Origin of the sequence: Bradyrhizobium sp. 22 (genome assembly GCF_000482425.1) — a bacterium.
In the GTDB taxonomy this organism is placed as follows: domain Bacteria; phylum Pseudomonadota; class Alphaproteobacteria; order Rhizobiales; family Xanthobacteraceae; genus Bradyrhizobium; species Bradyrhizobium japonicum_B.
Map to the genome: position 1 here is coordinate 1,971,307 of NZ_KI519399.1, position 56,438 is coordinate 2,027,744.

The 56,438-nt window shown below is 65.7% G+C and carries 54 protein-coding genes (2 of these 54 only partly in view); 25 read left to right on the top strand and 29 right to left on the bottom strand.

The genetic code is table 11. The annotated features are described in order from the left end of the window. A protein-coding gene (locus K410_RS0110650; protein ID WP_028134829.1) for a helix-turn-helix domain-containing protein crosses the window boundary here: on the bottom strand, positions 1–946 show its 5' portion. Its footprint begins 500 nt before the window's first position; 946 of the gene's 1,446 nt are visible here — the first part of the coding sequence; its start codon is at positions 944–946; its stop codon lies beyond the left edge, outside the window. Between the two features lie 229 nt (positions 947–1,175). Here K410_RS0110650 and K410_RS0110655 point away from each other — a divergent pair, with 229 nt between their 5' ends. The 3 genes from K410_RS0110655 to K410_RS0110665 all read left to right on the top strand — a co-directional run bounded on the left by K410_RS0110655 (position 1,176) and on the right by K410_RS0110665 (position 3,789). Beyond that, complete coding sequence (locus tag K410_RS0110655) at positions 1,176–2,810, top strand: isocitrate lyase (RefSeq protein WP_028134830.1); 1,635 nt, start codon at positions 1,176–1,178, stop codon at positions 2,808–2,810. A gap of 30 nt (positions 2,811–2,840) precedes the next feature. Then, complete coding sequence (locus K410_RS0110660) at positions 2,841–3,050, top strand: DUF4170 domain-containing protein (protein ID WP_028134831.1); 210 nt, start codon at positions 2,841–2,843, stop codon at positions 3,048–3,050. A gap of 184 nt (positions 3,051–3,234) precedes the next feature. Further along, positions 3,235–3,789 (top strand): hypothetical protein, encoded by a 555-nt coding sequence (locus K410_RS0110665; protein ID WP_028134832.1) that lies wholly within the window; start codon positions 3,235–3,237, stop codon positions 3,787–3,789. Between the two features lie 120 nt (positions 3,790–3,909). Here the strand turns inward: K410_RS0110665 and K410_RS0110670 are convergent, their stop codons facing one another. Next, positions 3,910–4,791, bottom strand: a complete 882-nt coding sequence (locus tag K410_RS0110670) for a metallophosphoesterase family protein (protein WP_028134833.1) — start codon at positions 4,789–4,791, stop codon at positions 3,910–3,912. Positions 4,792–4,898: 107 nt separating this feature from the next. Here K410_RS0110670 and K410_RS0110675 point away from each other — a divergent pair, with 107 nt between their 5' ends. Then, positions 4,899–5,390 carry an NUDIX domain-containing protein gene (locus tag K410_RS0110675; protein WP_028134834.1) on the top strand — a complete coding sequence of 164 codons (492 nt, stop codon included), beginning with the start codon at positions 4,899–4,901 and terminating at the stop codon, positions 5,388–5,390. A gap of 150 nt (positions 5,391–5,540) precedes the next feature. Beyond that, a complete protein-coding gene (locus K410_RS0110680) occupies positions 5,541–6,056 on the top strand; it encodes a GNAT family N-acetyltransferase (RefSeq protein WP_028134835.1) in 516 nt (171 codons plus the stop codon). Between the two features lie 145 nt (positions 6,057–6,201). Here the strand turns inward: K410_RS0110680 and K410_RS38415 are convergent, their stop codons facing one another. The 7 genes from K410_RS38415 to K410_RS0110710 form a co-directional block, all read right to left on the bottom strand. Further along, positions 6,202–6,447, bottom strand: coding sequence for a DUF3551 domain-containing protein (locus tag K410_RS38415; RefSeq protein ID WP_080672150.1), 246 nt, complete (start codon positions 6,445–6,447; stop codon positions 6,202–6,204). 381 nt (positions 6,448–6,828) lie between these two features. Further along, on the bottom strand, positions 6,829–9,207 hold the full coding sequence (locus K410_RS0110685) for a TonB-dependent receptor (protein ID WP_028134836.1): 2,379 nt from the start codon (positions 9,205–9,207) through the stop codon (positions 6,829–6,831). Positions 9,208–9,354: 147 nt separating this feature from the next. Beyond that, on the bottom strand, positions 9,355–9,759 hold the full coding sequence (locus K410_RS0110690) for a DUF2946 domain-containing protein (RefSeq protein WP_028134837.1): 405 nt from the start codon (positions 9,757–9,759) through the stop codon (positions 9,355–9,357). Between the two features lie 153 nt (positions 9,760–9,912). Next, the gene (locus tag K410_RS0110695; protein WP_028134838.1) at positions 9,913–11,976 is read right to left on the bottom strand and encodes a membrane protein; all 2,064 of its coding nucleotides are present in this window, start codon (positions 11,974–11,976) and stop codon (positions 9,913–9,915) included. Positions 11,977–12,103: 127 nt separating this feature from the next. Further along, positions 12,104–14,908: a DUF4159 domain-containing protein gene (locus K410_RS0110700; protein ID WP_028134839.1), complete on the bottom strand. Its 2,805-nt coding sequence runs from the start codon at positions 14,906–14,908 to the stop codon at positions 12,104–12,106. Beyond that, the gene (locus K410_RS0110705) at positions 14,905–15,849 is read right to left on the bottom strand and encodes a DUF58 domain-containing protein (RefSeq protein WP_028134840.1); all 945 of its coding nucleotides are present in this window, start codon (positions 15,847–15,849) and stop codon (positions 14,905–14,907) included. The genes K410_RS0110700 and K410_RS0110705 overlap by 4 nt, the downstream gene beginning before the upstream one ends. Then, a complete protein-coding gene (locus tag K410_RS0110710) occupies positions 15,849–16,847 on the bottom strand; it encodes an AAA family ATPase (protein WP_028134841.1) in 999 nt (332 codons plus the stop codon). The genes K410_RS0110705 and K410_RS0110710 overlap by 1 nt, the downstream gene beginning before the upstream one ends. A gap of 257 nt (positions 16,848–17,104) precedes the next feature. Between K410_RS0110710 and K410_RS0110715 the strand changes: the two genes are divergently transcribed. From K410_RS0110715 to K410_RS0110735, 5 genes are read left to right on the top strand one after another with little or no spacing between them, the layout of a single operon-like run. After that, entirely contained in the window at positions 17,105–17,716 is a 612-nt protein-coding gene (locus K410_RS0110715) for a DUF1285 domain-containing protein (RefSeq protein WP_028134842.1), read from the top strand. After that, entirely contained in the window at positions 17,713–18,384 is a 672-nt protein-coding gene (locus K410_RS0110720; RefSeq protein WP_028134843.1) for a CoA pyrophosphatase, read from the top strand. Before K410_RS0110715 ends, K410_RS0110720 begins: the two co-directional genes overlap by 4 nt. Next, positions 18,381–18,644 carry a DUF6111 family protein gene (locus tag K410_RS0110725; RefSeq protein ID WP_028134844.1) on the top strand — a complete coding sequence of 88 codons (264 nt, stop codon included), beginning with the start codon at positions 18,381–18,383 and terminating at the stop codon, positions 18,642–18,644. The genes K410_RS0110720 and K410_RS0110725 overlap by 4 nt, the downstream gene beginning before the upstream one ends. A 10-nt stretch (positions 18,645–18,654) precedes the next feature. Continuing rightward, positions 18,655–19,923: a CCA tRNA nucleotidyltransferase gene (locus tag K410_RS0110730; RefSeq protein WP_028134845.1), complete on the top strand. Its 1,269-nt coding sequence runs from the start codon at positions 18,655–18,657 to the stop codon at positions 19,921–19,923. Next, positions 19,920–20,690: a sulfite exporter TauE/SafE family protein gene (locus K410_RS0110735; protein WP_028134846.1), complete on the top strand. Its 771-nt coding sequence runs from the start codon at positions 19,920–19,922 to the stop codon at positions 20,688–20,690. Before K410_RS0110730 ends, K410_RS0110735 begins: the two co-directional genes overlap by 4 nt. A 162-nt stretch (positions 20,691–20,852) precedes the next feature. On the opposite strand, the gene K410_RS0110740 is transcribed toward K410_RS0110735, so the two are convergent. Next, positions 20,853–21,956, bottom strand: a complete 1,104-nt coding sequence (locus K410_RS0110740) for an acyltransferase family protein (protein WP_028134847.1) — start codon at positions 21,954–21,956, stop codon at positions 20,853–20,855. Positions 21,957–22,656: 700 nt separating this feature from the next. On the opposite strand from K410_RS0110740, the gene K410_RS0110745 reads away from it, so the two are divergent. Further along, the gene (locus K410_RS0110745) at positions 22,657–23,145 is read left to right on the top strand and encodes a hypothetical protein (protein ID WP_028134848.1); all 489 of its coding nucleotides are present in this window, start codon (positions 22,657–22,659) and stop codon (positions 23,143–23,145) included. 127 nt (positions 23,146–23,272) lie between these two features. On the opposite strand, the gene K410_RS0110750 is transcribed toward K410_RS0110745, so the two are convergent. The 5 genes from K410_RS0110750 to K410_RS0110770 form a co-directional block, all read right to left on the bottom strand. Then, positions 23,273–23,476, bottom strand: coding sequence for a DUF2158 domain-containing protein (locus K410_RS0110750; RefSeq protein WP_028134849.1), 204 nt, complete (start codon positions 23,474–23,476; stop codon positions 23,273–23,275). 290 nt (positions 23,477–23,766) lie between these two features. Then, positions 23,767–24,513 (bottom strand): HAD family hydrolase, encoded by a 747-nt coding sequence (locus K410_RS0110755; protein WP_028134850.1) that lies wholly within the window; start codon positions 24,511–24,513, stop codon positions 23,767–23,769. Further along, positions 24,504–25,391, bottom strand: a complete 888-nt coding sequence (hemF, locus tag K410_RS0110760) for an oxygen-dependent coproporphyrinogen oxidase (RefSeq protein WP_028134851.1) — start codon at positions 25,389–25,391, stop codon at positions 24,504–24,506. Before hemF ends, K410_RS0110755 begins: the two co-directional genes overlap by 10 nt. Positions 25,392–25,410: 19 nt before the next feature. Then, a complete protein-coding gene (gene queE / locus K410_RS0110765) occupies positions 25,411–26,043 on the bottom strand; it encodes a 7-carboxy-7-deazaguanine synthase (protein ID WP_028134852.1) in 633 nt (210 codons plus the stop codon). An 18-nt stretch (positions 26,044–26,061) separates the two neighbouring features. Then, complete coding sequence (locus K410_RS0110770; protein WP_028134853.1) at positions 26,062–26,520, bottom strand: tRNA (cytidine(34)-2'-O)-methyltransferase; 459 nt, start codon at positions 26,518–26,520, stop codon at positions 26,062–26,064. A 278-nt stretch (positions 26,521–26,798) separates the two neighbouring features. Between K410_RS0110770 and petA the strand changes: the two genes are divergently transcribed. The 6 genes from petA (at position 26,799) to K410_RS0110800 (ending at position 33,976) form a co-directional block, all read left to right on the top strand. Then, positions 26,799–27,329, top strand: coding sequence for a ubiquinol-cytochrome c reductase iron-sulfur subunit (gene petA / locus K410_RS0110775; RefSeq protein WP_028134854.1), 531 nt, complete (start codon positions 26,799–26,801; stop codon positions 27,327–27,329). A 62-nt stretch (positions 27,330–27,391) separates the two neighbouring features. After that, complete coding sequence (gene fbcH, locus K410_RS0110780; RefSeq protein ID WP_028134855.1) at positions 27,392–29,464, top strand: cytochrome b/c1; 2,073 nt, start codon at positions 27,392–27,394, stop codon at positions 29,462–29,464. 267 nt (positions 29,465–29,731) lie between these two features. Continuing rightward, positions 29,732–30,406: a dienelactone hydrolase family protein gene (locus tag K410_RS0110785; RefSeq protein ID WP_028134856.1), complete on the top strand. Its 675-nt coding sequence runs from the start codon at positions 29,732–29,734 to the stop codon at positions 30,404–30,406. Between the two features lie 5 nt (positions 30,407–30,411). Then, positions 30,412–31,029, top strand: a complete 618-nt coding sequence (locus tag K410_RS0110790) for a hypothetical protein (protein ID WP_080672151.1) — start codon at positions 30,412–30,414, stop codon at positions 31,027–31,029. Between the two features lie 232 nt (positions 31,030–31,261). After that, complete coding sequence (locus K410_RS0110795; protein ID WP_028134858.1) at positions 31,262–33,427, top strand: anthranilate synthase component I; 2,166 nt, start codon at positions 31,262–31,264, stop codon at positions 33,425–33,427. A 9-nt stretch (positions 33,428–33,436) separates the two neighbouring features. Continuing rightward, complete coding sequence (locus tag K410_RS0110800; RefSeq protein WP_018323310.1) at positions 33,437–33,976, top strand: adenine phosphoribosyltransferase; 540 nt, start codon at positions 33,437–33,439, stop codon at positions 33,974–33,976. A 13-nt stretch (positions 33,977–33,989) separates the two neighbouring features. Here K410_RS0110800 and K410_RS0110805 read toward each other — a convergent pair whose 3' ends face one another. The 11 genes from K410_RS0110805 to K410_RS0110855 form a co-directional block, all read right to left on the bottom strand. Beyond that, the gene (locus K410_RS0110805) at positions 33,990–34,322 is read right to left on the bottom strand and encodes a GIY-YIG nuclease family protein (RefSeq protein ID WP_028134859.1); all 333 of its coding nucleotides are present in this window, start codon (positions 34,320–34,322) and stop codon (positions 33,990–33,992) included. Positions 34,323–34,403: 81 nt separating this feature from the next. Further along, on the bottom strand, positions 34,404–35,072 hold the full coding sequence (locus K410_RS0110810; protein WP_028134860.1) for a hypothetical protein: 669 nt from the start codon (positions 35,070–35,072) through the stop codon (positions 34,404–34,406). Between the two features lie 60 nt (positions 35,073–35,132). Continuing rightward, a complete protein-coding gene (locus K410_RS0110815; protein WP_028134861.1) occupies positions 35,133–35,885 on the bottom strand; it encodes a P-loop NTPase family protein in 753 nt (250 codons plus the stop codon). Positions 35,886–36,102: 217 nt separating this feature from the next. After that, entirely contained in the window at positions 36,103–37,311 is a 1,209-nt protein-coding gene (locus tag K410_RS0110820; protein WP_028134862.1) for a M48 family metallopeptidase, read from the bottom strand. A 132-nt stretch (positions 37,312–37,443) separates the two neighbouring features. Next, complete coding sequence (locus K410_RS0110825) at positions 37,444–38,004, bottom strand: LemA family protein (RefSeq protein WP_028134863.1); 561 nt, start codon at positions 38,002–38,004, stop codon at positions 37,444–37,446. 140 nt (positions 38,005–38,144) lie between these two features. Beyond that, positions 38,145–39,122, bottom strand: coding sequence for a small ribosomal subunit Rsm22 family protein (locus tag K410_RS0110830; RefSeq protein WP_028134864.1), 978 nt, complete (start codon positions 39,120–39,122; stop codon positions 38,145–38,147). 112 nt (positions 39,123–39,234) lie between these two features. Continuing rightward, positions 39,235–42,699 carry a chromosome segregation protein SMC gene (smc, locus tag K410_RS0110835; protein WP_028134865.1) on the bottom strand — a complete coding sequence of 1,155 codons (3,465 nt, stop codon included), beginning with the start codon at positions 42,697–42,699 and terminating at the stop codon, positions 39,235–39,237. Positions 42,700–42,916: 217 nt separating this feature from the next. Then, on the bottom strand, positions 42,917–43,573 hold the full coding sequence (locus tag K410_RS0110840) for a DsbA family protein (RefSeq protein ID WP_028134866.1): 657 nt from the start codon (positions 43,571–43,573) through the stop codon (positions 42,917–42,919). Positions 43,574–43,707: 134 nt separating this feature from the next. Next, positions 43,708–44,199 (bottom strand): DUF721 domain-containing protein, encoded by a 492-nt coding sequence (locus tag K410_RS0110845; protein WP_028134867.1) that lies wholly within the window; start codon positions 44,197–44,199, stop codon positions 43,708–43,710. Between the two features lie 9 nt (positions 44,200–44,208). After that, positions 44,209–44,532: a HigA family addiction module antitoxin gene (locus K410_RS0110850; protein WP_028134868.1), complete on the bottom strand. Its 324-nt coding sequence runs from the start codon at positions 44,530–44,532 to the stop codon at positions 44,209–44,211. Beyond that, complete coding sequence (locus tag K410_RS0110855; RefSeq protein WP_028134869.1) at positions 44,504–44,788, bottom strand: type II toxin-antitoxin system RelE/ParE family toxin; 285 nt, start codon at positions 44,786–44,788, stop codon at positions 44,504–44,506. Before K410_RS0110855 ends, K410_RS0110850 begins: the two co-directional genes overlap by 29 nt. 83 nt (positions 44,789–44,871) lie before the next feature. Here K410_RS0110855 and mutY point away from each other — a divergent pair, with 83 nt between their 5' ends. Both mutY and K410_RS0110865 read left to right on the top strand, forming a co-directional pair. Next, positions 44,872–45,987, top strand: a complete 1,116-nt coding sequence (gene mutY, locus K410_RS0110860) for an A/G-specific adenine glycosylase (RefSeq protein WP_028134870.1) — start codon at positions 44,872–44,874, stop codon at positions 45,985–45,987. A gap of 50 nt (positions 45,988–46,037) precedes the next feature. After that, on the top strand, positions 46,038–46,457 hold the full coding sequence (locus K410_RS0110865; protein ID WP_028134871.1) for a PaaI family thioesterase: 420 nt from the start codon (positions 46,038–46,040) through the stop codon (positions 46,455–46,457). Positions 46,458–46,680: 223 nt separating this feature from the next. Here K410_RS0110865 and K410_RS0110870 read toward each other — a convergent pair whose 3' ends face one another. Beyond that, on the bottom strand, positions 46,681–47,958 hold the full coding sequence (locus K410_RS0110870; RefSeq protein WP_028134872.1) for a flavin-dependent oxidoreductase: 1,278 nt from the start codon (positions 47,956–47,958) through the stop codon (positions 46,681–46,683). Between the two features lie 127 nt (positions 47,959–48,085). Between K410_RS0110870 and K410_RS0110875 the strand changes: the two genes are divergently transcribed. Continuing rightward, entirely contained in the window at positions 48,086–48,706 is a 621-nt protein-coding gene (locus tag K410_RS0110875; RefSeq protein WP_028134873.1) for a glutathione S-transferase family protein, read from the top strand. A 118-nt stretch (positions 48,707–48,824) separates the two neighbouring features. On the opposite strand, the gene K410_RS0110880 is transcribed toward K410_RS0110875, so the two are convergent. After that, positions 48,825–49,739 (bottom strand): LysR family transcriptional regulator, encoded by a 915-nt coding sequence (locus tag K410_RS0110880; protein ID WP_028134874.1) that lies wholly within the window; start codon positions 49,737–49,739, stop codon positions 48,825–48,827. A gap of 91 nt (positions 49,740–49,830) precedes the next feature. Here K410_RS0110880 and K410_RS0110885 point away from each other — a divergent pair, with 91 nt between their 5' ends. The 5 genes from K410_RS0110885 to K410_RS0110905 all read left to right on the top strand — a co-directional run bounded on the left by K410_RS0110885 (position 49,831) and on the right by K410_RS0110905 (position 56,023). Then, a complete protein-coding gene (locus K410_RS0110885) occupies positions 49,831–50,274 on the top strand; it encodes a nuclear transport factor 2 family protein (RefSeq protein ID WP_028134875.1) in 444 nt (147 codons plus the stop codon). 5 nt (positions 50,275–50,279) lie between these two features. Then, complete coding sequence (locus tag K410_RS38420; RefSeq protein ID WP_245269360.1) at positions 50,280–50,495, top strand: YjiS-like domain-containing protein; 216 nt, start codon at positions 50,280–50,282, stop codon at positions 50,493–50,495. A 137-nt stretch (positions 50,496–50,632) separates the two neighbouring features. Then, positions 50,633–51,214: a biliverdin-producing heme oxygenase gene (locus K410_RS0110895; RefSeq protein ID WP_028134876.1), complete on the top strand. Its 582-nt coding sequence runs from the start codon at positions 50,633–50,635 to the stop codon at positions 51,212–51,214. After that, complete coding sequence (locus tag K410_RS0110900; RefSeq protein WP_028134877.1) at positions 51,211–53,757, top strand: HWE histidine kinase domain-containing protein; 2,547 nt, start codon at positions 51,211–51,213, stop codon at positions 53,755–53,757. Before K410_RS0110895 ends, K410_RS0110900 begins: the two co-directional genes overlap by 4 nt. A 256-nt stretch (positions 53,758–54,013) precedes the next feature. Further along, on the top strand, positions 54,014–56,023 hold the full coding sequence (locus K410_RS0110905) for a HAMP domain-containing methyl-accepting chemotaxis protein (protein ID WP_028134878.1): 2,010 nt from the start codon (positions 54,014–54,016) through the stop codon (positions 56,021–56,023). A gap of 55 nt (positions 56,024–56,078) precedes the next feature. Here K410_RS0110905 and K410_RS0110910 read toward each other — a convergent pair whose 3' ends face one another. Beyond that, positions 56,079–56,438, bottom strand: the 3' portion of a protein-coding gene (locus K410_RS0110910; protein ID WP_028134879.1) for a glutathione S-transferase family protein. The gene runs 327 nt beyond the window's last position; only the last 360 of its 687 coding nucleotides appear in the window; the start codon falls outside the window, past its right edge — the gene reads right to left on this strand; the stop codon is at positions 56,079–56,081.

A 56,438-nucleotide genomic window follows, 5' to 3' on the forward strand; every position in this document is an offset into this window, starting at 1 on the left:
GGCGATGGCAAACCTGCTCGAAGCCGGAATTGAAGCGCTGCGCCAGCACGTGGATGTCGTAGTTGAGCGCTTCGGCCGCGGCGAGAAAAGCCGGGTAGGGCATCATCACCGCCGCTGCGAAGTAATTGCCGAGCGTGATGCGGAACAGCCGGCGCGGCGCGTCGTCGAGCGGTCCGGCACGGCCGATGATGCTCTCCAGAGCTTGCGTGCATTCGCCGAGGCCCAGCTGGAAGGCGAGCTGGAAGGCGCGGCCCGGCGGGTCGACCAGCTCCGAGATCAGCAATTGACGGCGGTGGCGATCGAAACGCCGGAGCGTCTCGCGCATCACGTCGACGGGCATGATGCGGGTCTGGATCGAATGCTTTTCCCGCAGCCGCGCGGCCAGCGCCGCGTAGAGCCCTTCGGCCGGGACGTTCAGCTCGTCGCGGAGAGTCTCCGCGGCCTGCTCCAGCTCCGGAAAATAGTTGCGATTGGCCTCGATCAGCTCGCGCACGCGCTCGACCGGATTGGCCTCATAGCGCGTGCCGACGTCGCGGTCGGCCATCTGGGCCGCGGCCAGCGTCTCGCCCTGGCGCGCCTCGGTATAGGCCGCATAGAGCCGCTGCAGCGCATGGGTGACGCCGGGGCAGAGCTCGGCGAGATCGCGCAACTCCTGCTTGGGCACGTCGATCTGGCGGAACAGGGGATCGGAGAAGATCTCGTTGAGTTCGGCGAAGAAGCGGTCCTCGTCGGCGGTGGCGAGATCGCGCAGATCGAGGTCATAGGTCTCGGCCAGCCGCAGCAGGATCTGCGCCGTCACCGGGCGCTGGTTGCGCTCGATCAGGTTGACATAGCTCGGCGAGATTCCGAGCCCCTCGGCGATTTGGGTCTGCGACAGCCCCAATTGCTGCCGGATCCTCCGGAAACGCGGGCCGACGAACAGTTTCTTGCCGGACTCGGCGGCCATGTCCTGCGATCTCCATCTGCATCAGGGCAGTCTTACTGACCTAATATTTACAAACTTTACAAAATAACATCTATTACATGTTCTGATGTTACATGACATCACCAATAAAAAACAAGCCACCTGTACGAAGTTTCCGTTTTCGCGTTTAGCTCCTGACACGCATCTCGCAATGCAGTGTCAAGAATGTCGATGGCTCGCCATCGCCATCGTCAGCGAAAGGAACAGGCACATGAACTACCAGCCGCGCGGCATCAGCTCCCTCCAGGGCCCGTCCTCGTATCAGGACGAGGTCAAGGCAGCCCAGGCGCTCCTCGAGACCCAGCCGACCTGGAACGGCGTGTCGGCCGAGGCCGTCGCCCGCATGCGCCTGCAGAACCGCTTCAAGACCGGCCTCGACGTCGCCCGCTACACCGCGGCGCTGATGCGCGCCGACATGGCGGCCTATGACAAGGACCCGACCAAGTACACCCAGTCGCTGGGCTGCTGGCACGGCTTCATCGCCCAGCAGAAGCTGATCTCGGTCAAGAAGCATTTCGGCGGCAAGACCGATCGCACCTATCTGTACCTCTCCGGCTGGATGATCGCGGCGCTGCGCTCCGAGTTCGGCCCGCTGCCCGACCAGTCGATGCACGAGAAGACCTCGGTGCCGGCGCTGATCGAGGAGCTCTACACCTTCCTGCGTCAGGCGGACTCCCGCGAGCTCAACGACATCTTCCGTCTGCTCGACAAGGCGCGCAAGGAAGGCGACAAGACCCGCGAGAAGGAGCTGATCGAGAAGATCGACAACTTCCAGACCCACGTCGTGCCCGTCATCGCCGACATCGATGCCGGCTTCGGCAACGCGGAAGCGACCTATCTGCTCGCCAAGAAGATGATCGAGGCGGGCGCCTGCGCCCTGCAGATCGAGAACCAGGTCTCGGACGAGAAGCAGTGCGGCCACCAGGACGGCAAGGTCACCGTGCCGCACGAGGTCTTCCTCGCGAAGATCCGCGCCTGCCGCCATGCCTTCCTCGAGCTCGGCGTCGAAGACGGCATCATCGTGACCCGCACCGACTCGCTCGGCGCCGGCCTGACGCAGCAGATCGCCGTCAGCCACAAGCCCGGTGACATCGGCGACCAGTACAACAGCTTCCTCGATTGCGAGGAAATCACCGCGGAGAACGCTCGCAACGGCGACGTCATCATCAACCGCAACGGCAAGATGATGCGTCCGAAGCGGCTGCCCTCGAACCTCTACCAGTTCCGCCCCGGCACCGGCGCGGACCGCTGCGTGCTCGACTGCATCACCTCGCTGCAGAACGGCGCCGACCTGCTCTGGATCGAGACCGAGAAGCCGCATATCGAGCAGATCGCCAGCATGGTCGACCGCATCCGCAAGGTCGTGCCGAACGCCAAGCTCGCCTACAACAACTCGCCGTCCTTCAACTGGACCCTCAACTTCCGCTGGCAGGTCTATGATGCCTGGAAGGACGCCGGCAAGGACGTCAGCAAGTACAACCGTGCCGAGCTGATGAAGGCGGAGTACGACGAGACGCCGCTGGCGCAGGAAGCCGACGAGCGCATCCGTACCTTCCAGGCGGATTCGGCCAAGCGCGCCGGCATCTTCCACCACCTGATCACGTTGCCGACCTATCACACGGCGGCGCTCTCCACCGACAATCTCGCTCGCGAATATTTCGGCGAGCAGGGCATGCTGGGCTACGTCAAGAACGTCCAGCGCGCCGAGATCCGTCAGGGCATCGCCTGCGTGAAGCACCAGAACATGGCCGGCTCCGACATCGGCGACGACCACAAGGAGTACTTCGCGGGTGAAGCCGCCCTGAAGGCGGGCGGTGCCCACAACACGATGAACCAGTTCGGCTAACCCATCACGCCATTCGACAGGAGACTGACAATGACCAAAGGCAGCAATTTCTGGGTGATCGGCGGCGAGTTCGGCTCGATGAACTTCCACAAGCTCGTGGAAGGCTCCGCCCAGGTCAAGGGTCCGTTCAAGACCCGCAAGGAAGCTGAGGACTGCTGGAAGGAAGTCTCGGAAGAGAGCCGCCACAAGGCCGGCGTCCGCTTCTCGATCGTGGAAGAGCCCTCGCGGGTCTCGGCCTGATCGCCCTCACTTAAGAAGACGTCCAAGGACGGACGGTCCCATCCAGGCCCTGCCTGGGTGGGATCGTCTGTTTTTGGCACAGGTCAATCGGCTGTGGGCGCCGTAAGTAGCTGGAATTGTAGGCCTTTGCGGAGGGTTTGGTTGCTGATAGGTTAATGGCGGAAAGTCGAGGACGAGGCCGACAATGTCAGAGCCCGAGACCAGCGGGACCCATCCCGGCCAGCCGCGTCCGGTGCGGCTGCGCGATGCGCTGCTGCGCGCGCGGATCGAGGCCGCCGACCGGACCGGCGTCGTCGTCGATCTCAGGGACGCCGAAGTGGCGCGGCTCGAGATCCTCAATGATGCGCTCGATCCCCTGTTCGCGCAGGTGCCTGATCAGGTCGACCTGTTCGACCGCGGCGTCAGCCAGGGCGATACGCCGAGGCTCTGGATCGACGTCGTCGCCCACATCGTGATGGGGCGCGACAAGCGGATGTACCGCTTCGTCCAGGACACCCGTTTCGGCCGCATCGTGCTCGCCGAATCGCACGACACCGCGGCAATCGTCGAGGCCGTCACCGACTATGTCGCGCGCCGCATGGTCGAGCGCGAGCGGGCCATGGTCGTTCCTCCCGAGCCGCAGGCACCGGTCGTCGCGCCACCGCGCCGCTCGCGCTTCTGGCCGTTCGTGTTCGGCTTCGTGCTAGGCGCGGCCGCGCTGTTCGGCGTCGCGGTTCTGGCGGCCTTGCGGAGCTGGTGAGGTATCCTCCGCCGTCATTCCGGGGCGCGCGAAGCGCGAGCCCGGAATCTCGAGATTCTCAGGTGCGCAAGGGCGCACCGGAGTTCGGCTCCCAGAGCCGCCCCGGAATGACGGCCAAGTCTAAATCAACCTCACATGCTTGATCTGCCCGACCTGAAATCCCGCCCCCAGGCTCCGCACCGTCTGCTCGCAGCGCCAGCCGGCATTGTCCTTCTCGATACGGAGCAGATTGTACGCCGCCGCCGGATAGCGTCCGTGCGCAAGCGCGGAGGCCGAGGGCACGCCGAGCGCGGGAATGTCGCCGTTGGGACCCTCGACCCACACGGTCGAATGAACGTGGTCGTGCCCGTGCAGGATCAGCTCGACGCCGTGGCGCTTGAGCAGCTCGAGCAGCGCGGGCGCGTCGGTCATACGCTTCTGACGGGCGTCGGATTTCAGGGGATGATGCACCAGCAGCACGCGGAAGACGTCCTCGGTCGCGAGCCGTTCCAGGACCGTTTCGAGCGCGGCGAGCTGATCGCGTCCAAGCGTGCCCGTTGCCATCAGCGGCAGCGTCGGCACCGCCGTCGACAGGCTGATCAGCGCGAGCGGCCCGCGCCGGCGCACCGAAGGAAAACCGATACGGCCGTCGTCGCCCGTAAGATAGGGTGCGAAGGTCTCGCCGAAGCGGTGCGAGGTGGCTCGGACATAGGCGTCGTGATTGCCGGGAATCGTCGTGACGCGGTCGGGCGGGCCGACATCGTCGAGCCAGGCGCGGGCCGGCGCGAACTCGGCTTCCAGCGCGAGATTGACGAGGTCGCCCGTCACCGCGATGTGGTCGGGAGCCTGCGCCTTCATGTCCGCGACCAGCGCGTCGAGCACCTCGCGGCGCTGGTACTTGTGGCGGTTGCGGGTCCAGTTGACGTAGCCGAAGGCGCGCTTGCCCGCGAGCTCGATCAGCCGCGGTTTCGGCAGCGGCGGAAGATGCGGATCGGACAGATGGGCGAGCGTGAAGGGAGCCAGCCTGTTGGGAGTCATGGGGCGCGATTGCCTCGCTATTGCTCCGCTGTAATGGCAAGCTCGCAAGCAACGCGCAAGCACGGCCTGAGCCGCGGCGTCGAGGAAGCCTGATGGGAGAACGTCTGAACCGAGCCCGACGCAGAGCCGAGCCGCTGCTGCGGCGATTCTTCCATGCCTATTTTCTCCTGGTGCGCGGCATGACGCTCGGCGTCCGCGCCGTGGTGCTGGATGCCGACAACCGGGTCTTCCTGGTCAGGCACAGCTATGTCAGCGGCTGGTACCTGCCCGGCGGCGGCGTCGATTTCGGCGAGACCATGGATGAGGCGATGCGGCGCGAGCTCAAGGAGGAGGGCGACATCGATCTCACCGGCGAGGCGATCCTGCATGGCATCTTCCTCAACAGCCACGTCTCGCGCCGCGACCACGTCGCCGTCTACGTGGTCAGGCAGTTCAGCCAGCACCGGCTGCCCGCACCCAACCGCGAGATCGTCGAATGCGGGTTCTTCGCGATCGATGCGCTGCCCGAGGGGACCACGTCCGGCACGCGGCTGCGGATCGCGGAAGTGCTCGACGGCCGGCCCCTGATTGCGACCTGGCGGTGAGGGCGGGCCGTGTCTGCGCATGAGGATCGTCATTCGACACGAGCAGGCTGAGGTCTCGGAACACCCGTCGGATCGACGTCCAAAAATGGACCCGAGCGGCTGCGCGGCCCAATGGACCGCGCCGCGTTCCAATGCTATCCCGCGATTGCCATGACCGACCTTTCACTCACCGTCCTCCCCGAGGCCGCCGGCGACGCCCAGTCGATCGAGCGGCTGCATGAACGCACCTTCGGTCCAGGCCGTTTCGTGCTCAGCGCCTATCGGATTCGCGAGCACGTCGACCATCTGCTCGAATTGTCCTTCACCGCCCGCATCGGCACGCTGCTGGTCGGCTCGGTCCGGCAGTTGCCGATCCTGATCGGCGAGACGCCGGCCCTGCTGCTCGGGCCGCTCACCGTCGAGCCGCCGTTCCGCGGCCACGGGGTCGGCCGCCTGCTGATGGAGCGTGCGCTGAAGGACGCGAAGGCGAAAGGCCACCGTCTCGTGCTGCTGGTCGGCGACGAGCCCTACTACAGTCGTGTCGGCTTCAAGCCGGTGCCGAAGGGCCGCGTCACCATGCCGGGCCCGGTCGATGCCGCCCGTATCCTGGTGTTCGAGCTCGTCGACGGCGCCTTCGAGGGCGTGTCGGGGACGGTGGGCCCCGACTGGAGCAAGGCGCGGGCCTAGGATTGGGCTGCCGCAGGGCTCGGCCGGCGCGGATGACCCAAAGCGCGCTCCATCGAGTGTCCAAAAAGCAGCTCGCGGTCTGGCAGCGGAAAAGCAGTACTTTCTTCCAGCGTCGAGAAGAGAACGCCCGTCCGCACATTGTCTCTCAATGGCGGGGAGCTTTCTTCGGCGGCGGCGGCTGCAATGCGCGCTGCTGGAACAGAACGTACCGGTTCACATCGCAGTATGTGTTCCACCGGCCGGATGCCGAAGCCAGACACTGCTCTCTCGTTCGGTAAAGACACTCGCCGGAGGGGCCCAGCTCTCCACCATAGACGCACCAAGGATAATCGTAAGCATGTGCGGTGGTGATGGGCGCCATGAGGATCAGCATGAGAAGGATCGTGCGCATCGTGCCTCCATTCAAGAGCAGGGTGCCAGCAGTGAGCTGGCACCGAAGCGATATGTGAATGTTGAGCTACATCAAATCTTCCCAGATACATATTGCTTCTGCTGCCTATGGTTCTGCAAGCCGTACCTGCCGAACGTCTTGCTGTACCGTCCGAACGGACAAAGAGGCCGCCGAGTCCGGCCTGGCCGCGCGAGGCCGCGGCGCCTTGATCGCCCGGTTTCTACCTCGATGCGTGCGGGGCGCTCGATGCCGGCTCGGCGGCGTAGGCGCGATAGGCTCGCAGCGCTCCATCCGGGCTACGCCGCCGTCAATTGGAGGAGCAGCGCCCACGTCTCATACGGCATGTATGTCGGGGCCCGCAGGCCCCGACCGACGTCAAGCCTAGAACTTGAAGTTCGCGAACGCCCGCACGCCGATGCCGGGTAACAGCACCTGATCCTTGTTGAAGGAGACGGCATTGCGGATGTTCTCGTTCAGCAGGTTGTTGCCGATGAGCCCGACATGCATCTCGCGCGCGCCGAACCAGCTTTGATCGAGCTTCGTCTTGTAGCTGACCTCGGCCCTCAGCAGGTTGTAGCCAGGCGTCGGGGTCTCCGCGATCGGTGCGATGTCGTTCTGCGCGAACGCGTGCAGCAGGTTGATCCGTGCAAACCAGTCGGCGTCGCGATAGTACACACCACCGCCCAGCCGCTGGGGCGGAATGCGTGGCACGTTAGTGCCGTCGTCGAACGTCGCGCGCACGATGTCGTATTGACCTTCGATGCCCCAGATCCCGTTCCAGACCGGCATCACGTCGTACTGGAACTGGAATTCGCCGCCCCGGAATGTCGCGTCGCGCTGCGAATAGACCGCCTGATTCAGTTCGAGGCCCGCGCCGAGCTGGCAAACGCCGTCCTCACATGTGTTGCCGGTCAGGCGCCGGTAGATAAATCCGTTGAACTTGGTGTAGTAGCCGGTGATTTCGAAGCGAAGCGGTCCTACCGCCCGCCGCAATCCCGCCTCGACCGACTTGGCGGTCTCGATGCCGAGATTGGGATTGCCTATGTCGAACGTGGTGGTGGCGTCGTGGCCGCCGCGCGAAAACAATTCCGCCGGTTTCGGCGCACGCTCGACATATTGGCCGGTGATGCTCGCGACCAGATCCCACGGAAGGTTGTGGATCAGGCCGACGCTCCCGCTCACGGGCGTGAAGTTGCGATTGACCGCCGTTGCGGGGCCGATCGCGGCCGGATCGACGGCGAGGTCGAACACATCGGGGACAAAGGCTGGCGCCGTGCCGCTCAGCCTTGCGCTCTCGACGCGTCCGGCGATCTGAGCCTTGGTCGCTTCGTTGAACTTGAACTCGTTGAAGATGTACCCGGCGACCTTCGTGTTCTTGTTCGGATCGAACAGACCGTTGATCGGACTGCCTGGATCGTCCGGACTCGGCGCGGTCAGCTTCTGGTGCGACGCCTGAACGCCCACGGCGGTGGTCAGCGCAGCAAAGCGAACGTCGAACGGCGCAAGCTGCACCTCGACGCGGCCTTCCTGTTCCTTGCTGGTGAAGGTCTGTCTCACGCCGAGGGAGGTGAGATCGGCAGAGTCGGCGAGTCCGACCTCATCGTGTTTATAGTCGGTGGCCCCAGCCCAGAACCGGATCGCATCGATGGCCGCAGCGTCCGGCCGATATTCGCCTTTTGTCGTGAACTTGGTTTGTCGTCCGTCGATCCGTGTCAGGAACTCGCTGCCCTCGATACCGGGAATGTGGTAGAGCGCGTTGTGCTGCGTGATCGCCGCGCCAACGTATCCGCCATCGAAGATGTAGGAGCCGCCGACAGATCCGCCGTAGGCCTGCGATGCCGAGTTCGGCTGGCGACCGTTGAACGGCAGCGTCGGGTCGGTCAAGAACGGGTAGCTCGGGACGCTGTAGTCGCCGGCCTTGCGGCCAAAGGCATCGGCGTGCATGGCAAAGTTACCGCCGCCGGCGTCGAGCAGCACGGCACCTTCGGCCCCGCGATCGACAGACGTCACGGCCGTCCGTGTTTCCGCGGTGATGCAGCCCGGCGATCCCACGTTTGCCAGCGGCGCCTTGGTCGGGAGTCCGTAAGTTGCAAAGGGCGCTGCGCAGGATGGCAAGGCATCCGGAATTCGATTGTTGGTTGCGCTGACCACGCCGCCGATCGCGGTGGAGCCGTAGCGCAGCGTCGCCGGTCCGCGGATGACCTCGACCTGGTTGGCTGCCAGCGGATCAACCGGCACGAAGTGATCCTCGCCGAGATCGGACGCGCCGTTGCTGCCGGTGCCGTTCTCGACGATGCCGACACGGTTGGTGTCGAGCCCGCGAATGATGGGGCGGCTGGATGCGCCGGGAGCGTATTCAGAGCCGGTGATGCCGGGCTTGGAGAACAGGAGATCGCCGAGCGTGCCGCCGCCGTTGCGCCGGATCTCCTCGTTCGGCACCACGGTGACAGTCGCGAACTGATCGGTCACAACAGGCAGCACGCCCTGCTGAGGCGCGGCAGGCACCGGGGCTGCCGGGGTTGCTTCCGCCGCTTGCTCGCGGCTGCGCACCCGCGCGGTCCGTGTACCGCGGCCTGGGTTGCGCGACGGCACCACCGCCCTGCGCACGATCGGGCTTGGCGCCGTCACGGTGACGGCGGGAATCTCGGTCGACGATTGGTTTTGCGCAGGCGTTTGGGCGAAAGCGGGCGTGGCGGCAGCGCCGAGCAGGAGCAGGCTTGCTCCGCCAAGTCGTTGCACGCGTCGCGATTTGAATGACATTGTCCTGATTCCAGTCAGGCGCCGTCCGGATGATGGTCTGCTGATCGGAGGCGGCCTGCCGTCGCGGTGCGACGGAATTCGACTTCAACTCTTCCCGGCCGAGCGCCTGAAAGCGCGATGGCGGGCGTGATCAAGTGGTGTCGGGAGTCAGGACGCGGGAGGGGCGCGCGGCTGGAACGCCGTGCCGGCCGATCTCAGATGGAGGAATTCGGCATCGGTGGTGCGATAGAGCAGGTCGATCGCCTGCGGCAGCTGCAACAGTGGCGGCGTCGCGAACAGGATCGTGCCCGCCATCGCGACGACGGCGCAGATCGCACAATTGTCCTCGCCCTGATGGTCGCGATCGGGGCTTGACGGCGATTGCTTGTGAACCGCCGCGCGGTCGCCCGCAGCTTGATCCTTGCTGCCATCGACTTGGTGGAGTGTGGCCTGGGCAAGAGTAGCGGCTTGAGCGAACCAATGGCTGTGGCCGAACGTCAGCGCGAACTGCACCAGCATCGCGAACAACGCGAGCCGGGCGCCGTGCCTGATATTCGACCGGAACCACTTCATCGGAAAACGCCACCCCCACATCGCGAGGCGCCCAGTCCCTGGGGCGTCACGATGTTATAATGTAACATCGCTCCAATCGTCAGCTGATGTCAACGGCACTCGACCCGCGCAGCGCGGGTCGCAGGCCGATGTGGCGTTCGAGCAACGGAGCGTTCAGCGCCCCTCGCGGACCCAGGTCGCTGCAAACGCGCCGAGCAGCAGCAACAGGCCGATCAGACCGGCAAAGATCGGCAGCACGCCGACGCCCTTGACGACGCTGGCATCGCGCATCCGCACTCCCATCCAGCCGTCGCCGGCAAAGACGCTGGCCGAACGCACCGGGAGGACGCGCGGCAGCTCGATGCTGGCGCCATTCGCGACGCGCACGGCGTTGCCGCCGGTCGCCTGCGTCAGCGGCTTCAGGGTCTCGACCGTGGAGGTGACCTCCGAAAACTCCTTCGGATTGGTCGGTCCGACATTGATGAGCGCCTTCAGTGTGCCGTCGGTGGCCTGCCACAGCCCGAGCTCGCTCGCCGGCAGGCTGGCACGCCATTCGCCGGGCTCCCCTGGGCTCAGCGTCAAATCCTGCGAGGCGCCGGACGGCGAGGTCACGCTCACCGGCTGGACGCTGTCCGCCATGGTCTGGCGCACCACGACCAGATTCTTGCCCTGCACCTGGAGGCGCAGCGCCTCCTCGTCGAGGTCCGGCTGCTTCATCAGCCAGTGCGACATCCGCCGGAGCAGATCGAGGTGCGGGCCGCCGCCCTCATAGCCGCGCGCCCACAGCCAGATGTGGTCGGACAGCAGCAGCGCGACACGGCCCTCGCCGAAGCGCGACAGGAACAACAGCGGCTTGCCGTCGACACCCGTCATCACCGGTGGGTTGACGGAATTGCGGGTATCAACAGTGCGGAAGAACCGGCTCCAGCGCGGCGGCTCGGAGGCGGAGCCTTCGAGGCCGCGCGTGACGGGGTGGCGTTTGCCGAGGTCGGACAGATGCGCATAGAACGGCTTCTCCGTCACCCCGACCGGTTCGGCCGGCAGCACCGTATCCAGCGGCGTGCGCCAGATGCTGGTGGTGGAGGCGTAGTCGGGGCCGGCCGAGACCAGCACCGCGCCGCCCGAGCGGACATAGCGCGCGATGTTGTCGAAATAGGCGATCGGCAGCACGCCCTGACGGGCGTAGCGGTCGAAGATGATCAACTGGAATTCGTTGATCTTCTGCTGGAACAGTTCGCGGGTCGGAAACGCGATCAGCGACAATTCGTTGATCGGCGTGCCGTCCTGCTTCTCCGGCGGCCGCAGGATGGTGAAGTGCACGAGATCGACGCTGGCGTCGGACTTCAAGAGGTTGCGCCAGGTGCGCTCGCCGGAATGCGGCTCGCCCGAGACCAGCAGCACGCGCAGCTTGTCCCGCACGCCGTCGATGGCGACGACGGCGCGGTTGTTCACCGGCGTCAGCTCGCGCTCGAGCGGGGAGGCCTCGATCTCGACGATGTTCGGTCCGGCATGCTTGATGTCGACGTCGACGCTCGCGGCCTGGCCGCTCGAGAGCGTGCGCTCGTTGATGACCTCGCCGTCCCTGCGGATCGTGACCTTGGCGCGCTCGCCGGACACGCCCTGATCGTCGAGGCGGTAGCTGATGGACTGGCTCTGTCCGACGATGCCGAAGCGCGGCGCGGCGGTGATCGCGATGCGGCGGTCGCGCTCGTCCTTCTGGCCGGTGATCAGCGCATGCACCGGCGCCTGGAAGCCGAGCGCGGCGGCGTTCGCCGGAATGTCGTGGACGCGGCCGTCGGTGATCAGGAACGCGCCGGCGACGCGGTCGACCGGCACGTCCGACAAGGTCGAGGCGAGGGCGCCGAACAGCTTGGTGCCGTCGGTCTCGCCGTCGGCCTGTCCGGCATCGACGACGCGCACCTCCAGCCCCTTGATCTTCTTCAGGCTGTCGACCAGCGCTTCCTGCGCAGCTGCGGCCTCGCGATTGCGGTTGCCGAAATTCTGGCTCGGGCTCTTGTCGACGACGATCGCGGCGACCGAGGTGAGGGGCTCGCGTTCCTCGCGGGTGAAGGAGGGGTTGGCGAGCGCGAGCAGGAACAGCGCCAACGCGGCCACGCGCACGGCAGCGCCGCGCGCGCGAGCAATCAGCAGCACCAGCGCGACGACGACGATCGCGGCGAGCGCGAGCCAGAGCACGATGGCGGGGACGAGCGGCGTGAATGCGATGCCGTAATTCATTAAACCACCCTATCAACGTCATTCCGGGGCGATGCGAAGCATCGAACCCGGAATCTCGAGATTCCGGGTCTGGTCCTTCGGACCATCCCGGAATGACGGAGTGTGTGGATCAAGCGCGTTACCCGCATCATTGCCCCAACCGTTCGATCAGGGCCGGTGCGTGCACCTGGTCGGCCTTGTAATTGCCGGTCAGGGTGTACATCACGATGTTGGCGCCGGCGCGGTAGGCGACTTCGCGCTGGCGGGTGTCGCCGCCGGTCACCGGCAGCATGGCCTGGCCGTCGGGCCGTACCGCCCAGGCGCCGGCAAGGTCGTTCGAGGTGATGATGATCGGCGAGACGCCGTCGCCGCCGCGCGCCGGCCGCTGCGCGCTGTCGTCGTCCTCGTCGCGCGGCAGGGTCTCGACCCAGGTCTGGCCGGTGACGAAGCGGCCGGGGAAGTCGCGCAGCAGATAGAAGGTCTTGGTCAGCACGTGCTCGCGCGGCACCGGCTCGAGCTCGGGCACGTCGAGCGAGGACAGGATCTCGCGCAGCGTCTGCATGGCGGGGGTTTGCGCCGCGCCGTTCGCGCCGGGCGGGGCTTCGATCGCGTCGCGGGTGTCGAACAGCACGGTGCCGCCCTGCTTCATGTAGGCGTCGATTCTGTTGATGGCGTCCCGCGGCGGCTTCGGCGCGCCCGGCACGATCGGCCAGTAGATCAGCGGGAAGAAGGCGAGCTCGTCGCGCGCCGGATCGATCCCGACGGGATCGCCGGCCTCGAGCGCGGTGCGCTGGGCCAAAAACAGCGTCAGCCCGTTCATCCCCGCCTTGACGATGGAATCGACGTCGGCATTGCCCGTGACGACATAGGCGAGGCGGGTTTGCGCCGTCGCCTTCATCGCGAAATCGTCCGCGGCGCCGTCGGCGCGTGACGGCGTTGGCGCGAGCGAGGTGAGCAGCAGGCCGAGCACGATCATGGCAGGCGCGGCGCGGCGGCGCAGCAGCGCGGCGATGCCGCCGCCGAGCACCGCGACGATGATGGCGTCGATCAGGAACAGCGCCAGCGCCGTCGACAGCAGCCAGCCGCGCAGGTCGCGCGGCTCGGCATTGGTGTAGGTGGCGTGCCGGGCGCGCAGGCTCGTGGTGTTGAGGGCCGCGATGCGGTCGGCGCTGGCAAGCGTGTTCACGGCGAGCGGTCCTTCGGCCGGGCCGTAGAAGCCCGGCGGATGATCTGATGTGGCGCGGTCGCGGTAATCGGCGGGCAGCGGCTTGGCGGTCGCCGGCGGCGGTCCGAAGGCGCCGAAGCCGTCGAGGATGTGCAGCGGCGCCACCGTCTCGGTGGTCGCTTCGCTGGCAATTCCTGCGCCGGGCTTGGAGGTGTAGCCGGACATGTCGACGATCCGTCGCAGCATTTCGACGAAGGTGCCGGACATCGGCAGATCCGACCAGCGCATGTCGGCGCTGACGTGGAACAGGCTGACCAGCCCCTTGCCGCGATGCTCGCCGGTGACGAGCGGCGTGCCGTCTTCCAGCGAGGCCCAGCTCTTGGTGGCGAGCACGGCGTCGGGCTCGGCCAGCACCTGGCGGCTCACGGCGACGTCCCTGGGGACCGCGACGCCGGCGAACGGGCCGTCGGCCGCGAAGGAGGTCAGATGCTGCGGCTTCTCCCAGGTCAGGCTGCCGCCGAGGGTGCGGCCGCCCTTGCGCAGCTTGACCGGCACCAGGTCGTCCTCGGCCTGCGCCAGTCGGGGCCCTGCGAACCGCACCAGGACGCCGCCCTGGTCGATCCAGGCATTGAGGCGTTCGCGCAGCTCCGGCGCGATGGTGCCGACATCGGCGAGGATGATCATCGGCAGCTTCTGGTCCAGGAATTGTGTGATGCCCTGCTGCGGCGAGCCCTTGTCGGCGAGCCTGACGTCGGCGAACGGCGTCAGCGCACGGGCGAGGTAGAAGGTCGGCGCCAGCAGCGGCTGCGCGGTCTCGCTGGTCGAGCCCGAGACGATGCCGATGGCGCGGCGGCGCCAGCGCTTGTCGAGCAGCTGCACCGCGCCGGCGGAGCGCTCGCCCGAGATCTCGAGGCGGTTGATGTCGTTGCGCAGCTCGACCGGCAGATCGAACGCGGCGTCGGTCTCCTTGTCCTGCGGGCCGAACGAGAACCGCGCTTCGCCGATCGGCGAGGCCTTCTGGTCGAGCGCGCGCACGGTGCCGGCCACGATGCCGCTGTCGGTGCGCAGCACCTTCACCGTCATCTTCGCGGCGGCGTTCTCGGCCGCGACCAGCGCCAGCGGCGAGGGGGTGCCGCCATCGAAGATGGTCAGGCTGCGCTCGCCGATGGTCTTGCCGAGGCCGGCCACGAATTCCTCGCCGCGGCCGGTGTTGACGCCATCCGACAGCCAGGCGATCTCGCAATCGCCGGTGGCTTTCAGGAAGCGGTCGATCGCGGCGAGCGTGTCGACGCGGTCGACCGAATAGGGCTTTGGCGCGAGCTGGCGCAGCGCGACGCGCGCGGCGCCCGCAGGCATCAGGGTGATGTCGCGGCTCGGCTCGGACAGCGGCACCAGCGCGATGGCGCGGCGGTCGTTGTCGGCATTGGCGATCAGCTCGTCGGCGGCCCTGATCCTGACATCCCAGTGCGATGCGGCGCTCCAGCCGTCATCGAACACGATCATCAGCGGCGCCTTGCTGCCGGCAAGGCCCGTCTGCGGGTTCCAGATCGGGCCGGCGGCGGCGAAGATCACCAGCGCTGCCGCAAGCAGCCGCAGCGCGGTCAGCCACCATGGCGTCCGCGAGGGCGTCTCCTCGCGCGGGGCGATGTCGAACAACAGGCGGGTCGGCGGAAACTCGATGCGGCGCGGCCGCGGCGGCATCACGCGCAAGAGCCACCACAGCACCGGCAAACTGACGAGGCCGATCAGAAGCAGCGGTTGGGTGAAGGCGAGCGGCAATCCCATCATGCGGCCGGCCCCGCCTTGATGGTCGTGGTGCGGGCGCCCGACTTGCTCACCTGCATGCCGGCATGCAGGAACAGCAAGAGCTCGGCGGCGGAGCGGTCGGTGGCGTGCGTCGTGAACAGCCAGTCGAGCTTGCTCGTCTCGGCGCGGATCTGGTCGCGATGCAGCGCGAGCCGCGTGGTGTAATCCTGCGCCCAGCTCTCGGCGCGGCCGGCGGTGATCACCCCGAACCCTTCGGGCTCGACGAACTCGACGCGGCCGGAATAGGGGAACGATTCTTCGGCGGGATCGACGACCTGCACCAGCGTGCCGTGCGCGCCCGAGCCGGACAGCCCTGCGAGCGTCGCCCTGATCTCGGAGATCGGCGACCAGAAATCCGACAGCACGATCGTCTCGGCGAGCGCGGGAGGCACGAAGGACGGCGGCAGGCTGGGCCGATCGGCATCGTCATGCAGCATCGCCTGCGCCATCTTGTCGATGACGCTGCGGCTCGCCGTCGGCGCCATCAGCCCGGGGATCCCGACCCGTTCGCCGCCGGAGACCAGCAGCTCGGCCAGCGCGAAGGCGACGATCAGCGTCCGCTCCAGCTTGGACTCGCGCGCCGTCTTCGAGGCGAACGCCATCGAGGGCGAGCGGTCGGGCCAGATCCACACCGTGTGCGAGGCTTCCCATTCGAGCTCGCGGACATAGAGAAGGTCGTCCCGCGCCGAGCGCCGCCAATCGACGTTCTGCGCCGGCTCGCCGGAGACGAAACGGCGATATTGCCAGAAATTTTCGCCGGAGCCGGCGCGGCGCCTGCCGTGCAGGCCGTGGATGACGTTGGCGGCGATGCGGCGGGCCTCTAACACCAGGCGCGGCAAGGAAGCTGCGAGCGTGCGGCTTTCGCCATCGGCACGTCGGATCGCGATGACCTCCTTCGCCGTGTGCCCGTTCTCCGCTGCCATCAACCGATCCGTGCCTTCAATTGCCGGATCACGTCCGGGATCGTGCGGCCTTCGGCGCGCGCCTGGAAGGTCAGCGCCATGCGGTGCTTCAGCACGGGCTCGGCGAGATCGAGCACGTCGTCGACCGAGGGCGCCAGACGGCCGTCGATCAGCGCACGCGCGCGCACCGCCAGCATCAGGGATTGGCTGGCGCGCGGGCCGGGACCCCAGGCGATGAACTTGCCGGATTCGCCGGCGTCGGGACCCGGACGGGCCGAGCGCACCAGCGACAGGATCGCCTCCACGACGGAATCGCCGACCGGCAGGCGTCGGATCAGCCGCTGCGCGGCGATCAGCGCGTCCGCGCTCATCGATCCCTTCGCCAGCGTCTCCTCGGCGCCGGTGGTCTCGAACAGGATGCGGCGCTCGGCGTCGCGATCGGGATAGTCGACGTCGATCTCCATCAGGAAGCGGTCGAGCTGCGCTTCGGGCAGCGGATAGGTGCCTTCCTGCTCCAGCGGGTTCTGCGTCGCCAGCACGTGGAAGGGTTTTGGCAGGTCGTGACGCGCGCCGGCCACGGTGATGTGCTGCTCCTGCATCGCCTGCAGCAGTGCCGACTGCGTGCGCGGCGAGGCGCGGTTGATCTCGTCGGCCATCAGGAGCTGCGCGAACACCGGACCCGAAATGAAGCGGAAGGCGCGCTTGCCCGTGGTGCTCTCGTCCAGCACCTCGGCGCCGAGAATGTCCGACGGCATCAGATCGGGCGTGAACTGGATGCGCTTGGCATCGAGCCCAAGCGTGACGCCGAGGGTCTCGACCAGCTTGGTCTTGGCAAGGCCGGGCACGCCGATCAGCAGCGCATGGCCGCCGGAGAGGATGGTGACCAGCGTGTTTTCGATCACGCGGTCCTGGCCGAAGATGACGGAGGCGATCGCATCCTTCGCGGCGCGAATCTGGCTCGACACCTGCTCGGCCGAACGGACGATCCCGTCCTCGAGTTTCTCGACACTCTCCGCCATCCGCTCGCTCCTTCAGCCCGCCATGCGGCTTGTCTGGGCCGTCATGTCACCGCATCGCGTCAAATCATGGGCCTATGCTAGGCTTGCAGGAAGGCCATGTATTCGTTGAATTAACCTATCCCCACCTTATCGGCTTCGGGTTATGTACGGCATCACGAAGTGGCGACCTCCACACCGGACTATCCCGGATGGAACCGCGCACCCGAGTACAACGTAGACCTGCACCAATCGTGCCAAAGACAAAGTCAGGGCAAACCATGGCGAACCAAGGGCAGAGCGCCGATCGTGGCCTCGAGGGGCTGACTGCCGCCGCCAAGAATGCTGCCAATGCCGAAGGCGGCAAGAAGGGCCTGCCGCCGGTGCACCTGTGGAATCCGCCGTTTTGCGGCGATCTCGACATCCGAATCGCCTCCGATGGTACTTGGTTCTACTTGGGCACGCCAATCGGGCGTCCCGCCTTGGTGCGGCTGTTCTCGACCATCCTCAAGCGCGAGGGCGACAAGCATTTCCTGGTCACGCCGGTGGAGAAGGTCGGCATCCGCGTCGACGATGCGCCGTTCATGGCGGTCGAGATGCAGAAAGACGATGAGAGCGGCCATCGCGTGCTGCGCTTCCGCACCAATGTCGACGACTGGGTCACCTGCGATGCCGCGCACCGGCTGCGCTTCGAGCAGGCGGCGGACGGCGGGCTGACGCCTTACTTGCATGTCCGAGCCGATCTCTGGGCCAAGGTCACGAGGGCGCTCTATTACGATCTGGTTGACATGGGCGAGGAGCGGATGGTCGATGGCCAGCCGATGTTCGGCGTCGAATCATCAGGCGAATTCTTCGCCATGGCCGATGCGGAGCAGGTGAGGGCCGCGCTTTGACCAAGCCTATCCTGAAGAGCGACCAGGTTGTGCTCGGCGCGGCGGATTTCTTCGCCCGCTCGAAGGCGAAACTCGGCTTCGACGTGCCGGCCGGCCTCTACGATCCCAACATCATTCCCGCCTCGGGTGATCCCGGCACCGACAAGATGCTGGAGATCATCGCACGCGAGCAGCCGGTGCGCCCCGCGGCGGTGCTGATCGCCGTGGTCGATCATCCCGAACCGACCATTCTGCTGACGCAGCGCGCGGCGCATCTCAACGACCATGCCGGCCAGGTCGCCTTTCCCGGCGGCAAGATCGACGCGACCGATTCCTCGCCGCTGGACGCGGCGCTGCGCGAGGCCGAGGAGGAGGTCGGGCTGTCCAGAGACTTCGTCGAGCCGCTCGGCTATCTCGATCTCTACGGCACCGCGTTCGGCTTCCGGATCCTGCCGACGGTGGCCAAGGTCCGGCCGGGCTTCTCGCTCACCATCAACCATTCCGAGGTTGATGACGCCTTCGAGGTGCCGCTATCCTTTCTGATGAACCCGGTGAATCATCAGGTGCACAGCAAGGAATTCCGCGGCATGGAGCGGTCCTATTACGCGATGCCGTTCGCGGAGCGCTACATCTGGGGGGCCACGGCCGGAATGCTGCGTGTGCTGTATGAGCGGATCTATTCGTCATGATCCGGACGGTTCTGACCGAGATCGGAATCTTCCTTATCCCGTTTGCCGTCTATGCGCTGTTCCTGGCCGCGAGCCGCTCTGGTGTGTTCGCGCGCTCGTCCTGGCCGGTCACGATCGTCGCGCGCCTCACCCTGGTCGCGCTTGCGCTCGTCATCGCGGGCCTGATCGGCCTTGCGGAGTTCTCCGGCGCGCCGCCGGACTCGACCTACGTTCCCGCCCATATCGAGAACGGGCGGCTGGTGCCGGGCGTGGAAAAATAGGGGCAGCACGATGAGCGCCGAGCCGTTACTCGCGCCGGTCCTTGCCGATGCGCCCTGGCTGATCTCGGGCGGGACCGCGCGCGTCCTGCAATTGCTCAATGCCGACGGCGAGGAGGCGCGGGTGGTCGGCGGCGCGGTGCGCAACGCGCTCCTCGGCCTCAAGCCCGGCGATATCGACATCGCGACCACGGCGCGGCCGGAGGAGGTGATGCGACGCGCCAAGGCCGCCGGCATCAAGGGCGTGCCGACCGGCATCGATCACGGCACCGTCACGTTGGTGATCGACAGCCACCCCTATGAAGTCACGACGTTGCGCGAGGACACCGAAACCTTCGGCCGCAAGGCCAAGGTCGCGTTCGGCCGCGACTGGGTGAAGGACGCCGAGCGGCGCGACTTCACCATGAACGGCCTGTCGGCCGACGCAAAGGGCGTCGTCTACGATTACGTCGGCGGCATCGCGGATGCCAAAGCGCGCCGCGTCCGCTTCATCGGCGATCCCGACCAGCGCATCGCCGAGGACTATCTGCGCATCCTGCGCTTCTTCCGCATCCACGCCGCTTTCGGCGCGGGTGATCCCGACCGCGACGGCTATCTCGCCTGCATCCGCGGCCGCGCCGGCCTTGCCAGCCTCTCGGCCGAGCGGGTGCGGATGGAGATGCTGAAGCTCCTGGTGGCGTCGGGCGCAGCCGCGGCCGCGCTGGCCATGGCCGAGGGCGGCCTCGTGCAGACGCTGGTCGGCGGCATCGTCTACACCGGACCGCTGGCGACGATGATCGCGGTCGAGCGCGAGCTCGGCCTTGCCGCCGGCAGCACGCGGCGCCTCGCCGCGCTGACCGTCGCCGTGACCGAGGATGCCAAGCGCGTCGCCGCGCGCTTGCGGCTGTCCAATGCCGAGACCAAGGCGCTGGATTCGATGGGACACCGCTGGTGGCGCCTCGCCACCAAGGACGAGGCCAATGCGCGGCGGCTGCTCTATCGGCTCGGGCCTGAGCGCTATCACGATCGCGTGTTGCTGGGCTGGGCGCGGAGCGGCGGCGATGTCGCCTCGACGCGCTGGCGTGCGCTCGCCGAGCTGCCGCAGCGCTGGACGGCGCCGAAATTTCCACTGAAGGCCGCCGACTTCATCGCCCGCGGGCTGCCTGAAGGACCCGCGCTCGGACACGTGTTGACGCTCGCCGAGGACGCTTGGCTCGCGGCGGATTTTCCCCTAGAGCAAGCCGCACTCGCTGCCATCGCCGATCAAGCTGCGGCCCGCGTCAGCCGCGACGAGAGAACGTGACGATCGTCTCAGGCTTCGCCGACATCTCGATCTTCCAGCTGCTGCTGGTAGCAACGATGGCGTTGTTCGCTTCGATCATCGGCGGCCTTGCCGGCTACGGCACCGGCGCCCTGATGCCGCTGGTGCTGGTGCCGCTGGTCGGCGCCGAGCCCGTGGTGCCGATCATCGCGATCTCCGCCATCTTCACCAATTGCAGCCGCGCGGTCGCTTACCTGCGCTACGTCGACAGCCGCCGCGCGCTGATCGTCCTCGCCTGTGCCGCGCTGACGACCGCACTCGGGGCCTACGGCTACACGCGGCTCACCAATGCCGGCGCGGCACTCGTGATCGGCACCATGTTGATCCTGAGCGTGCCGTTGCGTCGCGTGCTTCGCCGCCGCGCGGTGAGGATCGGCGACAGCGGTCTTGCCGCCGGCTCGGTCGGCTACGGCGTCCTGGTCGGCGGCACCTCCGGCTCCGGCGTGATCCTTCTCTCGCTCCTGATGGCCGCGGGCCTGGAGGGCGCCGCCGTGATCGCGACCGATGCGATGATCTCGCTCGGCACCGGCCTGATCAAGATCTCCGTGTTCGGCCTCGCCGGCGCCGTCACCGCGCAGGTGCTCGCCTTCGCGCTCCTGATCGGCGTGATCGCGGTTCCCGGCGCCTTCCTGGCAAAGGCCTTCGTCGAGCGGATGCCGTTGCACATCCACGCCGCGATCCTCGATGTCGCTGTCATCACCGGCGGGCTGGTGATGATCTCGGCGGCGGCGAGGCAACTGGTCGCGTAGATGGGTGGGCCCGATTGGGCATGCGCAACGCGCCCGCGATCCTGGCTCGTTCTCGTGAACGTCGGCTGCTGAGCCAACCGGAAGGCGCCGGCTCAACGGTCTGCGGCAGCTTACGACGCGAACGGATCTCAGATCATCGAGCCCGAGATCGCGGATCGGATTTCAATGCGTATGCAGTGCCGCCGAACCCTTTTTGGATCGTACGATGTAGGCCGTCCGCAGTCGGAGAAGCGGCTTCTCGAAGAATTCGTATGACAGCCCCGCCACGGGTGCGAATGCCGCGAAAAGCACGGTCGCAGCTGGGAGCGCCCACCAAAAGTTGGCGTCTTGGCCAGCACGGTCTTTGATAAGGAATATTAAGACCTCGCGCAGGAAGAAATGCAGGAGATAGATCGAATATGACCACTCTCCGATTTTCCGGAGGCAGAGATCAAGCTTCGGGGGAAAGCTAATCCCTGAATTGTCGTACCAGGCGATGAAACTGCCAAAGGCGACGGCCTGGATCGACGGAATGACTATCCATAATGCCGAGGGAGAGGGATAGGCCCCATCGAGGTAGAAGAAGCCGCCCTCGGCGTCGAAGACTTGCCAGAACATCAGGAACAGCAGCCCACACGTGAAGGCCACGACGCGACGTGCCTTTGCGCCAAGGCCAGCCGTCGCGAAGAACATGCCCATCAGAAACTGGTCGATCGCCCCGACGATGGTCCAATACGCCACGAGCTGGACCTCTCCGTATCTTAGCCAGAGGAGCGCACGCAGGCAGAGGCTGAGACAGATGCCGATGAGCAGCGCATGGAGACCAAAGCGGTTGCTGAGCGCGAGCAGGTACGGGAACAGCAGGTAGAACTGAAACTCGATCGTGATCGACCAGGCTCCGTTCGGCAACGTCGGCAACAAGACTCCGCGCCAGATCTGACTGAAGTCAATTGGAGGCCCAATGTGAAGCTTGCCAAGAAGATACCAAGCGGCAAGAGACGCGGCGAGCAAGGGTACCAATCTTACGGCGCGACTCCAGAGAAACGCGGGATAGTTGATCGCCTGCCCGTTCACCAGCTTGGCGAACAGGTAGCCACTCAGCGTCATGAAGAGCCCAACGCCGACGTGCCCCTCATCCAGCAGCGCGAACGGGAATGGCGGCACGGCGGAGAACGGCACCGGGAATTGATTAGTCAGATGGGTGAAGTGCCACACGAAAACGAGGTAGGCCGCCAGAGCTCTGATGTGATCGAGGCGAGAAAAATATAGGCCATTGCTGGATTTCATGAGATCACGAACGATGCTCGGTCTAAATCGATCAGATAAGCCGACTAGCTGCTCGAAACTTCTGCAACGCTAGGCATTCCTGCTTCTTGATGGCGTTGCGATTTCATCCGGAATCAACCTAGAGGGGCAATCATTTCCAGTTTCATAAGGAGCGGTTGTTCCATAGGTGATTTCTCTTGGAAGAATTGTTTGGTTAGCAAAGCTTTAGTGGAACTGGTGATCGTTGAATGGGGCCGGAAGCATGGACGCGAGTTCGCATCGGGCGCCTTCGTGGTCCTCACGTTGCCGAATGTGGCCGTAGGGATGCGTGAACCGCTTGGTTGCCCGGGAGCATCAGTTGCAGCTCCTCGTGCGGATTAAAGCTTGCGCCGGTCGCAAGACCGTTCGCGTGATCTCGGCGGCCAGCATCGGCTCAACGGCTGCCCTGGGTCGAGCGGACCTGAGTCGCGAATCGGCATCATCGACGCCCAAACCGGACGTTCTGACCAGAACAAATCGGACAACTCGTCGTCGGACGCGCCAGCGGCAGTACCACACTCCAGAATGAAAGGTTGTGCGCGCCGGTTAATGCACGCTTAGTCTTAATCGGGCTACGGTAGTCCGTTCGTTGCTGCTTGCTAGCCCGAGGCCGTATGAGTCTGTGGTTTTCCTTGAGCGACGGTTTCGCAGGTGTCCCAACCCCTTGGAGTGCTGTTCAGAGATGAAAATCAAGCTCGCCATTGCAGCATTCGTAGTCCTCGGTGTCGCTGGTCTCGGTAATGCTTACGTGCGTAGCTATCCGCCGTTCACGTCCCAATTTGTGCAGACCTGCGAAAAGGCCATTCAAGAGCGGCTGGCGGATCCTTCCACCTATCAACGGATCGACCTGGAAGACTCCAGAAGAACGATCGCGTGGGACGAATTTTTCGCCGAGCCGGAACGGGCCGTACCCGAGTCAACCAGAAGATTCATGATGCAATCAGCGCGCCACCCGCCGGTTCAGTATGTGGCGCTCATCGACTACCAGGCCCAGGATTCCGTCGGCGCCATCATGCGAGAAAGGGCATCATGTACGTTCAACTCGCTCACTGGCGACGATGCGCCGACTCGGACGTCTTGGGTGAAGATCGATGGCGAACGTAACCTGGAGTGGGCCGCCAGGCAGCCCAACGCCGCAACGCTCCACCGGCGCTTGGTGAAAAACCTATGATGCTGCGGGTCGGCTATTGGCCTTTCTGCGACATCCAGCCATGTCCGCTGCTGCCCCGCGACTGGCAGATCAGCGGATATCGAACGCGTAGCAGGCCGGCCTGACCGGGATGCGGTCTTGAGCGCGCCTACTCTTCGCCCTCTTCCTCGTCTTCATCCTCCTCATCGTCCTCTTCCACCTGCACCAGCACGGCCATTGGCAGCGTCTCGCGGAACAGGTCGCCTTCCATGCCCATCCAGAGGCAGAGCACGTCGTCCTCCTTCACCTCCGCAACCGTCAGCGGCTGGCCGCCGGATTTCAGCATCACCACATCGCCGGCTTTCAAGTCCATGGAGTGTTCCTTTCGCGTGATTGACCCGGAAGGGAAGCTAGCAGGCGGTCATGACGGGCCGATCACGCAGGCCGGTCGTGCCGATAGAATCCGGCGGTGGGTCCGGCGTGGTGCACAAGATCCTGCTGCCGCACTGAGCTTCTGAGCATCCGCCTCTTCATCGTGCGACGTCATGCCCCTTTATTGACTGACGCATCAAAGGCGTTTCGCAAAATCCGTAAGTCCTTGATTTTGCAGGGACCGTCTACTGTGCATGGGGTTGTTTTTCGATTTTTTGTCTGGCGGCCTGCTCAGGGCCGATCCGGCACCAGCTCGGTCAGCGAGCGGATGATGCGGTCGGGCTTGACGGTCGAGCCCTCGGGCAGGCCGTCGCCGTGCACGTCGATCCAGATCGAGTAGATACCGAGGCGCTGCGGCGTTACGACTTCCCATTCCAGATTGTCGCCGATCATCCAGGTCTCCGCAGGCGTGACGCCGAGCGCCTCCATCGCGTGCAGATAGGCGCGCTCCTCGGGCTTGCCGAAACCGTGCTCGCCCTCGATCTGGATGTGGTCGAAGCGATGCGCCAGCTCGAACCGCTCGACCTTGGCGCGCTGCATGTCGGCGGCGCCGTTGGTGACCAGCGCGAGCTTGACGCCGCGTGCCCTGAACGCGTCGATCGCATCATGCGCACCGGGGAAGACGAAGATCGCTTCCTCGCGGTAGGTGGTGAAGCGGTCGGCGAGGCGATCGGCGAGATCGTCCGAGAGGGCGCGATGGCCGTCGGCGGCGAGCGCGGCGAAGCCGCCGCGCACCGTGAGCCGCCGCGCCTCCCCGAGCTTCATCCGCCAGATCGGCTCCGCGGTCGACCAGAACTGCCTGGCATAGGCGAGCACCGCGGTCGCGACCTGTGGCGGCGGCAGCGGCGCAAGCTCCTCGGCGAATTCGTTCGCGATCGTGTTCCAGGCGATCTCGGGCCGGCCATAGGCCGACAGGATGGTGTCGTCCATGTCGATCAGCATGGCGCGGGGCAGCGGCTTCGAAACGGTCACGGCCATTTCACCTCCGGCGGCATCGACGACAGGATCGACTCGACATTGCCGCCGGTCTTGAGCCCGAAGATGGTGCCGCGATCATAGAGCAGGTTGAACTCGACATAGCGGCCGCGCCGGATCAACTGCTCCTCGCGGTCGGCGGCGGTCCAGGCTCTGGCGAAATTGCGCCTGACGATCTCGGGGTAGATCTTCAGGAAAGCGCGGCCGACGTCCTTGGTGAAGGCGAGGTCGGCGTCCCAGTCGCCGCTGTCGTGCCAGTCGTAGAAGATGCCGCCGATGCCGCGCGGCTCCTTGCGGTGCGGCAGGTAGAAGTACTCGTCGCACCATGTCTTGTACTTGTCGTAATCGGCAACGCCGCTGTTCTGCGCGCAGGCCTCCTTCATCGCGGCGTGGAAGGCGATGGTGTCGGCATCGTCCTGCGTGCGCCGGCGGTCGAGCACCGGGGTGAGATCGGCGCCGCCGCCGAACCAGGCCTTCGTGGTGACGACGAAGCGCGTGTTCATGTGCACGGCTGGCACGTTCGGGTTGCGCATATGCGCAATCAGCGAGATGCCGGAGGCCCAGAACTTCGGGTCGTCCGCGGCGCCGGGAATCTGGGCGCGAAATTCAGGGGCGAACTCGCCGTGCACGGTCGAGCAGTGCACGCCGACCTTCTCGAACAGCCGGCCATGCATCATCGACATCACCCCGCCGCCGCCGGGCGCGCCGGTATGGTCGGCGCGCTGCCAGGGCGTGCGCTTGAATCGGCCGGCTTCGCCCGGATAGAGGTCTTGCGGGGCATCGTCCTCGAGCCGCTCGAAGCTCGCGCAGATGTCGTCGCGCAAGGCCTCGAACCAGGTGCGGGTGCGGGCCTTGCGGCCCTCGATCGTCGAATTGTCCATCTGCATTCCCGGTCGCGTCCTATCTGATGCCGAGCGATTTATGCGTCTGCACGCTGAGCCGCCATTGCGGGTGACGCAGGCAATAGTCGATCGCGCGCGCGGTGTTCTCGATCACCTCGGGTCCGTCCATCGGCTGCAGCGAGAAGCGCTCGAAGGCGAGGTGCTCGAACGTGTCTGGCGCGGCGAGGGCCTGCGGGTAGACCAGTTTCAGCTCGTGGCCCTGACGAAGCACCAGCTCGCTGCCGCCCTTGGGGCTGACGCAGATCCAGTCGAGGCCATCGGGCGCTTCGATCGTGCCGTTGGTCTCGACGCCGATCTCGAAGCCACGGGCGTGGAGCGCCTCGATCAGCGCGGCGTCGACCTGGAGCAGCGGCTCGCCGCCGGTCAGCACCACGTAGCGGTCGGCTTCGGCGGCGCGCCATTGCGCGGCGATGGTGTCGGCGAGCTCGGCAGCCGAGCCGTAGCGGCCGCCGAGTGTGCCGTCGGTCCCGACGAAATCCGTGTCGCAGAACTTGCAGGTGGCCTCAACGCGGTCCGCCTCGCGCCCGCTCCAGAGGTTGCAGCCGGCAAAGCGGCAGAACACGGAGGCGCGTCCGGCATGGGCGCCTTCGCCTTGCAGGGTCAGGAAGATTTCCTTGACCGCGTAACTCAATCGTCTCTCCTTTGGCCTTCAGACTTGCGGGGTCCGGACCTGCCGTAGCGCCTCGCCGGCGGCCATCGCCGCGCTCATGGCGACATTGAGCGACCGCAGCCCGGCCCGGATCGGGATTACCAGCCGCGCGTCCGCGGCCTCGACCACCGCCTCGGTCACTCCGGCGCTCTCGCGCCCGAATAGCAGGATGTCCGACGTCTGGTAACGGAAATCGCGATAGTCGGTGGCGGCCTTGGTGGTGAACAGCAGCAGGCGGTGGCCGTGGACGGCGCGCCAGTCCTCGAACTTCAGCCAGGAATCGTGCCTGACGATGCTGACATGGCTGAGGTAGTCCATTCCCGCCCGGCGGAACGCGCGGTCGGAGACCGGGAACCCCGCCGGTTCGATGATATGGGCGTCCAGCCCGAGGCAGGCGCAGAGCCTGAGAATCGTACCGGTGTTCTGGGGGATGTCAGGTTGGAAAAGCGCTATCTGCATCGGGAATGGCGGGCTGGTTGCGGGACGGGAATGTCTCAATAAAACATCGCCTGCCCGGGAATTCGTGCATGGCACGCCCCCGCGCCGATAGCGGGCTTGCGCTCGCCCGGCAAGGGTGCCAATAGAACGATTCTGGACTGCTGTTTCGCCTGTTTAGAGGCGAATAAGCGAAGTTCTGCCGCCGCGGGGGGCCGCGGGCGCCGGCAGCCTTTCCGGGGACCTCATGGGCGCCCTCTGGAGCGGTTCCACCGGTTGCACAAGAAGAAAGGGTTGGAATCGTGACGACAGCGTCTTCGGCGGACCATCCGACACGCCGTGATTTCTTATTCGTTGCAACCGGGGCAGCTGCAGCAGTAGGGGGCGCGGCCGCGCTCTGGCCCTTCATCTCGCAGATGAATCCTGACGCCTCGACCATCGCCGCCGGTGCGCCGATCGAGGTCGATCTCAGCCCGATCGCCGAGGGCCAGGACATCAAGGTGTTCTGGCGCGGCAAGCCGATCTACATCAGCCACCGCACCAAGAAGCAGATCGAGGAGGCGCGCGCCGTCAACGTGGCGAGCCTGCCCGATCCGCAGACCGACGAGGCTCGGGTCAAGTCCGGTCACGATCAGTGGCTGGTCGTGATCGGCATCTGCACCCATCTCGGCTGCATCCCGATCGCTCATGAAGGCAGCTACGACGGGTTCTTCTGCCCCTGCCATGGTTCGGTGTACGATACGTCCGGCCGCATCCGCCAGGGCCCTGCGCCCTCGAACCTGCCAGTGCCGCCGTACCAGTTCGTTTCCGACACCAAAATCCAGATCGGCTGAGCTTTGGACCTTCGTCCGAAGCTTCGCGCCGTCTCGTCGTATTATTTCCTCAGGATCGCATCATGAGCGGACCATCCGACTACCAGCCGAGCAATCCGGCCCTGCAATGGATCGAGCGGCGCCTGCCGATCTTCGGCCTCATGCACTCCTCGTTCGTCGCCTATCCCACCCCGCGTAACCTGAACTATTGGTGGACCTTCGGCGCCATCCTCTCCTTCATGCTGGGGATGCAGATCCTGACCGGCGTGATCCTGGCGATGCATTACACGCCGAATGCCGATCTCGCCTTCAAGTCGGTCGAGCTGATCGTCCGCGACGTGAACTACGGCTGGCTGCTGCGCAACATGCACGCTGTCGGCGCCTCGATGTTCTTCGTCGCCGTCTACGTCCACATGTTCCGCGGCCTCTATTACGGGTCGTACAAGGAGCCGCGCGAGGTGTTGTGGATCCTCGGCGTCATCATCTACCTCTTGATGATGGCCACGGGCTTCATGGGCTACGTGCTGCCCTGGGGCCAGATGAGCTTCTGGGGCGCCACCGTCATCACCAACCTGTTCTCCGCCATTCCCTATGTCGGCGAGAGCATCGTGACGCTGCTGTGGGGCGGCTATGCGGTCGGCAACCCGACGCTGAACCGCTTCTTCTCGCTGCACTATCTGCTGCCGTTCGTGATCGCGGGCGTCGTCGTGCTGCACGTCTGGGCGCTGCACGTCGCCGGCCAGAACAATCCTGATGGCGTCGAGCCGAAGACGGAAAAGGACACGGTGCCGTTCACGCCGCATGCCACCATCAAGGACATGTTCGGCGTCGCCTGCTTCCTGCTGCTCTACGCCTGGTTCATCTTCTACATGCCGAACTATCTCGGCGATGCCGACAACTACATTCCGGCGAACCCGGGCGTGACGCCGCCGCACATCGTGCCGGAATGGTATTACCTGCCGTTCTACGCGATCCTGCGCTCGATTCCGGACAAGCTCGCGGGTGTCGTTGCGATGTTCGGGGCGATCATCATCCTGTGCTTCCTGCCCTGGCTGGACGCCGCGAAGACGAAGTCGTCGAAGTATCGTCCGCTGGCCAAGCAGTTCTTCTGGATCTTCGTCGTTGTCTGCATCCTGCTCGGCTATCTCGGCGCGCAGCCGCCGGAGGGCATCTATGTCATTGCCGGCCGGATCCTGACTTTCTGCTACTTCGCCTACTTCCTGATCGTGCTGCCGCTGCTCTCGCGGATCGAGAAGCCGCGGCCGGTGCCGAACTCGATCTCGGATGCGGTGCTGGCCAAGACCGGCAGCCGATCGACACCGATGGTGTCGACCGCGATCGTGCTGGCGCTCGCCGGCTCGTTGTTCGCGGGCTCGATCGACAGCGCGAAAGCGTCCGAAGGCGGCGACAAGCCTCCGGGTAACAAATGGTCCTTCGCTGGGCCTTTCGGTACGTTCGATCGCGGCGCCCTGCAGCGCGGCCTGAAGGTCTACAAGGAGGTCTGCGCCAGCTGCCACGGCCTGTCTTACGTCGCCTTCCGCAATCTCGCCGAGCCCGGCGGGCCCGGCTATTCGGTGGCGCAGGCGTCGGCGTTTGCAGCCGAGTACAAGGTCAAGGACGGTCCGAACGATGCGGGTGACATGTTCGAGCGGGCGGGCCGGCCGGCGGACTATTTCCCCTCGCCATTCCCGAACGAGCAGGCTGCGCGTGCGGCGAACGGTGGCGCGGCGCCGCCCGACCTGTCCCTGATCACCAAGGCGCGCTCTTACAAGCGCGGCTTCCCCTGGTTCATTTTCGACGTCTTCACCCAGTACCAGGAGCAGGGGCCTGACTATGTCACCGCGGTGCTCCAGGGCTATGAGGACAAGGCGCCTGAGGGCGTGACCATCCCGGAGGGGTCCTACTACAACAAGTACTTCCCGGGCCACGCCATCAAGATGCCGAAGCCGCTCAGCGACGGCCAGGTGACCTATGACGACGGATCGCCGACGACGGTTGCGCAGTACGCCAAGGACGTCACCACGTTCCTGATGTGGACCGCCGAGCCGCACATGGAAGCGCGCAAGCGCCTCGGCTTCCAGGTCTTCGTGTTCCTGATCCTGTTCGCGGGCCTGATGTACTTCACCAAGAAGAAGGTCTGGGCCGACTCGCACTGAGGCCGCGCCGCCTGACGAGACAAGACATGAGAAAGCCCCCGCAAGGGGGCTTTTTTGTTGCTCTCGTGTCCCGGACGCGCGAAGCGCGAGCCGGGATTCAGGATGCTTCCGACTGGGCTCCAGGAACAGCAGCGCATCACGCCGCAAGGGGCGGCGCGCTGCGCAGCATCCGGGGCACGAGAGTTTGTTTGCGCGGTGATTGCGTCCTCTGCGCTCACCCGCCAAAATACCGTCAACCGCTCCCTCAGAAACTCACCGGAGGACACCATGGGAACCGCCATCACCTTCAAGCGGCCGGACGGCAAGGACGCCTCGGGCTATCTCGCCAATGCCGCGCGCGGCAACGCGCCGGGCGTGGTCGTGATCCAGGAATGGTGGGGATTGTCGGATCAGATCAAAGGCCTGTGCGACCGCTTTGCACTGGCCGGCTTCGATGCGCTGGCGCCCGATCTCTACAAGGGCAAGGTGGTGCCGTATCACGACACCGACAGCGCCAACAAGGAGATGAACTCGCTCGACTTCATGGACGCCACCACGCAGACGGTGCGCGGCGCCGCGCAATATCTGTCGCGCAACGGCGCCAAGGTCGGCCTGACCGGCTTCTGCCTCGGCGGCGCCGTGACCATCATCGGCGCGACCAGGATTCCGGAGCTCGCGGCCGGTGTCGTGTTCTACGGCATCCCGCCGGAGCAGGCCGCCAAGCCCGCCGACGTCAAGATTCCGCTCCAGGCCCATTTCGCCAACAAGGACGATTGGTGCACGCCGGAGCTGGTCAACGGCTTCGAAAAGGCGATGAAGACCGCCGGCAGGTCGCTCGAGCTGTTTCGCTATGACGCCGAGCATGCCTTCGTCAACGAGCAGCGTCAGGCCGTGCACGACCGCGAGGCCGCCGAGCTCGCTTGGGGCAGGGCGACGGAGTTTTTCCGCAAGCATCTGGGGTGAGACGTATGGCGACGTCGTCTCTCACCCGCCGCGGGCGCGGCCTGATCGTTGGGGCCGTGGCCGCCATTGCCGGCATCGTCGCGTTGACGACGGCCCAAGCGGCGGCAGAGCAGGCCTTCGTCACGCTGAACGGCAACCTCAAGACAGAGGCCTGGTGGGTCATCGCGGAATTCCACCCGTTCACGACCGAGGTTCGCGGCATCCCTGCGAACCAGATCCGCAAGAGCTGGTGCAAGGCGACCGAATTCCGCAAGGACCTGATTCCCAAGGAGCTGCTGGTCGAGAACGGCGCTGATGTGATCAAGGACGCCGGCATGTCCTTTGCCGTCGAGGGGCGCTTCGACGGCGCCGCCACGAGGCAGATCGCCGTGGTCGGTGTGTTTCAGGAGTGTGCCGGCCCGAAGGGCAGGTTCATGCTGATCCTCGATCAGCCGGATGGCGAGAAGCCTAAGGTGCGCTTTGTCGACGCCATACGTACCAACCGCCAGTTCGCGGCTCTTTCGAAGGACAAGCGCGGCAAGCTCGTCCTTTGGGAATGCATGGAATGCGACGGTTATTCCGTGCTCAAATGGGATCGGAAGAAGAGCAGGTTCGGCTGGGAGCCTGACCCTCTCGAGCAATAGCCCGAAGCCGACCCTCGCAGATGGGGCGGCCCTTGACGCCGTCCCCGCGCCATGGTGAGTATCGCCCCATGAGCACCGCCGTCCGCCCAGCCCGTCTTTGGTGGCGCACCTCCTGACGAGGTGGCCGGTGCGATTTTTCTTTCCCAAATCGTCTGAGGTCGCCTGCACAGCGCGGCGGCCTTCTCGTTTGTCCTGTGTGGCGTTCCCTCGGCAAGTTTCGTAAGAGGACGACATGAACAGGACCGTCTTTGCCCTCCCGGCCAGAAGCGACTATGCGACCCGCGCAGGTCTTGCGATCACGCGCGTGGCAGAGCAGTTTACCGGAGGCGCCAGCCGGCTCGACGACCTGATCAACCTGCTCGACCGCCGCCGCGGCGTGGTGCTGTCCTCGGGCACGACCGTTCCCGGCCGCTACGAGAGTTTTGACCTCGGCTTCTCCGATCCGCCGCTCAAGCTCGAGACAACGGGCTTCGACTTCAAGCTCGAAGCGCTCAACCCGCGAGGCGAGGTGCTGATCGCCTTCCTCGGCGACGTCCTGCGCGAGCCCTGCGTGGTGATCTCCGAGAAGACGCCCGTGCGCCTCGCAGGCCACATCGTCCGCGGCGACGCGCCGGTCGAGGAGGATCAGCGCACGCGGCGCGCCAGCGTGATGTCGCTGGTGCGCGACCTCGTCGCGGCCTTCTCCGCCAATGATGACGGACTGCTCGGCCTGTTCGGCGCCTTCGCCTACGACCTCGTCTTCCAGATCGAGGATCTCGTGCAGAAGCGCCCGCGCGAGCAGGACCAGCGCGACATCGTGCTCTACGTTCCCGATCGCCTGCTGGCCTATGACCGCGCCACCGGCCGCGGCGTCGTGCTCTCCTACGATTTCGCCTGGAAGGGCAAGTCCACTGCGGGCCTGCCGCGCGAGACCACGGAGAGCCCGTACCTGAAGACGCCGCGCCAGGGCTTTGCCGACCATGCGCCCGGCGAATATCAGGCCACGGTCGAGACCGCGCGCGCGGCGTTCGCGCGCGGTGATCTGTTCGAGGCGGTGCCGGGACAATTGTTCGCCGAGCCCTGCGACCGCTCGCCGGCCGAAGTCTTCCAGCGCCTCTGCGTCATCAATCCCTCTCCCTACGGCGCGCTGATGAATCTGGGAGAGGGCGAGTTTCTCGTCTCCGCCTCGCCGGAAATGTTCGTGCGCTCGGACGGACGGCGCGTCGAGACCTGCCCGATCTCGGGCACGATCGCGCGCGGCAGCGATGCGATCGGCGATGCCGAGCAGATCCGCCAATTGCTGAACTCGGAAAAGGACGAGTTCGAGCTCAACATGTGCACCGACGTCGACCGCAACGACAAGGCGCGCGTCTGCGTCCCCGGCACCATCAAGGTGCTGGCGCGCCGCCAGATCGAGACCTACTCGAAGCTGTTCCACACCGTCGATCATGTCGAGGGCATGCTGCGCCCCGGCTTCGACGCGCTCGATGCTTTCCTCACCCATGCCTGGGCCGTCACCGTCACGGGCGCGCCGAAGCTGTGGGCGATGCAGTTCGTCGAGGATCACGAGCGCTCGCCGCGGCGCTGGTATGCCGGTGCAATCGGCGCGGTAAATTTCGACGGCAGCATCAACACCGGCCTCACCATCCGCACCATCCGCATGAAGGATGGCCTTGCCGAAGTGCGCGTCGGCGCCACCTGCCTGTTCGATTCCGATCCCGCCGCCGAAGACCGCGAATGCCAGGTCAAGGCCGCCGCGCTGTTCCAGGCGCTGCGCGGCGATCCGCCGAAGCCGCTGTCGACTTTCGCGCCCGATGCGACCGGCTCGGGTAAGCGGGTGCTGCTGATCGACCACGACGACAGCTTCGTGCACATGCTCGCCGATTATTTCCGCCAGGTCGGCGCCGACGTCACCGTGGTCCGCCACGTGCACGCGCTCGACATGCTCAAGCAGAAGACCTGGGATTTGCTGGTGCTGTCGCCGGGACCCGGCAGGCCGGAAGATTTCGCGATCAACAAGACGATCGATGCGGCGCTGGAGAAGAAGCTGCCGGTGTTCGGCGTCTGCCTCGGCGTGCAGGCCATCGGCGAATATTTCGGCGGCGAGCTCGGCCAGCTCACCCATCCCGCGCACGGCCGGCCCTCGCGGGTGCAGGTGCGCGGCGGGCGCCTGATGCGCAATCTGCCGAACGAGATCGTCATCGGCCGCTATCACTCGCTCTATGTCGAACGCGACACCATGCCGGAAGTACTGTCCGTCACCGCCAGCACGGAGGACGGTGTCGCCATGGCGCTGGAGCACAAGACCCTGCCGGTCGCCGGCGTGCAATTCCACCCGGAATCGCTGATGTCGCTCGGCAATGAGGTGGGACTACGTATTGTTGAAAACGCGTTCCGGCTGGATGCGCGTGTCGATTGAGAGGCACCAATGACCTTTGACCACGACATCAAGGCGAGCGTCCGCACCATTCCCGACTATCCCAAGCCGGGGATCATGTTCCGCGACATCACGACCCTGCTCGCGGACGCGCGCGCCTTCCGCCGCGCGGTCGACGAGCTCGTCAATCCCTGGGCCGGCAACAAGATCGACAAGGTCGCCGGCATGGAGGCGAGGGGCTTCATCATCGGCGGCGCGGTGGCGCACCAGCTCTCCGCCGGCTTCGTGCCGATCCGCAAGAAGGGCAAGCTGCCGCACACCACCGTGCGCATCGCTTATTCGCTCGAATACGGCATCGACGAGATGGAGATGCATGTCGACGCGATCCAACCCGGCGAGCGCGTCATCCTGGTCGACGATCTCATCGCCACCGGCGGCACCGCAGAGGGCGCGGTGAAGCTGCTGCGTCAGATCGGCGCCAACGTCGTCGCCGCCTGCTTCATCATCGACCTGCCCGAGCTCGGCGGCGCCGCCAAGCTGCGCGCCATGGACGTGCCGGTGCGCACGCTGATGACGTTCGAGGGGCATTGAGGCGCTGCCGCGGTCAGATCGGCTCGGCTTTCAGCTCGGCCCGCCAATGCAGCAGGCGCTCCTTCAGCAGCGCGTTCCTGACATAGGCGCTCTCCTCGTCCTCCAGCCGCTCGCATTCGGCAAAGGTCAGGCCGGCCTCGCCATACGTGGTCCAGGCGGCCTGGAGGCCGCGGCAGGTGTGGCTGCCCTGGCGCAGTGAGAACCAGATGCGGTTCTGGATCGTCTCCAGGTTCGGCGCCTGGCCGACCCAGGCCTGCCCCGACGCTGCGCAGCGCACGACGTAGATGCCCGCAATGGTCTTGCGCTCCTTATAGGCGGTGATCGCTGCTTTCCGGTCGATGCTCACGGGCGGGCCTCTGGGGTGACGACGTTGCTGCACTCCTGTAGCGGTCCCGCATGGCCTGTGTCAATATTACCCGGGTGAAATTTAGGACCGTTGCAGGATCAGGCTGAGCTCGAGCTCGCGGAAGGCGAGGTAATTGCGCCGGGTCCATTGATGCAGCTCGGTGGAGGAGTCCTTCTCCTGGCGCAGATAGCGGGTGAAGGAGAAGTTCAGCCGGTCGACATAGGTCTTGAGGAAGCCGGGCAGCGCGGGCAGGCGGAGCAGCCGGCCGCCTTCCATCGCGGCCGGCAGCTCGCCGCGCACCACATATTCGTTGTCGACCGTGATCAGGTTCATGCGCGGGATCTGCGCGCGCAGCATCTCGTGGGCGCGCGCCGAGACGCGGTCGGTGTCGGCGACGAACAGGATCTGGGGCGCGACGTGGCGGCGTGCCGCCTCCTTCAACAGGCCGATCTCGTCGGTCATCTTGAAGAACTCGTCGAAGGCGTGGAAGCCGAGGTCGATCACCTTGGCAAGCCCGTCGTCGACGATGACGCGGTCCATCAGCTGCATCTTGCCGTAGGTGTCGATCACGTCGGCGGTCTCGGTGACCTCCGGCAGGTAGTCGAGCAGCGACGGCTCCTTCAGATTGACGTCGAAGGCCGCGACGTTGCCGTTCTTGAGCAGCAGGAATTCGCTCAAAAGCCGCGCCAGCAGGGTCTTGCCGACCTGCGGGCGGGGCGAGCAAATGATGTAGACGGGCGTTGCGGACATCGACAGCCATATCGGTCGAACTTGACGACCAATCCAGCCGTATCAGCCCGGCTTGCGCAACTATTTTTCGCTGTTGCGGGTGACGGGCTTCGAACCGACGATGTCGGTCAGGCGGATGCGGTCGAACTCGCTCCAGACGTTGGCCAGCCAGTGCCGGACATAGCCGCGCAGCACGAAGGAATAGTTCGCCGCCTCGTCGTTGATGCCCTTGTTGGCGACGAATTTCAGGAACGGAACGGAGGACACCTCGACCTGCTCATAGGCCATTTCGTTGAGCTTGGGGATGGTCAGCTCGGTGGCGTCCTTGATGCGGTGGAAGTAGGAATTGTAGGTCGCCTGGTCCCACTGGAAGAACTGGGTGTCGTTGATGAAGTTCTTCACCAGGAAATATTTTGCACCGGTCATGAAGCCCGCGGTCTCGGCGATCTCGTCCAGCGAGGCGATCGAGGGTCCCAGGATGTGGAACACGGCAAAGGTGATCTGGCCCGCCTTGGCGGCGTCGAGGAAGCCGATGTCGCGCAGCGAGGCGAGCGCCGGCGAGAGCAGGCCGGCGCGGACGTCGATCACGGTCACCGACGGGCTGGTCGCATTGAGGGTGTCGAAGATCTTCATCTGATCCGACGTCGTCGTCATGTCGACGATCTCGGTGATGTCAGGGTGGAAGCGCTTCAGGGTTCCGCGCGGCGATTCCGTGTCGAAGGCGCGGGTCGGTACGTTGTTGGCTGAGAAATAATCGAGCAAGGTGCGCGACACCGTGGTCTTGCCGACCCCGCCCTTGTCCGCGCCCACCACAACCACTGCCGGCTTTGCCATTGCTGTCCCCTAACGCGCCCCCGATCGCGAGGTCGCAATCGGCCGGGCCCCAAATCGATGTCCCAAGGAATGTCCCAAGGATGTCCCGAGTCTGCTGTTGGGCGCGAACATGGCAGAAACAAGGGAGAATTCAATTCCTCGGCAGGTCGATACGGCAATTCCTGAAGTTTTTCCCAATCGCGGCGAAACTGCCGCGCATGGGCGGCGCAACGCATGCTTAATGACGGCCCCAAGGACCCATAGGATTGCCCAGCGGGGGATTGTTTGCGGTTCCGGAGGTGCCGGACGCAGGCACCGGCGGCGGAGCAGCTTGGCTGTCGACATCGTTCCAGGGGCCATGACTGAGCGGCGGTGGGGCGTCCTGCGGATCGGCTGGCGCTTCCAGCTCGTCCGTTACCTCGGTCGGCGGCAGCGGGCCCGGATCATGGCCGCCGGCAAACTTGACCAGTGCGTCGACCCTGGACTGCACCGAGGGGTGGGTTGCGAACAGATCGGCAAAGCCCTCGCGGGGATTGTCGACGCAGAGCTCCATCACGGCCGAGGTCGCACCGGGCAGCTCGCCGCGATTCTCGATCTTGCGCAGCGCCGAGATCATCGCATCGGGATCTTTCGTCAGCTCGACGGAGCCGGCGTCGGCGAGATATTCGCGCGACCGCGACAGCGCGAGCTTCACCACCTGAGACAGCAGCCAGGCCAACACGATCAGCACGATCGCGATGATGATCACGATCACCGCGCCGCCGCCGGAGTTCTTGCTGTCGCTCGACGACGAGGACGAGCGCGAGGACGATGAGGAGCCCGACGAGCCGCCGGAGCTCCAGTTGAAATTCGTGAACAGGCGGAAGAACATCTCGCCGAAGAAGCCGACTACGCCGGCGATGATGACGGCGACAACCATCAGCTGGACGTCGCCGTTCCTGATATGGGTCAGCTCGTGGCCCAGCACCGCCTCGATCTCCTTGTCATCGAGCGCATCGAGGAGACCCGTGGTGACGGTGATGGAATATTGCCTGGGATTGAGGCCGGTCGCGAACGCGTTCAGCGCCGGGCTCTCCATGATCTTCAGCTTCGGCATGGTGATGCCGCGCGAGATGCAGAGATTCTCGAGCAGGTTGTAGAGCCGCGGCTCCTCCTGCCGGGTGACGCCGTGGCCGCCGGTCACCGCGTCGATCATCGACTGGTGGAAGAAATAGGCGATCACGATCCAGACCGCCGCCACGACGGTTGCAACAGGCGCTGCGACTTTCAGATCCTCGAAGGCGTGGCTCAGGTAGAAGGCGACGGTCCGGTTGCTGTCGATGAAAACCTCGGCGACGAGTGCGCCGGCAAAGACCAGTACGTAGACCAGCAGGAACAAGCCGGCGAGCAGCAGCATCGAACGAGACTTGTTCGAGGCGATGTGCGTGTAGAGACCGTACGCGGCCATGAATGCTTCCGCTTCCCTGTCATTCCGGGGCGATGCGATAGCATCGAACCCGGAATCCCGAGCTTTGTCGCTCGATCGAGATTCCGGGTTCGCGTCTGCGACGCGCCCCGGAATGACGAAGGTGAGATAACGTCAGAACTTCACCTGCGGCGCCGCCTCGACCTCAGTGCGAGTGGCGCCGAGATCGAAGAAGTCCTTCCGGGTGAAGCCGAACATGCCGGCGAACAGCGCAGCCGGCAGTTGCTGGATGCCGGTATTGTATTCCTGGACCGCGCTGTTGAAGAAGCGGCGGCTCGCCGCGATCTTGTTCTCGAGGTCGGAGAGCTCGGATGCGAGCTGCTGGAAATTGGCGTTGGCCTTGAGGTCCGGATAAGCCTCCGACAGCGCGATCAGCCGGCCGAGCGCCCCGGACAGCTGGTTCTCGGCCGCGGACACCTGCGCCGGCCCCTGCGCGGACATCGCCGAATTGCGCGCCTTGATGACATCGTCGAGCGTGCCGCGCTCATGCGTGGCATAGCCCTTCACGGTCTCGACCAGGTTCGGAACGAGGTCGTGGCGCTGCTTGAGCTGCACGTCGATATCGGCAAAGGCCTGGCCGACGCGCTGGCTCAGCGCCACCAGGCGGTTATACGCGCTGAAGGCGAACAGCGCGAGGACGACGATGACGCCGAGAACGATCCAGCCGGTCGACATGGAAGACTCCTGAAGGGAAAGAAAGCGGGCGGGCGCTAGGATAGACCAAATCGGTGCAGGATGAGAGCCCGACGCGGAAGGGAGGTAGGACTTGGTCGAACGGGGAGCCGCCCAAGTTCAAGGCAAAGCGAGGAACGAGGTCAACTTTCGGCGATGACGGCATCGCCCCAGCGCCAGCGCCGGGCCGCTGCATAGGCCGCCTTGTCGCGCCGAGGTACCTTCGCAAGCTCAACGCCGTCTTCTGTGCAGAGCTTGGCCGTGATCTCGGCCTTGACGACGTCCGGCGGCGCCAGCACGCGCGCGGCGCGGCTTGCGGGCGCTGTGCGGGTCAAGGCGACGTAGATGAAGCGCTCGTCCTCGAACGGCACCTCGGCGCCCTTGATCTGCCGGTGCGCTTGCGAGCGCGGCAGGCGCTGGGAGAAATGGCACCAGTCCGGCGCGATGAGCGGGCAGGGCCGTTCGTGCGGGCAGGGCGCGGCGACGTAAGCGCCAGCCGCGATCAGCTGCTGGCGCAGCGCGAGGATGCGGCCGTAGCCGGCCGGCGTGCCGGGCTCGATCACGACCAGCGCCTGGCGCGCTTTCGCCCACATCGCCTCCGCGAGCTTGCGCTGATCAGCTTCGCCGAGTTCGCCGATGATGTAGCTGGCAATGACGAGATCGGCTTGCGAGACCTCGGCGAGGTTGCCGCCGGCGTCGCCGGGCAGATGGCGGCACTCTGCGAGACGCGAGCTGCCGCGCGCCAGTTCGAGCGCGAGCCGGCTCAGCGTGGCGTTGGCGTCGAGCAGCGTGAAATCCTGCAGCGACGGAAACGCCTCCGCGGCGGCCCAGCTCGCGGTGCCCGGGCCCGCGCCGACGTCGAGCAGCGTTTCCGGGGCGAAGTCGGGCGCGATCTCGCTGAGCGCATTCAGGCTCGCGGCCACCGCCGCATAGGTCGCCGGCATCCGCGCCAGCGCGTAGGCGAGGGCATCAGCCTCGGACTTGATCGTGCCGGAGCCGCCGCCGGCACGATAGGCGGTCGAGATTTTTTGCGAGCGCTGGGCCGCGTCGGTGCGGGAGAAACCGTGGAGCTTGCCGTCGAGGGCCGCTTTCAGCTCGGCGGGAATGGTGGGGGCGATCATGTTTGCCCACCGTCATCCCGGGGCGCGACGAAGCCGCGAACCCGGGAGCTCGAGATTGTTGCGCGAGATTCCGGGTTCTCGCTGCGCGAGCCCCGGAATGACGCCACAGACGTCACGCCACGTTCTGGTCGAGAATGTCCACGGCCTCGGAAAGGCTGACCGACACCAGCTGCGACACGCCGCGCTCGGCCATGGTGACGCCGAACAGGCGGTTCATCCGCGCCATCGTGATCGGGTTGTGCGTGATGATGATGAAGCGCGTGTCGGTCGAGCCGGTCATCTCGTGCAGCAGGTTGCAGTAGCGTTCGACGTTGTGGTCGTCGAGCGGCGCGTCGACTTCGTCCAGCACGCAGATCGGCGAGGGGTTGGTCAGGAACACCGCGAAGATCAGCGCCATCGCCGTCAGCGCCTGCTCGCCGCCCGACAGCAGCGACAGCGTCTGGGGCTTCTTGCCCGGCGGCTTGGCGATGATTTCGAGACCGGCTTCCAGCGGGTCGTCGCTCTCGATCAGGTGCAGCGCGGCCTCGCCGCCGCCGAACAGCTCGACGAACAGCCGCTTGAAGTGGTTGTTGACGACCTCAAACGAGGTCAACAGCCGCTCGCGCGCCTCCTTGTTGAGGCTCTGGATGCCCTGGCGCAGCCGCTTGATGGCTTCGACGAGGTCGTCGCGCTCGGTGACAAGGCCGGTGTGCTGGGTCTCGACCTCGCGCAGCTCCTCCTCGGCGCGCAGGTTGACCGCACCGAGACGCTCGCGGTCGCGGCGCATCTTTTCGAGCTCTTCCTCGATGTCGTGCAGCGGCGGCAGCTCGGCGCCGGGCTCGATCTCGGCGAGGCCTGCGACGGCCTGCGGCTCGACCTCGAGCATGTCGCGGATCTCGCGCTCGACGTCTTCCAGCCGGCGGCGGGCGCCGTCCATGCGCTCCTCGGCGCGGGCGGTGGCCTCGCGGGCGCTGGAGAGAGCCTCCAGCGTCAGCTTCGCAACGCGGTCGGTCTCCGCCATCGCGCTTTCCGCGGTGGCGAGCGCGTCGGCGGCCATGCGGCGGTCGTTTTCCGCGTACTCGATCTCGGTGATCAGCGCGCTGCGCTTCTCGGCGAACACGGCCGGCGCGTTCTCAAGCTCGCTGCGCTCGATCGTAAGCTCGGCGATGCGGGCCTGGATGGTGTCGATATGGGAGGCCGCGCTCTCCTTGCGGTTCTGCCACTCGGTGCGCTCGGCGAGGATCGCCTGCACGCGGCGGTCGGCCAGCTCGGCTTCGCGCGCCAGCGCCTGCGCCTCGGCGCGGACTTGGGCGGCCATGCGGCGATGGCCTTCGATGTCGCTGCGGACGGCGGCAAGACGCGTCTCGGTGTCCTCGCTCGACGGCAGCTCGCCGATGCCGGCCTGAGCGTATTCGTAGGCAGCCTCGGCCTCGGCGCGGTCGGCGGCGAGGCGGCTGTGCGCTTCCGACAGCGTCGCCTTGCGCGCGGCATGGCGGCTGATCTCGCGCTCGGCATTGGCATGACGCTCGCGCGCCACGTTGAGCTCGCGCTGCGCGGCGCGCCAGGCTTCGCGGCTGGCGCCTTCGGTGCTCGCCGCCATCTGCAGCTCGGACTCGGCGTTCTCCAGCGCCTGACGCTTGATCTGGGCGTCGATGCGGGCTTGCTCCAGCTCGTTCTCGATGTCGACGAGGCGGGCGCGCTCGGCGAGGCGGCGGGCGGCGCCGGTCGGGGCGTGCGCCGCGGCGACGAAACCGTCCCAGCGCCAGACATCGCCTTCTGGCGAGACCAGCCGCTGGCCGGTCTTGAGCTGCGAGACCAGCTCGGCGCCGCGTTCGCGCGGCACCACGCCGATCTGGGCGAGGCGGCGCGCCAGCTCGGCTGGCGCCTGCACGTGATTGGCGAGCGGCACGACGCCTTCGGGCAGCGCAGGATCGCCTTCGGTGTGGCCGACATTGGTCCAGCGCATCGGGGCCGACGGATCGATCGGGGCGTCGAGATCGTCGCCGAGCGCGGCGCCGATCGCCTTCTCAAAGCCCTTGTCGACGGTGATGCCGTCGATGATCGGCGGCCACAGATTCTTGGTCTCGCCGTTGACGATCTTGGAGATCGTGCGCGCCTCGGTCTCGAGCCGTTGCACGCGCTTGTCTGCTTCGACCAGCGGCGAGCGCGAGGATTCCAGGGTCTGGCGGGCCGCGACGTGGGCTGCTTCGCTGGCCTGTGCCGCAGCTTCGGACGCCGCCAGCGTCTCTTCCGCAGTCTCGACCAGCGCGGTCAGCTGGTCGAGATCGCCGAAGCCGCCGGTCGCTTCGGTGAGCTTCTGCTCTTCCGCCGCGACGTTCGCGATCTCCTGGTCGAGCCGGGCGAGCTTGTCGCGGTGGGTGCGGACGTTGGCTTCGAGCTGGTTGCGCTTGGCGGTGAGGTCGGCGAGCGCAGTGGTGAGCTCGGCGAATTGCTGCTCGGTCTCGGTCAGCACCGCCTCGGCCTCGGCGACACGCTCGTCGACGCCGGAGCGCTTCTCGACCCGCGACTTGATCTCTTCCTTCAGCTCGGCGTCTTCGGTGTCGAGCCGCTGCAGCGCGACGTCGGCATCCAGGGTCTGCTGCTGGGCACGCGAGATGTCGCCCTCGAACTGGGCGAGGCGGCGCTCGAGTTCGGCGACGCGCTCCTTGGCCCGCTCTTCCTCGCGGTCGAGCAGCTCGCGGGCATTGGTGAGGCGCTGCAGCCCGGCCGCAGCGCGCGCTTCTGCATCGCGCAGGGCAGGCATCTCCGCGGCGCGGATCGCCTGGATGCGGGCGGCCTCGGCCTGGTGCTGGGTGCGCTCGGCCATCTCGCGGACGGCGAGGTCGTGAGTCTGGCCGGACTCGTTGACGTCGGCATGAGCGCCGATCCAGCGCAGATGGTACAGCGTGGCTTCGGCCTTGCGGACCTTGGCCGCGACCTCGCGGTAGCGCACTGCCTGGCGGGCCTGCTTCTTCAGGCCTTCCATCTGCCCTGCGAGCTGGCCGATCACGTCCTCGACGCGGGTAAGGTTGGTTTCGGCCGCCTTCAGCCGCAGCTCGGCTTCGTGACGGCGGGCATGCAGGCCGGCGACGCCGGCGGCGTCTTCCAGCACGCGGCGGCGCTGCTCGGGCTTGGCCTGGATGATCTCGCCGATCTTGCCCTGGTGGACCAGGGCGGGCGAGCGCGCGCCAGTGGCGGCATCGGCGAACAGGATCTGCACGTCACGGGCGCGCACGTCGCGGCCGTTGATGCGATAGACCGAGCCGGCCTCGCGCTCGATGCGGCGGGAGATTTCGAGCAGCTGGCTGTCGTTCATCGCCGCGGGCGCGGTGCGATCGGCATTGTCGATCGTCATCGTCACTTCGGCGTGGTTGCGCGCGGGACGGTTGCCGGAGCCAGCGAAGATCACCGCGTCCATGTCGGCGGCGCGCAAGCTCTTGTAGGAGGTCTCGCCCATCGCCCAGCGCAGCGCCTCGACGAGATTCGACTTGCCGCAGCCGTTGGGGCCGACCACGCCGGTCAGGCCGGGCTCGATGACGAAGTCCGTGGGCTCAACGAAGGACTTGAAGCCGTGAAGGCGCAGGCGGGTGATTTTCATAAGCACGCATCTCTGTTGGCAGGCGCGAATCCCCCTGCCGGGACAATACCATGAAAGGCAATGTCGCTATCCGGGCGAGTCGCGCGAGGCGCCTCATGCGGCTGGACAATGGCCGCGGTGGGCAGCGAGGGCAACCGGCGAAAACCGCTTTTCCCAAGGGATTTATGCCGGGAAAGATACGGCTTTGGATGCGCGAATCAGAGCTGTCGCGTGCGAATCAGCTCTTCAGCAGCGGATTGATCTTCTTGGCGAACTCCTCGAACGAGGTCTCGCCCTTGATCTTCTCGCCGTTGATGAAGAAGGTCGGCGTCGAATCCACCTTCAGCACGTCGCTGGCGTATTTCTGGTCGGCGGCGATCTTGTCGAGCAGCGCCTGATCCTTCAGGCATGCTTCGACCTGCTGCTGGGTAAGGCCGGCCTGCTTGCCGATCCGCGTCAGGGTCTCGGTGGTGTTCTTCATGACCCAGTCGTTCTGCTGGCGGAACAGCATGTCGGTGACCGCGAAATATTTCGGCGCGTCGTCCTTGGCGATGCAGCGCGACAGCATCGAGCCGGCGGCGGCTTTGATGTCGAGCGGGAACTCGCGGAAGATGTAACGCACCTTGTTGGTGTCGATGTATTCCTTCTTGATCTTGGGGAATACCTGCTCGTTGAAGACGGCGCAGTGCGGGCACGTCATCGAGGCATATTCGGTGATGGTGACGGCGGCATCCTTCGGGCCGAGCGCCATGTCGGGCAGCGACACCGGCTTGGCAACGTCGGCGGCCGACTGTGCCATGGCGTCGGAGATGAGGCGGAGCGGCGAGAGCCCGGCGAGCGCGGCAAGCCCGGTCAGCGACAGCATCGTGGTGAAGGCGCGGCGGGTGATGATCACGGTCGGCTCCCGAATTGGCGTGGTGTCGCCTCGGGGCTTGTTGAGGTTCCCGGGCGGCCTGTCGCTAGCTTGAAACGTGGTTTGAGGCAATGGCGAGCGACGAGGACGGGTCCAGATTGGCCGCGAAATGAGGCTCAATTTCGCTTGATGGCGGCCCCGAGCCGGGCCAGCGCCGTCTTCAGCTCTTCGTCCTCGATCTCCCCCAGGCTCTCGGCCACCTTGGCGACGCGTTTGGGGTCCGGCGGGGCCGGCCGCTTCCGGGCCTGGGGCCGCGACAGAGGGGCCTGGCGGAAGGCCAGCTTGCCGACCGCGCTCCAGCCGAAAAAGCGATTGACCCGCTCCAGGATCACGTCGGCGGAGTGCTGGATCTCCAGGGCCATCGGTCCCTCGACCCGCAGCACCAGGGTCGCCGGCTCCTGCGGCTGGCCCTCCACCGGCCGCGGCCATTGCATCTTCAACGGTTCGGCATGGGCGGCGATCTCGGCTCCCGCAATCTGCGCCCACCGCGTCACCAGCTCGCGCGCCGCGAATCCCTGCTTGGCATAGGCCTCGGCAAAGACGTCGTCGAGCAGGATCCCGAGCGGCTTGGCGCTGATGGGGCCGGGTTTGGGTGGGAATTTGGACATCGGCCGGAACTAGGCCGCCGCGCGTGGCCGGATGGCCTTGAGGTCTCGATCGATCTCGCGCCGTCGCTGCATCAGATCGTAGTCCATCTGGAGTCCCAGGAAAAAGCCTTCCGACAGACCAAAATAGCGGGCGAGCCGCAGATCGGTGTCGGCCGTGATGTCGCGTTTGCCAAGGACGATCTCGTTGATGCGCCGCGGTGGCACCCGGACGGCGCGCGCCAGCGCGTTCTGGCTGAGATCCATCGGCTTCAAGAACTCCTCCAGCAGGATTTCGCCGGGATGAGGATTGCGGAGGAGACCGTTCCTAGTCGTGGTAGTCGACGATTTCGACATCTCTCGGTCCTCCGTCGTCCCAAGCAAAACAGATGCGCCACTGATCGTTGATCCGAATCGAGTGCTGGCCCTGGCGATCAGCCTTCATGGCTTCGAGCCGGTTGCCCGGCGGAACCCTGAGATCGGCCAACACCCGTGCTTGATTCAGCAAACGCAGCTTTCGCAAAGCCGCATTTTGGATGTCGGGCGGCAGTTTTCGACTTCGCCGCCCGGACCAGATCAACTCTGTCTCGGAGTTGGCGAAGCTCTGGATCATGCTTGTGTATAACGTATGGCGTTATAGTGCGCAATGGTGGGGTTGCGCTGGCCAGGGGCGGAATCCTCCTCTAGGAAAGACGAATGTCCTCGTCTGCGCGCAGGAAAGAACGTAGCACGACGGCGCCCATGCCATCGGCTCGCCCGTCATTGCTGCTCGCCTGGTACGACCGCCACCGCCGCCGGCTGCCCTGGCGCGCCGCGCCGGGGCAGGCGTCGGACCCCTATCGCGTCTGGCTCTCGGAGATCATGCTGCAGCAGACCACGGTGAAGGCGGTCGGGCCCTATTTCGAGAAATTCGTCGCACGCTGGCCGGATGTCACGGCGCTGGGGAGCGCCTCGCAGGATGACGTGCTGCGGATGTGGGCCGGGCTCGGCTATTACTCGCGCGCACGCAACCTCTATGCCTGTGCCGTCGCGGTAACGCGCGAGCATGGCGGCGTCTTTCCCGACACCGAGGAGGGCTTGCGCGCGCTGCCGGGGATCGGGCCGTATACGGCGGCGGCGATTGCGGCGATCGCCTTCGACCGCCGCACCATGCCGGTCGACGGCAATATCGAGCGCGTGGTGTCGCGGCTCTTTGCGGTCGAGGAAGAGCTGCCGCAGGCCAAGCCGCTGATCCAGCGACTGGCGGAGACGCTGCTGGCCGACAGCCGGGCCGGAGACAGCGCACAGGCGCTGATGGATCTCGGTGCCTCGATCTGCACGCCGAAGAAGCCGGCGTGCTCGCTGTGCCCGCTGAACGAGGATTGCATCGCGTATCCGCAGGGCACCCCGGAGACGTTTCCCCGCAAGGCGCCGAAGAAGAGCGGCACGTTGCGGCGGGGCGCCGCTTTCGTCGTGACGCGCGGCGACGAGTTGCTGGTCCGCAGCCGGCCGGACAAGGGGCTGCTCGGTGGCATGACCGAGGTGCCGGGTTCGGATTGGCTCGCCGGCCAGGACGACGCGACCGCGAAGCGGCAGGCGCCCGAGTTGAAGGGATTGTCGCGCTGGCAACGCAAGGCGGGCGTGGTCACCCACGTCTTCACGCATTTTCCGCTGGAGCTCGTGGTCTACACCGCGCAGGCGGCGGCGCACACGCGCGCACCGGAGGGCATGCGTTGGGTGCCGACCGCGACCCTTGCCGATGAAGCGCTGCCCAACCTCATGCGCAAGGTGATCGCGCATGTGCTGGATCTTACACCGCGCCGACCTTCCTGACAGCATGCTGGCAGCAGCGCTGCGCTAGGGATCGCGAATGGAGGCTGCCAATGGTCAAGACCGCACTCGACGACTTTCCGAGACCGCCCTGTGCCGAGCTGCTGGGATGGCGACTGCTGGATGCCCGCCCGCAGGACGGCTGGATCAGGCTCGCCTTCGAGGGCAAGCCGGAATTCTGCAATCCGGCGGGCTTCATTCAGGGCGGCATGCTCTCGGCCATGCTAGACGACACCATGGGGCCGGCGGTGCTCGTGATGAGCGAGGGCCGGCTCTACACCACCACCATCAGCATGACCGTGAACTTTTTGGCGCCGGCCAAGCCTGGGCCAATTATGGGCGAGGCCAAAGTGACGCAGCTCGGCAAGACCATCGCCTTCGTCGAGGCCAAGCTGATGGCGCAGGACGGCACGGTGCTGGCGACAGCGAGCGCGAGCGAGCGGCTGCTGGAGGCGGCACGGGTGGTGAAGTGAGGTCGGCACTGGTCTAGCACCGCACTCCCTCTTCCTTCTCCCCTTGCGGGAGAAGGTGGCGCGAAGCGCCGGATGAGGGGTATCTCTCCGCGAATTCAAATCGCGAGAGACGAACTCGCCGAGACTACCCCTCTCCCAAGCGAATGTGGGTCTACCGACGTCGCCGCCCTCTCCCGCAAGGGGCGAGGGCGCATTCATGCGCATCTCGCCTCGAGCGAGCACGTTACGCACTCGCCCGTGCATCCTTGCTCACGATCGGCGGCTTGGCGTTGAGCGCTTCCACCTGAAATCCGGCGACGCGCTTGTAATTGGCGGCGATGTCTTCCAGCTCCTGCTGCGACAGCACGTCGGTGACGATCTTATAGCCCTCGGGCGCGCGCTCCTCGACCAGCTGCATCACCTGCTCCGGGCCGTTCTTGCGGTTGAGCAGGACGAGATCGGTGGTCGCGGGCCGGCGCTCGGCCTCATAGGCGAGCAGCGCCGCGTTGGTCGGACCATGCGTGAGAATCTCGCGGGTGATGACGCGGGCATCGAGGATCGCCTGCGAGGCGCCGTTCGATCCGATCGGGTACATCGGATGTGCGGCGTCGCCCATCAGCGTGACCTTGCCGAACGTCCATTGCGAGACCGGATCGCGGTCGACCAATGGATATTCATAGGCGTGCGGGCAGTTCTTGATCAGACCGGGCACGTCGAGCCAGTCGAACGTCCAGCTCTCGAACCAGGGCAGGAACTCCTCCAGGCGCGCGGTGCGGTTATAGTCCTCGCGCCGCCACTGATAGGTCGGCGGCATGTGCCGCTCCGCGACCCAGTTGATCAGGTGGTTGCCGTTCGCGTCGGGCTCCTTGCTGATCGGGTAGCAGACGAATTTCAGGATCTCGTGCCCGGCCATGATCATGGTGCGGCCGGTGAGGAAGGCTTTCGCCGGGGTGACGCCGCGCCAGAGGATACGGCCGTTCCAGATCGGAGGGCCTTCGTTCGGATAGAGCTTTTCTCGCGCGGCGGAATGAATGCCGTCGGCGGCGATCAGGATCGCGCCTTCATGGGTCCCGGCCGCCTTGCCGGTCGCGCGGTCGATGAAGTCGGCGCGCACGCCGCTTGCGGTCTCGGTCCATCCGGTCAGATGATGGCTGGTGAGGATGTTCTCGCGGCCGAGCCGCTCGACCGCGGTGTCCAGCAGGATCTGTTGGAGGGTGCCGCGATGGATCGAGAATTGCGGCCATTTGTAGCCGGCCTCCAGCCCGCGCGGCTCGCTCCAGATCGGCTTGCCGTGCTTGGAGAAATAGGCGAGCTCGCGCGTCCGCACGCCGCTGGCATCCAGCTTGTCCAGCAGCCCGAGCTCGATCAGCTCGCGCACCGCATGCGGCAGCACGTTGATGCCGACGCCGAGCGGTTTCAGCTCGGCGACGCTCTCGAACACTTTCACGGGAACGCCGATCTGGTGCAGGCTGAGCGCAAGCGTCAGCCCGCCGATGCCGCCGCCGGCGATGAGTACGGTCATGACAAGGTCCCCCTCCGATTGACGGCGTCTTCGCACAGCCGGGCGGCGGTGGGCAACTGCGAAGAGGTCGCCTATGGACGGCACGGCGGAGGGCCGCTAACCTCGGATTTTCCCCACGAGGTCCGACATGCTCAAGCTCTACTACGCCACCGGCACCTGCGCGCTCGCCACCTACATCACCCTGGAGGAGGCCGGCGCCGACTACACGGCCGAACGGTTGAGCTTCAAGGACAACCAGCAGAACAGCCCTGATTATCTCAAGATCAACCCGAAGGGCCGCGTGCCGGCGCTGGTGACCGATCGCGGCGTCCTGACCGAGACGCCGGCGATGCTGGCCTACCTCGCTCAGACCTTCCCCAAGGCGAAGCTCGCGCCGCTCGACGATCCCTTCGACTTCGCCCAGGTGCAGTCGTTCAATTCCTATCTGTGCTCGACCGTGCACATCAACCACGCCCACAAGATGCGCGGCGCGCGTTGGGCGACCCAGGAGAGCTCGTTCGCCGACATGAAGGCAATGGTTCCGAAGACCATGGCCGCCTGCTTCAAGCTGATCGAGCAGAAGATGTTCGGGGGACCCTGGGTGATGGGCGAGCAGTACACGATCTGCGATCCCTATCTCTTCACGCTCTCCACCTGGCTCGAAGGCGACAGCGTCGACATCAATGCGACGCCGAAGATCGCCGATCACTACAAGCGCATGTCGGAGCGCCCCGCGGTGCGCAAGGTGATGGAAGCGCAGAAGGCGTAGGAGCCCGATTTGTAGGGCGGGTTAGCGAAGCGTAACCCGCCGTCTTTGCTTCCTAGCGGATAGACCGTGGCGGATTACGCAGACGACTGCGCTTCGCGCAGCCGCCTGCTAATCCGCCCTACGAACCCTTCTTCTCCAACCCCCGTCCCGTCTCCAGCATCAGCCTTCGCAGCCAGATCGAGCCGGGGTCCATCTGAGCCCGGGTCGGATAAAACATGAACTGCTCGTCGATGCCGGGGTCGAGCGGCGGCGTCACCGTGACGAGGCCGAGCTGCTTCGACAATGCGGCAATCAGCCGGCGCGGCACGAAGGCGACGAGGTCGGTGCGGGCGGCGACGTGCAGCGCTTCGAGATAGCCTGACACCACCAGCGAAATGTGCCGCTCGATGCCCTTGGCTCGCAGCCAGGTGTCGATTAAATCCTCATTGCTGCCGCGAATGATCACGCCGACATGGCGTGCGGCCAGGAAGCTTTCGCGCCGCTTCAGCTTCACGCCTATCTGATGACCGCGCCGCACCGCCAATGCGTCGCTGTCGGTATAGAGCAGCTGGCGGTGAAATCCCTTGAAGGCGTTTCCGATCGAGATCACGAGGTCGATGGTGCGGGCGAATTCGGCGTGGAAGATCGCAGATCCCCGCCACGGGACAACGTCGATGCGGATGTTGGGCGCCACCTGCGTCACCTTCTCCATGAACCGCGGCACCAACAGCTCGACCGCGAGATCCGGCATCATCAGGCGGAATTGCCGCTCGCTGCGCGCCGCATCGAAGTCGTCAGGCACAAACAGCCCGCGCACCTGATCCAGCGCCTGCGCCAGCGGGGCGCGCAGCGCAAGGGCCCGCGGCGTAAGCTCCATCCGCGCGCCGGTGCGCACCAGCAGGGGATCGCCGAGAATGTCGCGCAGGCGCTGCAATGCATGGCTCGCCGCCGGCTGGGACAAGCCCATCCGAAGCGCGGCGCGACTGACACTGGTCTCGCGCAGCAATGCGTCGAGTGCGGTCAGCAGGTTCAGGTCGAGCGAATTCAAATTCATAGGGTGAATACATATCATATCCACTATCGATTTGAAGAATGTAGATCGGCCGGCGATGATCTCGGTGTTCTCACCAAACGGAGATGCCGCCATGAGCGCTGCCGCCAACAAGAAACTGATGCAGGATATTTTCGCCGCTGCCGCCGATCCGGATCCGGCCGCGCGCGATCGCGCCCTGTTCACCGCAAGCCTTGCCGACGACGCCAAATGGGTGGTCACCGGCCAGTATTCCTGGTCGCGCACCTTTTCGGGCAAGGAGGCGATCCTCAACGATCTGCACGGCTATGTGCGCAAGCGTCTGCGCGACCGCACGCGCACGGTGGCGCACCGCTTCATCGCCGACGGCGACGTGGTCGTCGTGGAGGCCAAGGGCGACAACGTCACGGCCGAGGACGTGCGCTACGACAATGATTATTGCCTGGTGTTCCGTCTCGAGGGCGGCAAGATCAAGGAAATCCGCGAATATTGCGACTCGATCCTGACGGAGAGGGCGCTGGGGCCATTTCCGCAGGCAGCCGTGAGGGTCGCGAGCTGACCGGATTGGACGACGTCGCGTTCACCGCCCGGCCCTGTCCGTCCCGCCTCGCGGTGCTTGTACGAATGTGGCGGGCGCTGGTGGAGTTCGCGCGGGCCCGGCGACAGCGATCCCGAGTCCGGCGCCAGCTCGCCGCGATGACCGAGCGCGAGCTTCAGGATTGCGGCACGACCCGGGCCGAGATCGGCTACGAACTGAAGAAGCCTGTGCGGCGCAAATAGATCGATGACGAGGGAGCGGCGCGGCTCGCGCCGCTTCCGCTGAATCTCCAACCCTCCGGAACCTTTGCGGCTCCCCGACGTTTCCTTCGGTTTCCGGGGCAATCGCGCCCCGAGACCGCGGGCTTTCTGGGACTTGTATGCTGGTTGGGGCTTCGGACGTTACGAGACATGTGGGCCGCAGCTCATCCGGTCTGCGTGAACGCCTAAGGGATGCGACGTCGGACGCCCATCGCGAGCTCGATGCGCAATTGTCCGCGTTCGACCTGACCGGCGTTTCCGGCTATTGCCGCTTCCTGCATGCCAGTGCTGGTGCCCTTCTTCCGCTCGAGGCCGCCTTGGCGGACGCCGGCGTGGACGGCATCTTTCCAGACTGGCCGGAGCGGTCGCGGAGCGCTGCCATTGCGACCGATCTGGATCGCCTGGGCGCAACCGCGGCGGCGATGGTGTCGGTGCCGCCGCTCACGCGCAGCGGCGTGTTCGGCACCATGTACGTGCTGGAGGGTTCCCGCCTGGGCGCGAAATTTCTGCTGAAGACGGTCGCCGATGCGGCCGATCCGCGTATCGGTGCGGCCACCCTCTATCTCCGCCACGGGACAGGCAAGCGGCTCTGGCAAAACTTCCTGTCAAAGCTCGAAAGCGAGGTCTGCGACGAAGCCGAGGTGATTGCGGCGGCGCGCGTTGCCTTCGCCGCGTTCGATCAGGCGGCGGATCGCGCATGAACGAGGCGGTCAATCTCACCAATTGCGATCGCGAGCCGATCCATATTCCGGGCAGCGTGCAGCCGTTCGGCTTCTTGCTCGCTGTGCTCTCGGATTTCACCATTTGCATGGCCTCCGACAATGTCGGCAGCTTTCTCGGAAGCGACGTTGCCGATCTGCTCCAGCGGCCGTTGTCGACCGTCATCTCCGAAGCCGCCGTCGCGACCATCCGCAGCCATGTCGACCATCTGAGCGGCCCGGATGCCACCGAGCGCCTGTTCGGTCTCGAGCTCCAGCCCGGCAAGCCGCTTTACGATCTCTCGATCCACTTCTCCGGCGTCTACCTGATCGTCGAAGCGGAGCCGAGCGTCCACGAGCCGGGCGTCAATTCCGGCGAGCTGGTCCGCCTGATGCTCGACCGGATCCGCAAGACGCGCGGCATGACCGATCTCGCGCGTGAGGCGGCGCGCCAGCTCAAGGTGCTGACCGGTTTCGACCGGGTCATGGTCTACCAGTTTCATCCCGACGGATCGGGCGAAGTGATCGCCGAGACTGCGGAAGCCGGGCTCGAATCCTTCCTCGGCTTGCATTACCCGGCCTCCGACATTCCCCGGCAGGCCCGCATCCTCTATCAGCGCAACTGGCTACGCATCATTGCCGATATCAACTCCAGGCCGGCTGCGCTGGTATCTACCCCCACGCACAATGCCGGGCTGCTCGACCTTTCGATGAGCGTGCTGCGTTCGGTCTCGCCGATTCACATCGAATATCTGCGCAACATGGGCGTTGCCGCCTCGATGTCGGTCTCGATCCTGCGTGACGGCAAGCTGTGGGGTCTGTTCGCCTGCCATCATTATTCGCCGCGCTACATCTCGTTCGACAAGCGGACGGCGTCCGAGCTGTTCGGGCAGATGTTCTCCTGGATCGTCGAGGGGCGCGAACGCGAGGGCGACGTCGCCTATGAAGCCCGCGCCCATCAGGTCCAGGAGCGGCTGATCGAGCTCGCAGCCTCGCACGAGCACAGTCGGCGCGCGATCGTCGATTTCCTCGGCGACTATCGCAAGATGATCGACTGCGATGGCGTCGCAGTGTGGTCCGACAACAAGATCGCGCTCCAGGGCGAGACGCCGACCGAGGACGAGGTGAAGGATCTCGTCGCCTTCATCAACCGGAATTCGCCGGGGCGCATCTTCGCCAGCGCCGAGATCGCCAAGATCTATGCCGCCGGCCAGGCGTTCCGCGACCGCGCCGCGGGGTTTCTCGCCATTCCGATCTCGCGAACGCCGCGCGACTGCCTGATCTTCTTCCGGCGCGAGGTCACGCGGTCCGTGAATTGGGCCGGCGCTCCCGACAAGGTCTACGACGAGGGTCCGAACGGACCGCGGCTGACGCCGCGCAAGAGTTTCGAGCTCTGGCAGGAGACGGTGGCAGGCCAGTCGAAACCGTGGTCGGCGGCCGACATCCGCATCGCCGAGAGCCTGCGCGTCACTCTGCTGGAAGTGATCCTGCAATTGTCCGATCTCGCCGCGCGTGAGCGCCGCGGTGCGCAGGAGCGGCAGGAACTGATGATCGCCGAGCTCAATCACCGCGTTCGCAACATCCTGAGCCTGGTCCGCGCGCTGGTCGCGCAGAGCAAGGACACCGCGACGAACGTGGAGGAGTTTGCCAGCGTTCTCGGCGGCCGCATCCAGGCTCTGGCCCGCGCCCACGACCAGATCACCAATCTGAACTGGGCGCCGGTGGCGCTGCGGACCCTCGTCGAATCCGAGGCCGGCGCCTATCTCGGCGCGCGTGCAGGCCGGATCAAGATGGGCGGGCCCGATGTCGCGCTCGATCCCAAGGCGTTTGCGACGCTGGCGCTCGTCGTCCACGAGATGATGACCAATTCCGCCAAATATGGCGCGCTCGCCGATTCCACCGGCAGCGTCGAGGTGGTCTGGCGGCTCGATCCGTCGTCGAGTCTCGTGATCGAATGGAAGGAAAGCGGCGGCCCGCCGGTGCAGCCGCCGTCGCGGCGGGGCTTCGGCACCACGATCATCGAACGCTCGGTGCCGTTCGATCTCAAGGGCGATGCCGAGATCCGCTTCGATCTTCTGGGAGTGCAGGCGAAGTTCGTCATCCCCGCAAACTTCGTAGAATTCGTGCCATCAATAGCAGGAGCCGCCATGCGCATCGAGGAGCAGCAGTCCAGTCGTCCCCGACTGTCCGAGACCGCGCTGATTGTCGAGGACAATCTGATCATCGCAATGGCGGCGGAGGTCATCCTGCTCGATCTCGGCGCCCGCCACGTCGACACCGCCGCCAGCGTCGATCAGGCGCTGCGTTCGATCGAGCGTTCGCGGCCGAGCTTTGCCCTGCTCGATCTCAACCTTGGCAACGAGAGCAGCATCAAGGTGGCGCAGAAACTGAAAGAGATCGGCGTGCCCTTCATCTTCGCAACCGGCTATGGCGAGCGCGCGCCGCTTCCGGCCGAGCTTGCCTCGGTGCCGGTCGTCCAGAAGCCCTACACGCTCGAAGTGGTCGAGCACGCACTCGGCAAATTGCAGCAGGCCAGCGTCCTCTAGGGATTTGCGTGCACGCTATGCACGCCGCTGCAAATTCTTGCATGACTTCGCATAGCTGCCGATAATATCAGCAGGTCCATGTGCGCCGATGCGCGTGCGCGCGAAGAATTTGAAGGTTCAATTAACGAGTGTCCCCCATTGTGTCGCGGTGCAGCGTGGGTCGCGAGGACGCGACGCGCGGCTGCCGGGTGGCCGCTGACGATCGCCGGATTCGTTCGGCCGCTCGAAGTGAAATGCATCTTGGTGGACAGTGGGAATGCCGAAGTTTCGTTTGCGGATCAGGGGACGCCTGTACGCAGGCTTCATGGCCCTGGTGGCGGTTGGTCTCGTGATGGCCGTGGTGGCGGTCTGGAATTTGCGGGCGGTGCAGGATCAGGTCGCAAGACAATCCGCGCTCTCGGACAGCACGGCGCGGGTGCTGGAGATTTCAACCCACCTACAGGCCATCCAGCGCGCCAATCTGCGCTACATCTACGATGCCAACGAACCCGCAATGAAAGAAGCGCAAGAGCGCGAAACCGCGGCGATCGAGCTGTTGCGGGTCGGCGCGAAGGGGACGCTCTCGGAGGAGCGGCGGGCGCTCTACAACGGCCTCATCGACGACGTCGCCAAGATGCGACGCCTGCGTGACAACCTCGGAGACGCCGTCAACGAGGCGAGAACGGGCAAGGCGACGTTGCTGCCGAGTGGCGAAGAGCTGGCCGTGAAAATGGCCAAGCTGGTCGATACGGCGCGCGCAGCCGTCGACGAAGACACCGCGGCCCTCGTTGCCGACCTCGAATCCAGGGTCCTCCTGGTTCGGGTCGCCAACTGGCGTTTCCTGGCCCTGCGCGACACCCAGGGGCCGGCCACGTTCCGGGCCAGTGTGGACAGGGCGGCGCAACGGCTCGCGGCGATCGAGAAAAGCCCGCAGGCAGGGGAATTGCGATCAACGCTCGCGCCGGTGAAGACCGCGCTCGGCATCTACAAATCCGCGTTCGAGACCACCTCCGCCGCGATGCTCCAGGCCGACGAGATCTACCACAAGAACCTCGCGCCCCTCATCGTCGACAGCATCGGCAGGCTCAAGGCCGCTGAAACGACCCTGAAGAAGGACTATCAGGATTCGCGCACCCATGCCGAAGACGTGATCGCCGGCACGACGACCATTCAGGCGGTTGCCGGCGGTCTTGCCATCCTGTTCGGCGGCATCGTCGCATTCCTGATCGCCCGCAGCATCGTCGGTCCCCTGACCTCGATGACGCGTGCGATGGGGCTGATTGCCGGCGGCAATCTGGCGGTCGAGATTCCCGGCCGCGGCAAGGCCGACGAGATCGGCGACATGGCCAAGGCGATCCAGGTGTTCAAGGACAACATGATCGACACCGAGCGCATGCGCGCCGAGCAGGCCGAGCTCGAGGCGCGGCAGGCCGAAAGCCGCAAGAAGGACATGGCCAGGCTGGCGGACCAGTTCGAACAGGCCGTCGGCGAGATCGTCAACACGGTGTCGTCGGCGTCGAACGAGCTCGAAGCCTCCGCCGGCACGTTGACCACGACCGCCTCGCGGGCGCAGGATTTGTCGACGGAGGTGGCCAGCGCCTCGCAGGAGGCGTCGGCCAATGTGCAGGCGGTCGCCTCGGCGACCGAGGAGCTCTCCTCCTCGGTGTCCGAGATCGCCCGCCAGGTGCAGGAATCCGCCCGGATCGCCGGCGAGGCCGTCGGTCAGGCGAGCAAGACCAACGCGCATGTCGGTGAGCTCTCCAAGGCCGCCGCGCGGATCGGCGACGTGGTCGAGCTGATCAGCACCATCGCCGGCCAGACCAACCTGTTGGCGCTGAATGCCACCATCGAGGCGGCGCGCGCCGGCGATGCCGGCCGCGGCTTTGCCGTGGTCGCCTCCGAGGTCAAGGCGCTGGCCGAGCAGACCGCGAAAGCCACCGGCGAGATCGGCCAGCAGATCTCCAACATCCAGGTTGCGACCGAGCAGTCGGTCGGCGCCATCAGGGAGATCAGCGGTACCATCGAGCGGCTGTCGGAGATTTCGTCGGCGGTCGCCGCCGCCGTGGAGCAGCAGGGCGCGGCGACGCAGGAGATTTCCCGCAACGTCCAGCAAGCGGCGCACGGCACGCAGCGCGTCTCGACCAATATCGGCGACGTGCAGCGCGGCGCTTCCGAAACCGGATCGGCCTCGTCCCAGGTGCTGTCCGCGGCGCGTTCACTGTCGGCCGACAGCAGCCGGCTGAAGCAGGAAGTCGCCCGGTTCCTGAGCTCGGTTCACGCCGCCTGAGTCTCGAAAGCAAAGGGCCACGCGCTTGCGCGTGGCCCCAGCTGAAGTCGCGCGATCAGGCGACCTTGGTCGTCATGTGCTTGAACATGTTGGCGCGCGCCTCGTCGTCCATCTCGGCCTTGAAGGTGAACTTGTCCTTGAGGGCGATCGCGCGCTCTGCTGCGGGGCGCGCCGAGATCTCGTCCAGCAGCCGCTTCACGTTCGGGTATCGCGCAAAGGCGTCGTCACCGAGCTTGAACGGCAGCATCCGCGCCCAGCCCCACAGCGCCATGTCGACGATCGAATAGCTGTCGCCGATCATGTAGCGGCGGCCTTCGAGCCGGGCGTCGAGAATCCTGTAGTGGCGATCGGTCTCGTACTGGTAGCGGTTGTGGGCGTAGTCGTGGTTCTGGTCCTTCGGTGCAAAATGCTTGAA

Coding starts and splice junctions, on each gene's coding strand:
- K410_RS0110655 (WP_028134830.1), top strand. CDS start 1,176: ATGAACTACCAGCCGCGCGGCATCAGCTCCCTCCAGGGCCCGTCCTCG.
- K410_RS0110660 (WP_028134831.1), top strand. CDS start 2,841: ATGACCAAAGGCAGCAATTTCTGGGTGATCGGCGGCGAGTTCGGCTCG.
- K410_RS0110665 (WP_028134832.1), top strand. CDS start 3,235: ATGTCAGAGCCCGAGACCAGCGGGACCCATCCCGGCCAGCCGCGTCCG.
- K410_RS0110675 (WP_028134834.1), top strand. CDS start 4,899: ATGGGAGAACGTCTGAACCGAGCCCGACGCAGAGCCGAGCCGCTGCTG.
- K410_RS0110680 (WP_028134835.1), top strand. CDS start 5,541: ATGACCGACCTTTCACTCACCGTCCTCCCCGAGGCCGCCGGCGACGCC.
- K410_RS38415 (WP_080672150.1), bottom strand. CDS start 6,447: ATGCGCACGATCCTTCTCATGCTGATCCTCATGGCGCCCATCACCACC.
- K410_RS0110685 (WP_028134836.1), bottom strand. CDS start 9,207: ATGTCATTCAAATCGCGACGCGTGCAACGACTTGGCGGAGCAAGCCTG.
- K410_RS0110690 (WP_028134837.1), bottom strand. CDS start 9,759: ATGAAGTGGTTCCGGTCGAATATCAGGCACGGCGCCCGGCTCGCGTTG.
- K410_RS0110695 (WP_028134838.1), bottom strand. CDS start 11,976: ATGAATTACGGCATCGCATTCACGCCGCTCGTCCCCGCCATCGTGCTC.
- K410_RS0110700 (WP_028134839.1), bottom strand. CDS start 14,908: ATGATGGGATTGCCGCTCGCCTTCACCCAACCGCTGCTTCTGATCGGC.
- K410_RS0110705 (WP_028134840.1), bottom strand. CDS start 15,849: ATGGCAGCGGAGAACGGGCACACGGCGAAGGAGGTCATCGCGATCCGA.
- K410_RS0110710 (WP_028134841.1), bottom strand. CDS start 16,847: ATGGCGGAGAGTGTCGAGAAACTCGAGGACGGGATCGTCCGTTCGGCC.
- K410_RS0110715 (WP_028134842.1), top strand. CDS start 17,105: ATGGCGAACCAAGGGCAGAGCGCCGATCGTGGCCTCGAGGGGCTGACT.
- K410_RS0110725 (WP_028134844.1), top strand. CDS start 18,381: ATGATCCGGACGGTTCTGACCGAGATCGGAATCTTCCTTATCCCGTTT.
- K410_RS0110730 (WP_028134845.1), top strand. CDS start 18,655: ATGAGCGCCGAGCCGTTACTCGCGCCGGTCCTTGCCGATGCGCCCTGG.
- K410_RS0110740 (WP_028134847.1), bottom strand. CDS start 21,956: ATGAAATCCAGCAATGGCCTATATTTTTCTCGCCTCGATCACATCAGA.
- K410_RS0110745 (WP_028134848.1), top strand. CDS start 22,657: ATGAAAATCAAGCTCGCCATTGCAGCATTCGTAGTCCTCGGTGTCGCT.
- K410_RS0110750 (WP_028134849.1), bottom strand. CDS start 23,476: ATGGACTTGAAAGCCGGCGATGTGGTGATGCTGAAATCCGGCGGCCAG.
- K410_RS0110755 (WP_028134850.1), bottom strand. CDS start 24,513: ATGGCCGTGACCGTTTCGAAGCCGCTGCCCCGCGCCATGCTGATCGAC.
- hemF (WP_028134851.1), bottom strand. CDS start 25,391: ATGGACAATTCGACGATCGAGGGCCGCAAGGCCCGCACCCGCACCTGG.
- K410_RS0110770 (WP_028134853.1), bottom strand. CDS start 26,520: ATGCAGATAGCGCTTTTCCAACCTGACATCCCCCAGAACACCGGTACG.
- fbcH (WP_028134855.1), top strand. CDS start 27,392: ATGAGCGGACCATCCGACTACCAGCCGAGCAATCCGGCCCTGCAATGG.
- K410_RS0110785 (WP_028134856.1), top strand. CDS start 29,732: ATGGGAACCGCCATCACCTTCAAGCGGCCGGACGGCAAGGACGCCTCG.
- K410_RS0110790 (WP_080672151.1), top strand. CDS start 30,412: ATGGCGACGTCGTCTCTCACCCGCCGCGGGCGCGGCCTGATCGTTGGG.
- K410_RS0110795 (WP_028134858.1), top strand. CDS start 31,262: ATGAACAGGACCGTCTTTGCCCTCCCGGCCAGAAGCGACTATGCGACC.
- K410_RS0110800 (WP_018323310.1), top strand. CDS start 33,437: ATGACCTTTGACCACGACATCAAGGCGAGCGTCCGCACCATTCCCGAC.
- K410_RS0110810 (WP_028134860.1), bottom strand. CDS start 35,072: ATGTCCGCAACGCCCGTCTACATCATTTGCTCGCCCCGCCCGCAGGTC.
- K410_RS0110815 (WP_028134861.1), bottom strand. CDS start 35,885: ATGGCAAAGCCGGCAGTGGTTGTGGTGGGCGCGGACAAGGGCGGGGTC.
- K410_RS0110820 (WP_028134862.1), bottom strand. CDS start 37,311: ATGGCCGCGTACGGTCTCTACACGCACATCGCCTCGAACAAGTCTCGT.
- K410_RS0110825 (WP_028134863.1), bottom strand. CDS start 38,004: ATGTCGACCGGCTGGATCGTTCTCGGCGTCATCGTCGTCCTCGCGCTG.
- K410_RS0110830 (WP_028134864.1), bottom strand. CDS start 39,122: ATGATCGCCCCCACCATTCCCGCCGAGCTGAAAGCGGCCCTCGACGGC.
- smc (WP_028134865.1), bottom strand. CDS start 42,699: ATGAAAATCACCCGCCTGCGCCTTCACGGCTTCAAGTCCTTCGTTGAG.
- K410_RS0110845 (WP_028134867.1), bottom strand. CDS start 44,199: ATGTCCAAATTCCCACCCAAACCCGGCCCCATCAGCGCCAAGCCGCTC.
- K410_RS0110850 (WP_028134868.1), bottom strand. CDS start 44,532: ATGTCGAAATCGTCGACTACCACGACTAGGAACGGTCTCCTCCGCAAT.
- K410_RS0110855 (WP_028134869.1), bottom strand. CDS start 44,788: ATGATCCAGAGCTTCGCCAACTCCGAGACAGAGTTGATCTGGTCCGGG.
- mutY (WP_028134870.1), top strand. CDS start 44,872: ATGTCCTCGTCTGCGCGCAGGAAAGAACGTAGCACGACGGCGCCCATG.
- K410_RS0110865 (WP_028134871.1), top strand. CDS start 46,038: ATGGTCAAGACCGCACTCGACGACTTTCCGAGACCGCCCTGTGCCGAG.
- K410_RS0110870 (WP_028134872.1), bottom strand. CDS start 47,958: ATGACCGTACTCATCGCCGGCGGCGGCATCGGCGGGCTGACGCTTGCG.
- K410_RS0110875 (WP_028134873.1), top strand. CDS start 48,086: ATGCTCAAGCTCTACTACGCCACCGGCACCTGCGCGCTCGCCACCTAC.
- K410_RS0110880 (WP_028134874.1), bottom strand. CDS start 49,739: ATGAATTTGAATTCGCTCGACCTGAACCTGCTGACCGCACTCGACGCA.
- K410_RS0110885 (WP_028134875.1), top strand. CDS start 49,831: ATGAGCGCTGCCGCCAACAAGAAACTGATGCAGGATATTTTCGCCGCT.
- K410_RS0110895 (WP_028134876.1), top strand. CDS start 50,633: ATGCTGGTTGGGGCTTCGGACGTTACGAGACATGTGGGCCGCAGCTCA.
- K410_RS0110900 (WP_028134877.1), top strand. CDS start 51,211: ATGAACGAGGCGGTCAATCTCACCAATTGCGATCGCGAGCCGATCCAT.
- K410_RS0110905 (WP_028134878.1), top strand. CDS start 54,014: ATGCCGAAGTTTCGTTTGCGGATCAGGGGACGCCTGTACGCAGGCTTC.